The organism is Pseudomonas sp. CROZ-RG-20F-R04-15 (assembly GCF_022662375.1).
Lineage (GTDB): Bacteria > Pseudomonadota > Gammaproteobacteria > Pseudomonadales > Pseudomonadaceae > Aquipseudomonas.
This window is the reverse complement of the sequence record NZ_JAKNQL010000003.1, coordinates 230,687-287,097: the sequence shown is the minus strand read 5'-3', so window position 1 is coordinate 287,097 and position 56,411 is coordinate 230,687. Positions and strand designations below refer to the sequence as shown.

Annotated in this window: 54 protein-coding genes and 1 pseudogene (2 of these 55 running past the window's edge); 32 read left to right on the top strand and 23 right to left on the bottom strand. The window is 59.4% G+C overall.

What is annotated here, in order from left to right; all coding sequences use genetic code 11:
* The 8 genes from L8H52_RS07415 to tssB form a co-directional block, all read right to left on the bottom strand.
* Positions 1-445: the 5' portion of a hypothetical protein gene (locus L8H52_RS07415; RefSeq protein WP_242206439.1), read on the bottom strand. It extends 179 nt beyond the left edge of the window; 445 of the gene's 624 nt are visible here — the first part of the coding sequence; its start codon is at positions 443-445; its stop codon lies off the left edge, out of view.
* A 58-nt stretch (positions 446-503) separates the two neighbouring features.
* On the bottom strand, positions 504-3,044 hold the full coding sequence (tssH, locus tag L8H52_RS07410) for a type VI secretion system ATPase TssH (protein ID WP_242206438.1): 2,541 nt from the start codon (positions 3,042-3,044) through the stop codon (positions 504-506).
* Between the two features lie 2 nt (positions 3,045-3,046).
* A complete protein-coding gene (tssG, locus tag L8H52_RS07405) occupies positions 3,047-4,072 on the bottom strand; it encodes a type VI secretion system baseplate subunit TssG (protein ID WP_242206436.1) in 1,026 nt (341 codons plus the stop codon).
* A complete protein-coding gene (tssF, locus tag L8H52_RS07400) occupies positions 4,036-5,829 on the bottom strand; it encodes a type VI secretion system baseplate subunit TssF (protein WP_242206433.1) in 1,794 nt (597 codons plus the stop codon). The genes tssG and tssF overlap by 37 nt, the downstream gene beginning before the upstream one ends.
* Positions 5,813-6,256 (bottom strand): type VI secretion system baseplate subunit TssE, encoded by a 444-nt coding sequence (tssE, locus tag L8H52_RS07395; protein ID WP_242206431.1) that lies wholly within the window; start codon positions 6,254-6,256, stop codon positions 5,813-5,815. Before tssE ends, tssF begins: the two co-directional genes overlap by 17 nt.
* Before the next feature lie 15 nt (positions 6,257-6,271).
* The gene (locus L8H52_RS07390) at positions 6,272-6,769 is read right to left on the bottom strand and encodes an Hcp family type VI secretion system effector (RefSeq protein WP_242206430.1); all 498 of its coding nucleotides are present in this window, start codon (positions 6,767-6,769) and stop codon (positions 6,272-6,274) included.
* A gap of 101 nt (positions 6,770-6,870) precedes the next feature.
* The gene (gene tssC / locus L8H52_RS07385; RefSeq protein WP_129394379.1) at positions 6,871-8,352 is read right to left on the bottom strand and encodes a type VI secretion system contractile sheath large subunit; all 1,482 of its coding nucleotides are present in this window, start codon (positions 8,350-8,352) and stop codon (positions 6,871-6,873) included.
* 30 nt (positions 8,353-8,382) lie between these two features.
* On the bottom strand, positions 8,383-8,925 hold the full coding sequence (gene tssB, locus L8H52_RS07380; protein ID WP_064390536.1) for a type VI secretion system contractile sheath small subunit: 543 nt from the start codon (positions 8,923-8,925) through the stop codon (positions 8,383-8,385).
* A gap of 227 nt (positions 8,926-9,152) precedes the next feature.
* Between tssB and L8H52_RS07375 the strand changes: the two genes are divergently transcribed.
* Genes L8H52_RS07375 through tssA form a run of 5 tightly spaced genes read left to right on the top strand, consistent with a single transcriptional unit; the run spans position 9,153 to position 16,660 of the window.
* On the top strand, positions 9,153-9,599 hold the full coding sequence (locus tag L8H52_RS07375; protein ID WP_242206428.1) for a type VI secretion protein: 447 nt from the start codon (positions 9,153-9,155) through the stop codon (positions 9,597-9,599).
* 46 nt (positions 9,600-9,645) lie between these two features.
* Positions 9,646-10,977, top strand: coding sequence for a type VI secretion system baseplate subunit TssK (gene tssK, locus L8H52_RS07370; protein ID WP_242206426.1), 1,332 nt, complete (start codon positions 9,646-9,648; stop codon positions 10,975-10,977).
* Positions 10,978-10,995: 18 nt separating this feature from the next.
* Entirely contained in the window at positions 10,996-11,760 is a 765-nt protein-coding gene (locus tag L8H52_RS07365; RefSeq protein ID WP_242206424.1) for a DotU/TssL family secretion system protein, read from the top strand.
* Positions 11,757-15,581, top strand: a complete 3,825-nt coding sequence (locus tag L8H52_RS07360; protein ID WP_242206422.1) for a type VI secretion protein IcmF/TssM N-terminal domain-containing protein — start codon at positions 11,757-11,759, stop codon at positions 15,579-15,581. Before L8H52_RS07365 ends, L8H52_RS07360 begins: the two co-directional genes overlap by 4 nt.
* Positions 15,578-16,660: a type VI secretion system protein TssA gene (gene tssA / locus L8H52_RS07355; RefSeq protein ID WP_242206421.1), complete on the top strand. Its 1,083-nt coding sequence runs from the start codon at positions 15,578-15,580 to the stop codon at positions 16,658-16,660. The genes L8H52_RS07360 and tssA overlap by 4 nt, the downstream gene beginning before the upstream one ends.
* Here tssA and L8H52_RS07350 read toward each other — a convergent pair.
* The 4 genes from L8H52_RS07350 to L8H52_RS07335 all read right to left on the bottom strand — a co-directional run bounded on the left by L8H52_RS07350 (position 16,657) and on the right by L8H52_RS07335 (position 19,491).
* A complete protein-coding gene (locus tag L8H52_RS07350) occupies positions 16,657-17,625 on the bottom strand; it encodes a 2-hydroxyacid dehydrogenase (protein WP_242206419.1) in 969 nt (322 codons plus the stop codon). The genes tssA and L8H52_RS07350 overlap by 4 nt on opposite strands.
* Positions 17,626-17,796: 171 nt before the next feature.
* Entirely contained in the window at positions 17,797-18,225 is a 429-nt protein-coding gene (locus tag L8H52_RS07345) for a hypothetical protein (RefSeq protein ID WP_242206417.1), read from the bottom strand.
* 15 nt (positions 18,226-18,240) lie between these two features.
* Complete coding sequence (locus tag L8H52_RS07340; RefSeq protein WP_242206415.1) at positions 18,241-18,729, bottom strand: DUF4822 domain-containing protein; 489 nt, start codon at positions 18,727-18,729, stop codon at positions 18,241-18,243.
* Positions 18,730-19,107: 378 nt separating this feature from the next.
* Positions 19,108-19,491 carry a tautomerase family protein gene (locus L8H52_RS07335; RefSeq protein WP_242206413.1) on the bottom strand — a complete coding sequence of 128 codons (384 nt, stop codon included), beginning with the start codon at positions 19,489-19,491 and terminating at the stop codon, positions 19,108-19,110.
* 252 nt (positions 19,492-19,743) lie between these two features.
* Here L8H52_RS07335 and L8H52_RS07330 point away from each other — a divergent pair, with 252 nt between their 5' ends.
* The 4 genes from L8H52_RS07330 to L8H52_RS07315 all read left to right on the top strand — a co-directional run bounded on the left by L8H52_RS07330 (position 19,744) and on the right by L8H52_RS07315 (position 23,430).
* A complete protein-coding gene (locus L8H52_RS07330) occupies positions 19,744-19,938 on the top strand; it encodes a hypothetical protein (protein ID WP_034152472.1) in 195 nt (64 codons plus the stop codon).
* A gap of 68 nt (positions 19,939-20,006) precedes the next feature.
* Entirely contained in the window at positions 20,007-20,189 is a 183-nt protein-coding gene (locus L8H52_RS07325; RefSeq protein WP_242206411.1) for a hypothetical protein, read from the top strand.
* Between the two features lie 233 nt (positions 20,190-20,422).
* On the top strand, positions 20,423-21,703 hold the full coding sequence (locus tag L8H52_RS07320; protein WP_242206410.1) for an HAAAP family serine/threonine permease: 1,281 nt from the start codon (positions 20,423-20,425) through the stop codon (positions 21,701-21,703).
* 80 nt (positions 21,704-21,783) lie between these two features.
* Positions 21,784-23,430, top strand: coding sequence for a SulP family inorganic anion transporter (locus L8H52_RS07315; RefSeq protein ID WP_242206408.1), 1,647 nt, complete (start codon positions 21,784-21,786; stop codon positions 23,428-23,430).
* Between the two features lie 206 nt (positions 23,431-23,636).
* Here the strand turns inward: L8H52_RS07315 and acnB are convergent, their stop codons facing one another.
* On the bottom strand, positions 23,637-26,246 hold the full coding sequence (gene acnB, locus L8H52_RS07310; protein WP_242206570.1) for a bifunctional aconitate hydratase 2/2-methylisocitrate dehydratase: 2,610 nt from the start codon (positions 26,244-26,246) through the stop codon (positions 23,637-23,639).
* Between the two features lie 468 nt (positions 26,247-26,714).
* Between acnB and L8H52_RS07305 the strand changes: the two genes are divergently transcribed.
* Complete coding sequence (locus L8H52_RS07305) at positions 26,715-27,185, top strand: DUF1289 domain-containing protein (protein WP_105709177.1); 471 nt, start codon at positions 26,715-26,717, stop codon at positions 27,183-27,185.
* 111 nt (positions 27,186-27,296) lie between these two features.
* On the opposite strand, the gene L8H52_RS07300 is transcribed toward L8H52_RS07305, so the two are convergent.
* A complete protein-coding gene (locus tag L8H52_RS07300; protein ID WP_242206405.1) occupies positions 27,297-28,160 on the bottom strand; it encodes a universal stress protein in 864 nt (287 codons plus the stop codon).
* Positions 28,161-28,318: 158 nt separating this feature from the next.
* Here L8H52_RS07300 and miaE point away from each other — a divergent pair, with 158 nt between their 5' ends.
* The 3 genes from miaE to L8H52_RS07285 all read left to right on the top strand — a co-directional run bounded on the left by miaE (position 28,319) and on the right by L8H52_RS07285 (position 31,056).
* Positions 28,319-28,921: a tRNA isopentenyl-2-thiomethyl-A-37 hydroxylase MiaE gene (gene miaE / locus L8H52_RS07295; RefSeq protein ID WP_016982950.1), complete on the top strand. Its 603-nt coding sequence runs from the start codon at positions 28,319-28,321 to the stop codon at positions 28,919-28,921.
* Between the two features lie 140 nt (positions 28,922-29,061).
* A complete protein-coding gene (locus tag L8H52_RS07290) occupies positions 29,062-29,769 on the top strand; it encodes a response regulator (protein ID WP_242206403.1) in 708 nt (235 codons plus the stop codon).
* Complete coding sequence (locus tag L8H52_RS07285) at positions 29,770-31,056, top strand: ATP-binding protein (protein ID WP_242206401.1); 1,287 nt, start codon at positions 29,770-29,772, stop codon at positions 31,054-31,056.
* A gap of 169 nt (positions 31,057-31,225) precedes the next feature.
* Here L8H52_RS07285 and L8H52_RS07280 read toward each other — a convergent pair whose 3' ends face one another.
* On the bottom strand, positions 31,226-31,714 hold the full coding sequence (locus tag L8H52_RS07280; protein ID WP_242206399.1) for a GFA family protein: 489 nt from the start codon (positions 31,712-31,714) through the stop codon (positions 31,226-31,228).
* Between the two features lie 137 nt (positions 31,715-31,851).
* Between L8H52_RS07280 and glsB the strand changes: the two genes are divergently transcribed.
* Together glsB and L8H52_RS07270 are read left to right on the top strand one after the other, a co-directional pair.
* On the top strand, positions 31,852-32,760 hold the full coding sequence (glsB, locus tag L8H52_RS07275) for a glutaminase B (protein ID WP_007911001.1): 909 nt from the start codon (positions 31,852-31,854) through the stop codon (positions 32,758-32,760).
* Between the two features lie 189 nt (positions 32,761-32,949).
* Complete coding sequence (locus L8H52_RS07270) at positions 32,950-34,452, top strand: aldehyde dehydrogenase family protein (RefSeq protein WP_242206396.1); 1,503 nt, start codon at positions 32,950-32,952, stop codon at positions 34,450-34,452.
* Positions 34,453-34,574: 122 nt separating this feature from the next.
* Here L8H52_RS07270 and L8H52_RS07265 read toward each other — a convergent pair whose 3' ends face one another.
* From L8H52_RS07265 to cynS, 3 genes are all read right to left on the bottom strand, one after another.
* On the bottom strand, positions 34,575-35,234 hold the full coding sequence (locus tag L8H52_RS07265) for a carbonic anhydrase (protein WP_242206394.1): 660 nt from the start codon (positions 35,232-35,234) through the stop codon (positions 34,575-34,577).
* 12 nt (positions 35,235-35,246) lie between these two features.
* Complete coding sequence (locus L8H52_RS07260) at positions 35,247-35,483, bottom strand: DUF2790 domain-containing protein (protein ID WP_242206392.1); 237 nt, start codon at positions 35,481-35,483, stop codon at positions 35,247-35,249.
* Between the two features lie 81 nt (positions 35,484-35,564).
* Complete coding sequence (gene cynS, locus L8H52_RS07255; protein ID WP_016982959.1) at positions 35,565-36,032, bottom strand: cyanase; 468 nt, start codon at positions 36,030-36,032, stop codon at positions 35,565-35,567.
* 121 nt (positions 36,033-36,153) lie between these two features.
* Here cynS and cynR point away from each other — a divergent pair, with 121 nt between their 5' ends.
* Positions 36,154-37,041, top strand: a complete 888-nt coding sequence (gene cynR / locus L8H52_RS07250; RefSeq protein WP_242206390.1) for a transcriptional regulator CynR — start codon at positions 36,154-36,156, stop codon at positions 37,039-37,041.
* A 230-nt stretch (positions 37,042-37,271) separates the two neighbouring features.
* Here the strand turns inward: cynR and L8H52_RS07245 are convergent, their stop codons facing one another.
* From L8H52_RS07245 to L8H52_RS07235, 3 genes are all read right to left on the bottom strand, one after another.
* Complete coding sequence (locus tag L8H52_RS07245; protein WP_242206388.1) at positions 37,272-37,601, bottom strand: hypothetical protein; 330 nt, start codon at positions 37,599-37,601, stop codon at positions 37,272-37,274.
* A 510-nt stretch (positions 37,602-38,111) separates the two neighbouring features.
* Positions 38,112-38,615, bottom strand: coding sequence for a GNAT family N-acetyltransferase (locus L8H52_RS07240; protein ID WP_242206387.1), 504 nt, complete (start codon positions 38,613-38,615; stop codon positions 38,112-38,114).
* Positions 38,616-38,663: 48 nt separating this feature from the next.
* On the bottom strand, positions 38,664-40,607 hold the full coding sequence (locus L8H52_RS07235) for a DNA topoisomerase III (protein ID WP_242206384.1): 1,944 nt from the start codon (positions 40,605-40,607) through the stop codon (positions 38,664-38,666).
* A 277-nt stretch (positions 40,608-40,884) separates the two neighbouring features.
* Here L8H52_RS07235 and L8H52_RS07230 point away from each other — a divergent pair, with 277 nt between their 5' ends.
* Entirely contained in the window at positions 40,885-42,291 is a 1,407-nt protein-coding gene (locus L8H52_RS07230; protein WP_242206382.1) for a serralysin family metalloprotease, read from the top strand.
* Positions 42,292-42,596: 305 nt separating this feature from the next.
* A complete protein-coding gene (locus tag L8H52_RS07225; protein WP_242206380.1) occupies positions 42,597-42,965 on the top strand; it encodes a DUF427 domain-containing protein in 369 nt (122 codons plus the stop codon).
* Positions 42,966-43,019: 54 nt separating this feature from the next.
* On the opposite strand, the gene L8H52_RS07220 is transcribed toward L8H52_RS07225, so the two are convergent.
* Positions 43,020-44,642 (bottom strand): MFS transporter, encoded by a 1,623-nt coding sequence (locus L8H52_RS07220; RefSeq protein WP_016982967.1) that lies wholly within the window; start codon positions 44,640-44,642, stop codon positions 43,020-43,022.
* A 134-nt stretch (positions 44,643-44,776) separates the two neighbouring features.
* On the bottom strand, positions 44,777-46,438 hold the full coding sequence (locus L8H52_RS07215) for a GMC family oxidoreductase N-terminal domain-containing protein (RefSeq protein WP_242206378.1): 1,662 nt from the start codon (positions 46,436-46,438) through the stop codon (positions 44,777-44,779).
* A 133-nt stretch (positions 46,439-46,571) separates the two neighbouring features.
* On the opposite strand from L8H52_RS07215, the gene L8H52_RS07210 reads away from it, so the two are divergent.
* From L8H52_RS07210 to L8H52_RS07145, 14 genes and pseudogenes are all read left to right on the top strand, one after another.
* Positions 46,572-47,477, top strand: coding sequence for a LysR family transcriptional regulator (locus L8H52_RS07210; protein WP_242206376.1), 906 nt, complete (start codon positions 46,572-46,574; stop codon positions 47,475-47,477).
* Between the two features lie 74 nt (positions 47,478-47,551).
* Positions 47,552-48,004 carry a GNAT family N-acetyltransferase gene (locus tag L8H52_RS07205; RefSeq protein WP_242206374.1) on the top strand — a complete coding sequence of 151 codons (453 nt, stop codon included), beginning with the start codon at positions 47,552-47,554 and terminating at the stop codon, positions 48,002-48,004.
* Positions 47,994-48,425, top strand: a complete 432-nt coding sequence (locus tag L8H52_RS07200; RefSeq protein ID WP_242206372.1) for a VOC family protein — start codon at positions 47,994-47,996, stop codon at positions 48,423-48,425. Before L8H52_RS07205 ends, L8H52_RS07200 begins: the two co-directional genes overlap by 11 nt.
* A gap of 148 nt (positions 48,426-48,573) precedes the next feature.
* Positions 48,574-48,921 carry a metalloregulator ArsR/SmtB family transcription factor gene (locus tag L8H52_RS07195; protein ID WP_095047442.1) on the top strand — a complete coding sequence of 116 codons (348 nt, stop codon included), beginning with the start codon at positions 48,574-48,576 and terminating at the stop codon, positions 48,919-48,921.
* Positions 48,922-48,941: 20 nt separating this feature from the next.
* Positions 48,942-49,412: an arsenate reductase ArsC gene (locus L8H52_RS07190; protein ID WP_242206370.1), complete on the top strand. Its 471-nt coding sequence runs from the start codon at positions 48,942-48,944 to the stop codon at positions 49,410-49,412.
* Between the two features lie 9 nt (positions 49,413-49,421).
* Positions 49,422-50,117 carry an arsenical resistance protein ArsH gene (gene arsH, locus L8H52_RS07185; RefSeq protein WP_242206368.1) on the top strand — a complete coding sequence of 232 codons (696 nt, stop codon included), beginning with the start codon at positions 49,422-49,424 and terminating at the stop codon, positions 50,115-50,117.
* A gap of 152 nt (positions 50,118-50,269) precedes the next feature.
* Complete coding sequence (locus L8H52_RS07180) at positions 50,270-51,052, top strand: hypothetical protein (protein ID WP_242206366.1); 783 nt, start codon at positions 50,270-50,272, stop codon at positions 51,050-51,052.
* Between the two features lie 130 nt (positions 51,053-51,182).
* On the top strand, positions 51,183-52,076 hold the full coding sequence (locus L8H52_RS07175; protein ID WP_242206364.1) for a tetratricopeptide repeat protein: 894 nt from the start codon (positions 51,183-51,185) through the stop codon (positions 52,074-52,076).
* 125 nt (positions 52,077-52,201) lie between these two features.
* Positions 52,202-52,414: a DUF4287 domain-containing protein gene (locus L8H52_RS07170; RefSeq protein WP_242206363.1), complete on the top strand. Its 213-nt coding sequence runs from the start codon at positions 52,202-52,204 to the stop codon at positions 52,412-52,414.
* A 13-nt stretch (positions 52,415-52,427) separates the two neighbouring features.
* Entirely contained in the window at positions 52,428-52,907 is a 480-nt protein-coding gene (locus tag L8H52_RS07165; protein WP_242206361.1) for a GNAT family protein, read from the top strand.
* A gap of 647 nt (positions 52,908-53,554) precedes the next feature.
* The gene (locus L8H52_RS07160; protein ID WP_242206360.1) at positions 53,555-53,917 is read left to right on the top strand and encodes a DUF6124 family protein; all 363 of its coding nucleotides are present in this window, start codon (positions 53,555-53,557) and stop codon (positions 53,915-53,917) included.
* Between the two features lie 139 nt (positions 53,918-54,056).
* On the top strand, positions 54,057-55,598 hold the full coding sequence (locus tag L8H52_RS07155) for a DUF2235 domain-containing protein (RefSeq protein ID WP_242206359.1): 1,542 nt from the start codon (positions 54,057-54,059) through the stop codon (positions 55,596-55,598).
* Entirely contained in the window at positions 55,598-56,251 is a 654-nt protein-coding gene (locus L8H52_RS07150) for a DUF2931 family protein (RefSeq protein WP_242206357.1), read from the top strand. The genes L8H52_RS07155 and L8H52_RS07150 overlap by 1 nt, the downstream gene beginning before the upstream one ends.
* Before the next feature lie 11 nt (positions 56,252-56,262).
* Positions 56,263-56,411 (top strand): annotated as a pseudogene (locus L8H52_RS07145) (DUF2931 family protein); it runs 512 nt beyond the window's last position.

Here is a 56,411-nt window from a genome sequence, read left to right as displayed (position 1 = left end):
TTGCTTCGACGACTCTGCAATCGACCTGATGAGGCGCGACCAAAATTGTGCCCTCATCAAAGACCTTCCAGTTTGTGCGCAGGCCATCCCGCCCTAACGGTCCCCGACTATTTTTGTAATTCATCTGGCACGTGTTACCCACAAATACGGGCAGCATTGAGCCTAGGGTATAAAGGAAGGCGCCGTTAAGTGTGGCTTGAGGAATTCTGTGATCAATTTGAGCGCAGTCCAGCGGTAGCGCTCTGGCCCCACACTGACCTTCGCACTTGAACGCATCCCAGTTGAACTGGGATTCAAATTGACGCTGACCCACAAACGTCGCGACTGGCACTCCCAGTTTCGTCATGATTGCGCAAACGGCTTGCCAGTTGTTTCTCACCATCGTTTGAGTGTTGTCCCAATCCACTCCTCCCATTGGCCCAATAAAGAAAATTGCCGGAATCATGATGGGTCTCCTTGGTTTCTTTGCTCCGTTCGGGCAGTTGATGGAGGTGTTTTGGAGGTCACTCCAACACCCACTCCGCCAACTTCCCCGTCACCTGCGTCATCAACACATTCTCGACATCCCGCGCACCTGCCGCGCTGCACTTGGCGAGCACTGCTTTGACAATCCCTGAATCAAACTCGAATTGCTTGCCCGTTGCCGCCTTATAACGGCCACGCAGTTTTTCCAGCTTGGCCAAGACAATCCCTTCCAGCGTCGCCTCATCCAGCGGCCGATACGCGACCACGGTCATGCGCGCCAGAAACGCCGGGCGGAAGGCTTGCAGCAAGACTTTATGCAGCGCTTCGTTGAAAGCTTCGGAGCCGAGTTGCGCAACCGGTGTGTCGAGTAAAAGCTCAGCGCCGACATTGCTGGTGGCGAGCATCACGGTGTTCTTGAAATCCACCACCAACCCGGTGCCGTCCTCCATCAAGCCTTTATCGAAGACGTTGTAGAACGCTTCCAGCACATCCGGATGGGCCTTTTCGATCTCATCCAGCAACACCACCGAATACGGTTTGCGCCGCACGGCTTCGGTCAGCACGCCGCCGCTGCCATAACCGACATAACCCGGTGGTGCGCCTTTGAGTTGGCTGACGGTGTGGGCTTCCTGATATTCGGAAAGATTGATGCTGATCAGGTTGCGTTCGCCGCCGTACAACGCATCGGCCAGGGCATAAGCGGTTTCGGTTTTACCGACGCCGGTAGGGCCGACCAGCAGGAACACACCCACTGGTTTTTGCGGATCGGTCAGTCCCGCGCGGTAGGCCTGCAAGCGTTGGGCGATGGTGTTGAGTGCGGTGCTCTGGCCCATCACCCGTTGGCCCATACGCGTGCCGAGTGTGCGCACGGCGTGGGCTTCGTCGGCGAGCATTTTGCCGACGGGGATGCCGGTCCAGCCGGCAATCACGGCGGCGACGGTTTTGGTGTCGACCTGTTCGGGCACCAGTGGATCGTCCTGGCGAATCGCATCGAGGCCGGCCTCCAGTCGCAGCAGTTCGGCGGCCAGATGATCGATGCGGCTGTCGGTGGCTTCATCGGGTTTTTCGCTGTCGGCGCGTTCGCTCAAATCCAGCAGTTCACGGCGGGTATCGAGCAGTTCGCGCACGGCGACGCGCTCTTCGCTCCAGCGGGTTTCCAGTTCGCGAATCGCCTGCACGTTGGTCTTCGATTCACTTTCCAGCAGCGTGATGCGTTCACGGTGGTCCAGCCCGGTGGCCTGTTCACGGCGCAGGCGTTCGACTTCTTCTTTCAGGCTTTGCTGGCGATGACGCAGGCTCTCCAGCGGTGGCGGCACATCGTGCTGGCCGAGGGCGACCCGGGCGCACGCGGTGTCGAGCACGCTGATGGCTTTGTCCGGTAACTGGCGGCCGGAAATGTAGCGATGCGAGAGTTTTACTGCCTCATGAATAGCGGCATCGAGCACCTGCACGCCATGATGCTGTTCAAGTTTGGCGGCCACGCCGCGAAGCATTTCCACCGCCGTGATTTCGTCCGGCTCTTCTACCTGTACCAGCTGAAAGCGGCGGGCGAGGGCCGGGTCTTTCTCGAAATATTTTTTGTATTCCATCCACGTCGTGGCGGCGAGGGTACGCAGTTCACCCCGAGCCAGCGCTGGTTTCAGCAGGTTGGCCGCATCGCTGCCACCCTCGGCACCGCCAGCGCCGATCAACGTATGCGCTTCGTCGATAAACAGGATGATCGGCTTGTCGGCACTGCGCACTGCATCGATAACGCCCTTCAAGCGCTGTTCGAATTCACCTTTGACCCCGGCACCGGCCTGCAACAGACCGAGGTCGAGCACGCGCAAACTGACCTCCTGCAACGACGGCGGCACATCACCGGCGGCGATGCGCAGGGCCAGACCCTCGACCACGGCGGTTTTACCCACGCCCGGGGCACCCACCAGAATCGGATTGTTTTGTCGACGGCGCAGCAGAATGTCGATGCACTGACGGATCTCACCGTCGCGACCCACGATCGGATCAATGCGCCCGGCATGAGCGTCGGCCGTCAGATCCTGGGTGTATTGATCGAGCACCGAGTCCTGGCGCGGTGCAGGATTGGCCGATGAACCCTTGCGCGCACCGACATGCTCACGAGAGTTTTCCGTCCATTCCAGCAGATTCGCGCGCAGCGCTTCTTTGGGAATCCGCAACAACGATGAGGCGCTGTTGAGCAACAAGCTGCGGCGCTCGTCGCGATCGATCAACGCCAGCAACAGCAACCCGGAACGAATACTGTCGAGCCCCAACACACTGGCCTGGACCACCGCATCTTCGAGCAAGCCAAGGGTGTGCGACGACAGCGCCGGCGTGCGCGTACTGCCCGCCTTGAACAGGTCCAGCGCCTTGTTGATCTCAGCCGTGAGCGCATCACGTTCCAGGCCGAAACGCGGCAGCAGAAAAGCAAAGTCACCGCCCTCGATGTCGAGCAGTTCGAGCAACAGATGTTCGATCTCGACAAAGTGATGCCCGCGCTGCAAACAGCGCTGTGCGGCGCGTTCGAGGGCGCGGCGGTTGTCCGGGTTGAGGCGTCCGATCAGGCTGGCCAGTTCCATGTTCAGGTGATCTCCAGCTGACGAAGGCGGGTTTCGATGGTTTGCACGCCGAGGCTGGCCTGACGCTGCAAGCCGCCGTTCCAGCTCAGCAGAGCCGGGCTCTGGCGCGCGAGTTTCAGCGGCCCGGCCCCGCGCACCCGCAGCACCAGTCTGACGTCCAGATCCGGGCCGAAATACAACCCGGCGAGGCTGGCCAGTGCCGGGTGTGCTTCGCCATCCGGGAGAAAACGCGCCGCCTGTATCGATGGCAACGGCCCGAGGGTCAGGCGAATACCGGCGTGTTCATCCCAGACCCGCGTGCCAGCCACGGCGCTGCGGCCCAGTTGCAAGTTGCGTCCACCCGGTTTGATCACGCTGCGGCTGGCCGGCGGGATCTGCCGCCAGGCACCCTCGTAGGCGCTCAATTCGACCGGCACGGCAAACTGCTCGCGGACAATCGCGGCGAACCCCGCCAGTGAGCGACGGCCATCGGCAAACAACGCCGTGCATGCGAGCACAGCACAGTCAGGAACAGCCTGGCGCTCCTGCAAAGCCTTGGGCAGCAAACCGGTCAGTGCGCGCAATTGCGCCTGCACCGGCGAAGCCCCCGGCGTGACAAAACCCAACGCGACGCGGTGCTTGCGCATCACTTTGTAAAGCAGGCTGAGCAAGCGATGCTGGAACAGATCGAGAAACGCGGCCGGTGCATGATCCTTGGCCCGCGCCCGTTGTTGCAGCCAATCCTGATAGGCGTAGGGGAGAGGACCGTCCGGGCCGCCGAGACCGAAGATCGGCGTGTCGATCGTCAGCGGTTCGCCAGGTGCTTCGTGCAGGGCTTCGATCTGGCTGGTGGCAAACGCCGGCGTCAGTGGCCCGCGCAGTTTCAGCGCTTCGGTCTGCGGCGAGGTGCCGCTGCCAAGTGGATCGGCCTGCGGCTGCTCGCGTTCGAGCAACAGCAACGCCTGCAACCATTCGAAGGCCTGCGGCTCACGGCGCAGGCGCTGGCTCAGGGTCAGAGCGACAGGGGCATGCCGGCTTGGGGTTGCCATGCCTTGACCTCCTTGTCGGACTGCATCAGGACGGTGCGCACAAAGCGATTGGCCGTGGCGTACAGGGAAAAGAACTGCGCCAGCACCGCCGAAAACAGCACGGCGCTGCTGCCGACGAAGTGCTGTGGATCGAGCTGCAACTGTACCTCCAGACCATTGCGCCAACCGCGCCAGGCATCGGCGCCCACATGGCCGATTACCCGTTCACAGTTGAGTTGCAGCAGACCTTCGATCTGTCTCAGCGCACTGGTCTCATCGCGCAGATTGTGCAGATGCAGAATCTCTTTCAGGGCATCCAGCGCCTGCGGCCCTTCGACCAGCGACAGATGATTGAGGGTCAGTTGCGAGACCAGGCGCCAGCGCGAATCACCGTCCAGCCGCGGCAGACTTTGCGCACTTGGCGAATTGCGCAGGCGTGCCCAGGCGACCGGCCCGGGACGCTCGAAACCCAGCGGCGTGCCGGCCGGCAGGCTTTGTGCCAGATAGCGGTTGGTGCAGAGCAACTCGGCGGTAAGGCTGTAGTCGGGCAGATCGGTTTGCGGTTCAAAACGGGTGTCGACCACGCTCACCAGTAAATCACTGCCGAGCCGGTTCGGCGTCATGCCGTTGACCCGTCGCGCATGCCAGTAGCGCTGCTGGTCGCCGCCGCTGTGCTGACTGCCGTAATACGCCGGCAGACGCTGCACGCCAGCGCGAGTACTGGCGCGCATACCGCGAATGCTGTGGATCTCGACGCTGTTCTCGCGGTGGCTGTCGGCGATGAGTCGATACTCGCTGCGCGTACCATCCGGACGCAGCGGCTCGGAAGTCCGCGGGAACAGGTTGATCACCGGCGCGCAGCCGAGGGTGATGTCGCTGGCCTGCAAGTGCAGGCGGCTAGCGGGGGCACGATCGAAAACGATGTACAGATAGAGGGTCTGGCTGTCGCTGGAAACACCGCGCAACGGCAGATCGAAAAAGTGGAGTTTGTCCGGGAAGGCAAAGTATTCGGCCAGCAAGCGCATGCCCGGATGGACTCCGTCTTCATCCGGCAGCAGGGCTTCGTCATCACCGAAACCAACAATATTCGGCAAACCTTTCAGCGCCATCGGAACGCTGCCCGGCGACCCCGCCAGCACCTGCACCGCATGCGCGCCGAGCAGGTCATACAGGCAGGCATTGACCACCGGTGACGCGGCCAGATGGATGCGCAATTGTTCAATACCCAGATCTGCCCATTGGCTTTCGCCCAGGCAACGCAGGCTCAAACGCAATGCCGAGCGCGACTGCGCGACACCGGTCAATGCCTGGGCTTCATCGCTGCCCAGCAACAGCGCCTCGCTGACTTCGATCGGCCATAACCGAACGGCGGCCGAGGTGCGAAAGTGAATGCTCTCGCCTTTGCTGGTGGTGACGAATAACGGCGTGTCGCGGGGCAGGGAATAGCCGTCGTCGAGGTTGCCTTTGCTCGGGTCCGGCTCGAATTGCACGATGGCGCAGGACGGCAACGGCCGCATCGCTAATGGATAAAGTTGTTCGAGCAACGCATCGCTGAATTCGGCGTAGTCGTCATCCAGGCGCCTTTGCAGGCGTGCGGCGAGCAACGCAAAGCCTTCCAGCAAACGCTCAACGTGGGGATCGGGGCATTCGCCTGGCGACAGTTCCAGGCGTCGCGCGACTTTTGGATAGCGCTCGGCAAACTGGCTGCCGGCGTGGCGCAGCCAGGTCAGTTCGCGTTGGTAGTAGTCGAGCAGTTGCGGATCAATCGAGTCGCTCATGGCGCACCTCCAGCCCTTCGCCGCCGGGCTCGATGACAAACGCCACCGGCCAGTGCTGCTGGCCGCTGCGCAACTCGCCGAGCAAGCGTATGCTCATCCGCTGCGGCTGTTCGGGCAAGGGATTGACCTGAACTTCGCTGAGTTTCAGGCGTGGTTCGAAAGAGCTGATGGCTTCGCGGATGTCTCGCGCCAGCTTGCGCCGGTCATCGCTGCGCTGCTGTTGCAGGGCGCTCCAGTCAGCGATGCCGTAGTCGATCACACTCGCTGGCGTGGTTCGCGTGAGCGGACCTCGGCGTGTATTGAACAGGCGCCCGAGCTCGGCGTGCACCGAGTCGAGCAAGTCCTGCCGATCGAATGCGCGCGGATTCTCCGCCTCGCTGGACGCGAGGCGTTCGAACAGCGGTGCGCGCATGCCGGTGCCTGCCATGGCCAGAACGCCGGGTTAGCTGACAAGCTTGTTGGCGGCCATGTCCCAGGTCGACGCGGCGGTGCCTTCCTTGGTGCCGTCGTCTTTCTGCGCGGTGAGCTCCCATTTGATCTTGGTGAAGTTCAGCGACAGGGTTTCCACCGGTTTGCCGCCGGTGCCACCACTGACGCTGACGTTGGAAATCACCACGTTGGTCAGGGTGTAGACGATGAAGGGCATCAATTGCCCACTGCCTTCGGCGGCGTTGCGGCCGACGGTGATGATGGCTTCGGGGATCGGCTTACCGGCGCAGCAGTATTCGTTGAGAGACGGTGTCGAGGTATCGACGAACTTGGTCAGGGTGAACTCGCCGACGTGAGGTTTGCCGGAAGTGCGTTCCGAGTTACTGACGTCGTTGGTCACTTGCATCGCCACGTTGTGGCTGTAGGACATGACTTCGATCTTGTCCGCATAACCTTCGAGCAGGCTATCGCCTTTGATATCGCCGCCGAGGTCGAGAATGATTGCATCCATCGCTTGAAACTCCTGAAGAAAATCACATTAGGCAAACGGGCTGAACACGGAACCCGTGGCGAGGGGATAAATCCTCTCGCCATCAGGGTTTCTCTGGAGCTTTAAGCGGCAACCGGCGGTGGTAATGTCGCCACCAGGCGAATCGATGCGGTCAGCTCTTCCAGCTGGAAGTGCGGCCGCAGGAACACCGTCGCCCGGTAGGCGCCAGGCTTGCCGGCGACTTCGGTGACGTCCACCCGCGCCTCACGCAACGGGTACTGCGCCTTGATTTCCTGTGGGGCGTTGTCGTTGATCAGCACGTAATCGGCGATCCAGTTGTTGAGGTAGGTCTGCACGTTGTCGCGGGTCATGAAACTGCCAACCTTGTCGCGCATGATCACCTTCAGATAATGGGCGAAACGTGACGCGGCGAGCACGTACGGCAACATCGCCGAGATCCGCGCGTTGGCGTTGGCCTCGTTGGTGTTGTAGACCTTGGATTTGTTGGTGGTCTGGCCACCGAAGAACACCGCCACATCGCTGTTTTTCTTGTGGCACAAGGCGATGAAACCGAGGTCGTTAAGCTCTTTCTCGCGGCGATCGGTGATCGCTACTTCGGTCGGGCATTTCAGCGACAGATCGCCAGAGCTGGTGCGGAACGTATGCGCTGGCAAACCTTCCACCGCGCCGCCGCCTTCAGCGCCACGAATCGCCGCGCACCAACCGTACTTGGCGAACGCTTCGGTGATGCGTTGCGACAGCGCCCACGCAGCATTGCCCCACAGGTATTTGCTGTGATCGGTGCCGTTGACGTCTTCGACGTAGTTGATGCCTTCCACTGGCGAGGTGTCCGGGCCGTAGGGCAGGCGCAGAAGAAAGTGCGGCAGTACCAGAGACACGTAACGCGAATCCTCGCTCTCGCGGAACGAGCGCCATTTGATCAGCTCCTGGCTCTCGAACACTTTCGACAGATCACGCGGCACCGCCAGTTCGGTGAAGCTGTTCATGTCGAACAAGCGCGGGCTGGCGGCGGCAATGAATGGCGCGTGAGCGGCAGCGGCGACGTTCGACAGTTTTTCCAGCAGGCCAATGTCCTGCGGATGCCGGCCAAAAGTGTAGTCACCGACCAACAGGCTGAAGGGATGGCCACCGAAGGTGCCGTATTCCTCTTCGTAGATCTTCTTGAACAGTGCGCTCTGGTCAAACTCGACGGCTTTTTCCAGGTCGTTCTGCAGCTCTTTCTGTGTGACGTTGAGCAAGCGCAATTTCAGCCGGGTGCTGGTTTCGGTGTTCTGCACCAGCATGTGCAGGCCACGCCACGAAGCTTCGAGTTTTTGCAGATCGGGATGGTGCAGCACCTCGTTGAGCTGGGCGCTGATCAACTCGTCGATCTGGCTGATACGGTCGTTGATCATCGCCACGGTGTCCTTGTCGATGGCCATGCCTTCGTCGAGCACCTGGGTGGCGAATTCCGCGAGCATGTCGCGGGCGTAATCCTGCTGACTGTCATCGTGGGCCATGCGGCCGTCGAGAATGATCTGGTCGAGCAGGGAAAGTGTCTCGGTCGTACTGTCGCTGGCTTGTTTCTGAGCAGAAGCGGGCATGGCGAATTCTCCCCTCGATTAAGTGGACGATCAGGCTTGCGGTTCGGCCGGAGCCTCGGCATCAGCTGCCGGGGTAGCGGTGTCCGGGCGGGCCGATTTGATTTCCTGCAGGCCTTCGGTGTTGGCGATGACGTCGCGCAACAGCTTGTCCAGGTCATCGTTGCCGTCGAGTTTGGTCAGCAGATCACGCAGACGCTGGCGTGCCTCGAACAGGCGCCGCAGCGGCGTGACTTGCTCCACCACCTTGACCGGATCGAAGTCGTCGATGTGTTTGAAATTGAGTTCGATGTTGAGCTTGCTGTCGTCGCCGCTGAGGGTGTTGTTGACCTGCAACGTGGCGCGCGGGCTGATCGAGGCGAGCACTTCGTTGAAGTTGTCGCGGTCGATTTCGGTGAAACGCCGCTCAGTCAGTTTTGCCAATGGTTCAAGTGGCTTGCCGGAGAGGTCGGCGAGAATTCCGACCACCAGTGGCAGTTCCTTTTTCTCGATGGCGTTGCCGATTTCGACGTCATAGGTGATTTGCACTCGGGGCGGGCGCACCCGGTCGAGCTTGTGCTGAGTACTTTCTGCCATGTCGGCGGACTCCGATGCGATGAGCGGGCGCAATGCATCGGGGAGGCCCGTTCATCGCTTTCCCTTGCTGGACCGTAGGTTAGAAAGGGAGGCAGATGACCTGTCGTTCCTTTGACAAACCTTCTTGATTCGGCTGTAGGAACCGAACTACCCAAGACGCTAGAACAGGTCTATAAAAAAGCAAGCAAAAACATTTTTGGACAGGTTCGCGAAAAGGAAAATTCATTTTGCGTAGACGACTTTTTCTAACATTGCTGTTTTCGTCCCTGGCCGGTTGCTCGCTCTTCGGGCCGAAAGTGGACCTCGACAGCCTGACCCTCGACGTCGCGCCAAAAGCCAACGACGACACCCCGATTGCCGTGGACTTCATTGCGGTCGCCGATCCGGATTTGCTCAAGCAATTGTCGGGCATCAGTGCCAGCCAGTGGTTCGCCGGGCGCGAGCAGTACCAGCGCGACTATCGTCAGTTGATGAGCGTATGGGGACTGGAGCTGGTGCCGGGGCAATTCATCGACCGCCAGCCCTTCCCGTTGGGGGGCAAGAAGGCCGCTGGACTTTTGGTCTTCGCCAGCTATACCACACCCGGAGCACACCGCTTGCGCCTCGACGATCAGAGTGAGGCGTGGCTGAAATTCGACAGCCGCGAGATGAGCCTGGTCAACCCGGAACACTGAAATACCACCGCTGCCGCCGGATTGCGGCTTTGTCGAAAGGAGTCGTATGAGTCTGCTACCTGACGCGGTTTGCTGGCACGAAGGCATGCAATTGCTGCCGCAGCATTTTCAGTTGCAAGGGCTGCGAGCCGAAGCGCTCGGCGCGCATCTGGCGCAAGCGTGCAACCCGTGGTTCTGGGGTGTCAGCCACATGGAGTTCGATCCTTCGGCGCTGAGCGCTGGGGTAGTGCGGGTACTCTCGCTGCAAGGGACGATGCCTGACGGCCTGCCGGTGGATTTGCAGGCCGGGATCGGGCCGGCACTCGAACTGGATGTCAGTGCGGCGATCGATGCCGCCGACGATGCGACCGTCACCGTGTACCTGGCGATCAGCCCGATGTGGCGTGCCGGGCAGTTGCTGCCGCTCAAGGGCCGCTTGCAGTCGGTGGTGGGGGACGCGCTGCCGGATCTCACCAGTGGTGAATTCCCTGAATCGATCACCGTGTGGCGACCTAATCCACGCCTGTGCACGCAACTGAACAAAGCCGATTCGATCTGCCTGCCGCTGCTGAAAATCCGCAAGGAGGGCGGCGGCTTCCTGGCGCTGACTTACACCGCGCCAACACCGCTGCTGTTGCCGGAGTCTGCGCTGGGTCGACGCATCGCCGGCCTCTGCGCGCGGGCGCGGGAGAAGTGCCTGTTTCTCGGCGGCCGTTTGCGTCAGGCGCAACAGGCTGGCAATCAGGACGATGCGCTGGAAATCCGCCGCCAGTTGACGGCGTTGTGGGCGCGCTTGCCGGAAGTCGAAGGCGCACTGAGCAGTCGTATCGTGCATCCGCAGTCCCTGTATGTGCACCTGCTCGGGATGGCTGGCGCATGGGCGGCACTCGATCCGCTGGCTGGGGTGCCGGCGTTTGCGCCACTGGATTTTCTCGAGTTGCAGCGCGGTTTTGATGCGGTGCTGCAATGGCTGGAAACCACCCTCGAACTGATCCGTGCCGGCTACCGCAGCCTGCCGTTCGAACGCGGTGAGCACAGCTTTTCCATTCAACTGCCGGACGAGCAGCCGAGTCAGCGTCTGGTGATCGGTCTGCGCATGCCCAACGGCGCCAGCGAACAAGCGGCCATTGACTGGTTGCGCGGTGCAATCGTCGCCTCGGCACCGCACATTGCGCTGCTCAGCCGTCAGCGCATGAGTGGTTTGGCGCATCAGGTCATGAGCCGCAGCGAACAGGTGGCCTACAGCGTCGGCGAAGACACGCGACTGTTTGTAATCACCGCCGAAGGCACGTGGTTCGACGCGCAACTGCCGCTGGTCATCGCGGCACCGGCGGCGAAGCTGACCAGCAGTCCGTGGCAAGTGGTGCTGTTTATCGCCCAGAACAGCGAAAGTGCCTGATCACACAAGGAACGCCGTATGTCGCAAGGAAGTGCCGCAAACCTTGGGTTGCAGGACGCACCGTTGAGCAGCGCGTTCCGCCAGACGTGGCAGCAATGGCAACAGGACTGGGTGCAATTGCCCAAGGACAGCGAGGACGAAGCAGCGCTGGTGGACACGGTGGTCGAACTGTCCACGCAAGCGTCGCAGCGGTTGTGGCGCACCGCTTATGCGCGGGTCGGCGATTCGGCGACCGAGCAGGTCAAGGCGCTGGTCTATGCGTTCGTCGCACTGGTCGACGAAACCCTGCTGTTCACGCCATGGCCCGGGCAGTCGGCGTGGCAGGACAAACCGTTGGAGTCGCGTCTGTATTCCAGTCGTCAGGCCGGCGAACAAGTGCCGGCGGCGATTCAGACATTGCTCGATGAACAGCAACCGACCAGCCGCGATCTGGCCAACGTGTACCTGCAGTGCCTGATCCTCGGTTTTCATGGGCGTTTGCGCGGTGAACACAGTCAGGCGCAACTGGAGAAGTGGCGGCTGGCGCTGTACACCTTTGCCTGGCAGGACGAGGCCGGTTATGCCGATGTCAGTCAGCGCCTGGTGCAGCCGTCGCTGACCACGCCATTGCAACTGCCGGTGCGCACGGCGCTGCCGGACGGCTTTCGCCTGGCATTGGGGATTCTGGCGATGGTGCTGTTGCTGACCGGGCTTGGCCAGTTCCTCTGGCGTGACATTCGTTCGGAACTGGACCCGGTGCTGCAGATCATCGACTCGGTGGCGCCAGTGGAGCAAGACTCATGAGTACCCTGACGATAGTCGCGTGGGTGGTTGCGCTGCTACTGGTCGTGGTGATCATCGCTGTGGCGGTATGGTGGCTGCGCACCCAGAGTGGTGCAGCGATCCGCAGTTTCTACGCAGCCGTGCGGCAAATGGAGCAGGAGCAGGGCAGTCACGATCGCTATCAGATGCCATGGCTGCTGATGCTCGGCGACGAAACCCAGGGCACGCAACTGGTCAGTGAATGGCGTCTGCAACCGACCGACAAACCGGCGTGGTTCGGCCGCTGGTGGTCGGACCCGGAAGGCGCTGTACTTGTAGTGCCGCAGGCATTGTTTCTGCCCGACGACGGTATGCATTTGCAACGTGGTGGCTGGTGGCGTTTGCTCGGTCTGATCCTGCGGATGCGCAGCAAACGGCCGCTGGACGGGGTGGTCTGGCTGGTGCCGGTCAGTCGCCTGAGTAATCTCGAACAGGCTGCCAGCCTCGGTCTGGCTGCGCGTCGACGCTTCATCGATCTGCTGCAACGTTTTGGCCTGAGTGTGCCGGTGTACGTGATCATCACCGGACTTGAAGAGCTGCCAGGGTTTCAGGAGCTGATCAGTGCGCTGCCCGAAGAGGCCCGCGAACGTACCCTTGGCTGGTCGTCGCCTTATTCGCGCGATGCGGTATGGCAAGGGCAATGGAGCGATCAAGCGCTTGATCGCATCCATCGTGCTGTGGCGGAAGCGATCATCGAAATCGGCACCTTGTCCGGCCAGTTGAGCGCCGATCTGTACGCCTTGCCGGAGCGTCTGGAAACTTTGCGACGCGGTTTGCAGAGTGTTCTGGAACCGGTGTTTCAAGGCAATGCTCAGGGTGAAGCACCGTGTTTTCGCGGTGTCTATTTCAGCGCCAGTCAGGCCTCGGAGGATGCCAAGGATGGATTCTCCGCCGACGACAGCGGCTTGCAGCAAAGTGTGTTCGTGCGTCAGTTGTGGCGTCAGCGCCTGGTCGGCGAGCGCGGGTTGGCGCAAGGCGTGCCGCGCCTGCTGCGTTTGCGTCAGCGCTGGCAGCGGCTGACGGCCGGCGTGGCGCTGGTGATCGGGATTATCTGGGCCGTGGCAATGCTTTGGGTCTGGCACGTGTCGGTCAAGGATGCCCACGAACTGGCGCGGCAGATGCAAGGCGCGCAAAAGAGCTACGTGGCGATCAGCGATGAGGCGCAGCGAGTCGACTCGACCCGGCGTAACGTGCAGACCTTCTGGCGCGTGCTGGAGCGTGCGCCGCACTGGAACTATGTGTCTCTGGTGTTTCCGACGTCGTGGTTTTCCTCGCTGGACAATCAGCTTGAGCAGCAAGTGCTGCAATCCACCCAGCGCCACATCATGGTGCCGCTGCATGACCTGTTGGGCGCGCAACTGGCGCAGATCAAGGCGATCCGCAGCACCGATCGGCGCAGCACTATCGAAAGCGACGACCCGGCGCAGTGGCAGAACTATCTGAAGGCGAACGATCTGGTGGATCGGGCCTTGCGTCTGGAGCAGCAGAACCAGTTGTTCAATCAAGTGCAGAACAACCCGCGCGCACCGCTGGACGACCTGGTGCAACTGAGCAACAACGCGCTGTCGCTGAACCTCAATACGGGCACCTTGCCCTATGCAGCGTTCTACAATCGGCTGCTCGTGGCCGGGGAAGACGGCAGCTTGCAGGCGCTTGATCTGAGCGTCGACCGACCGCAGATCGTCAGCAACTTTTCCGGATTGATGCAGCGCTGGCTGGATCAGTATTTCCTCGCCGACAACTTTGTCAGCAAGGCCGGCTATCTCAAATTGCATCTGGATCAGTTGCACGCCGGCAGTGGCAACAGCCTGAGCGAGCTGGAAGACCTGACCGCGCTGGTCGACGATCTGCAAGCGGCGATCGCCCTGACCAACTCGACGTGGAGTCGCGGCAAGGGCCAGGAACTGGTGCCGGGTTATCGCGACTTTCTCACCAAGGTCGGCAAGAGTACGTTGCTGGGTACCCAGGTCGAGCAAGACCTCGACACACAAGCGTCACGCCTGCAGCAGAGTTTCCGCGATCAATGGATCGCCCAGATCGGTTCGCGGGACAACTTGCTGGTGCAGCAAGCCAGCGGGCAACTGGCCTTGCAGGAACAAGTGATCAAGCTGGATAACGCGATACAGGCGCTGTTCAAGCGTGAATTCGTATCTGTCGCCCTGCGCGACAGCGATGACAACGTCAACCTGCAAGGCCAGACCGTAGACGGCGATGACCTCAATGAGTCGCTGAAGTATTTTGCCGACTACAACAGCTACATCGCCGAAGAGCTGCCGCGGATTCCACCGGACTTTCGCACAGCACTGCTGAAAACCGCCGAGCGCGCCGCTGCTCAAGCGATGTGGTTGAGCCTTAAGGATCACAACGACCAGGCGCACCCTTACGCCGTGTTCAACGTGCAGGCCGAGCAAGCCATGGCCCTGCAGAAGGCTTTTGTCGAGGTGCACCGCGCGGATCTCTCTACACGCCTGCAAGCGGCGCTCAACCGCCGCGCGATGGCGCAGATTACCGCTGGTATCGAGGAAATCACCGCACAGCCACTGTTCGGTGGTCGTGCCGAAATCAGCCAGTGGGACGGTTCGAAAAACCTCGGCTTGCAATTGTTCGGCGCCAGCGATGTGCAGGATTTGAAACTGAGCCTCAAGCAGCAATTCAACACCATGCTCGGCATCACTGAGCGGCGTACGTCTTCGTTGCAGTGGTTGACGACGCAGCAAGCCAATCTCTCGGCACTGGATTACGAACGTGTAACGCAGTTCAGCGCCCTGAACGACGAACTGCGTAAATACAAGGAAGCCAACCCGGCCAGTTCGCCGGCGCAGATCGAGCAACTGGTCAGCCGCGACTTCATTGAAATGGACGTCAATTCCTGCCTGCAAATGTTGCAGACCGCCAATGTTGCCGGTGGGCGTGGCACGTTGGCGATGCGCGCGATCGAGCTGCAACAGGAAGCCATGCAGCGTTGCCAGCAACTGCAAGTACAACAGGCGGCGGCCGCGTGGAATGAGCTGGCGAACTACTTCAATCAATACCTCGCTGACCGGTTTCCCTTTGCCAACGGCGTGCAGATGCCGGATGCCGACCCGGCGCGGGTGCAGTATTTGCTGGAGCTGATCGACAAGCGTCTGCCGGTCGCTCAGGCCGGCCTGGTTGCGAACCAAACGCCGGAGCGCGTGGCCGCAGCGGATTTTCTCAATCGTTTGAAGCAGGCCAGCATCTGGCTGACGCCGCTGTTTGTACGCGACAAGAGTGGCATCCTCGGCGTCGAACTCGACGTGCGCTGGCGCACCGATCGCGATAATGAGCAGGGGGCCGATCAAGTGATTGCCTGGGGTTTGCTGGCGGGCAATCAGCAGATCAACTACCCGGTCGCGGCCGAGCAGCCGAGTTTGCGCTGGATGGTCGGTCAACCCATCCGTCTGACCCTGCGCTGGGCGCGCAACGGCAAGGAGCGCCCGGTCAACGATCCGCAGCAGCCGAATCTGGTGGTGCGCGATCTGGAGGCTGGTTGGGAGTATGGCGGGCCATGGTCGTTGCTGCGGATGATGCGCGCGCACTTTTCGGTGCAGCGGCAACCGAGCATGGATTACACCGACTTCCCGCTGACCCTGCGCCTGCCGGTGACCGCCGCGACCGACAGCGTCACCAGCGAATTCACCCGCATGTTCGTGCGTTTGTCACTGATGAGCCAAGGCTCGAAATTGCCGCTGTCGATTGCACCGTTGCCCACCCGTGCGCCGCGTTCACCGTTTCAGCTGACCGGAAGTACTGCCGCCCTTGAATCGCAGAAGGATGACCTGTGAGCCTGCCCTCGACCGCTGTGCCAGACCTGATCGATCAACTGCTCGCGCCGATCAGCACGGAGGTGCCCTGCGGCGTTGATTTGCGCTATGAGCGTGAGTTCGATCAGTTGCGCGACTTGCGCCGCGAGGATGATGCCAGCCTGCCGACCGGGGTCTGGCAGTCGACACTGAAGCGGGCGAACTGGCCGGAGGTGGAGAAGCTCACCACGGCTTTATTGCTTGAGCGCAGCAAGGACTTGATGCTCAGCGCCTGGCTCGGCGAAGCGTGGCTGCACCTGCAAGCGCTGGACGGGTTGCCCGGCAGCCTGGCGCTGATCGCCGGTTTGTGTGAACGCTTCCCCGAGCACCTGCATCCGCAAGCCGAGGAGGGCGATCAATCGTGGCGCGTGATTCCGCTGGAATGGCTGGTGCGTCGCTACAGTGAAGTGTTGCTCACTCGCGTGCCGCTGTTCGGCACGCGCAACAGCGATTTTGAAGCCTATACCCTGGAAGTCTGGCGACGTTTGCAGATTCAACAGGTGCAGGTCAACGACAGCAAGAATGCGAAAAGCTCGGCAGAAACTGCGCGCAATGAACAGAAAAAACTCAGCGACCAGATTCGCGCCACACCGCTGGCATTCTGGTTGCGCACCCAGGGCAACCTGCTGCTGAGCTTGCAACACCTGCAACGGCTCGACAGCTGGAGCGATGCTTATCTGGGTGAACAAGGCCCGGGATTGCGCCCCTTGCAGGACATCATTCAAGCGCTGCTGAAGCTGGTTCAGGAGTTTATCGCCATGCACCCACAACAACCGGCAGCGCCGGCACCCGTGGTCGACGCCCCCGTCACCCTGCCGCAGACTGAAGAGCCAGCGCCGGTTGCCCAGGCATTTCGCGAACCGGCCAATCGCGAGGAGGCGTATCGGCAATTGCTGCTGATCGCCGAATACCTGGCCCGCACCGAACCTCATAGTCCTGTGCCCTATCTGATCCGGCGCGGTGTCGAGTGGGGTAATAAACCGTTGAGCGAGTTGCTGGGTGAGTTGATCAGCGCCGACGCGGAGTCACGGCGCCTGTGGACGTTGCTCGGGGTGCTTTAGTGCACGCGCTGGTTGCTGAGTTTCGGTGGCAGCGCAATGGGCGTCAGTACCGGCTCGCCGGAGAAGAACGCCACGAGGTTTTTGCCTACCAGTTCGACCGTGCCTTGCGTTGCTTCCGGTGACAGGCCGGCGACGTGCGGTGTCAGCAGCACGTTGCTCAGGGTTTTCAGCGCATCCGGCACTTGCGGCTCGTGATCGAATACATCGAGTGCGGCACCGGCAATTCTGCGTTGTTCGAGGGCCGTGATCAGATCCGCCGTAGCGATGACGCTGGCGCGGGCAATGTTGACGATGAAGCCTTTCGGCCCGAGCGCATCGAGCACCGCGCGGGTGACCAGATGTTGGGTGCCAATGCCACCGGGCGTGGCGACAATCAGAAAGTCCGAAGCCCGGGCCAGTTCGGTCGGCGTCGAGCAGAACGCATAAGGCACATCGCTACGCACCTGGCGGCTGTGGTAGCTGATTTCCATGTCGAAGCCGAGGTTCGCGCGTTTGGCGATCGCCAGCCCGACGGCGCCCAGCCCGAGAATTCCCAGGCGTTTGCCGGCCAGCGACGGGCGCATGATCTTCGGCCATTCACCCCGTCGTACGGCGGCATCACAACGCGGGATATCCCGTACCAGTGCCAACAACATCGCCATCGCATGGTCGGCCACCGACGAGGCGTTGACCCCGGCGCCGTTGGTGACGGTAATGCCACGGTTGCTGGCGGCCTGCAGGTCGACGTGTTCGTAGCCGGCGCCGATGACGGTAATGATCTTCAGCGCGGGCAGGGCGGCGATTTCTTCCGCCGTGAGGCCCAGCGGACCACGGGTCAGCACCGCGTCGATGCGGCTGCCCTGGGAGGCAATGGCTTGCGCCCGTTCAGCGGGTGTGGGGGCGAGAATCAGGTGGAAGCCCTGATGTTCGAGAATCGGCAAATAGTCATTGATGGTTTCAACCAGTACCAGAACGGTTGCGGGCATTGCGCGGCTCCTGTGAACGTCGGCGGGTTGGTCGCGAAAGTCGTTTCAGAGTGCTGAATCCGCAGCGACTTGGCAATCGTTGTCATTCGCGCAGTGGTGCTTTGATTCTGGACGGCTTCCGGCAAGAAGCAAGGGGTGGCAGCACACCGGTGATCCGGTGCGCTGTCGGCATCATTGGCCCGCTTGGGCTTTGGCTTGTTCAGCCATCGCGATCGGCTTGATATCGTAGGTCGGATAGAACTCGGTGCGGTAACTGCCCCAGGCGGTGTTTTCCAGCGCAAGGTTCACTTCTGCCAGACGCGAGACAGGAAAGCGCACGGTAACGACCTGGCCAATTCCCATCATGATGTTCCAGCTCACCACCTCGACTCCGGCAGGGGGAAAGGTTTTATGGAAACCTTGCTGTGCGAGCTGGGCCTTGAGTTCACTTAACGGTCGGGTTTGATCATGTTTCAGAAAAACGGTCAGCATCATCGCGTTGTCGGCAGTGGCGACGGCATTTTTTGCGGGTTGACTGGCGGCTTGTGCGTTGACCCCGGCGCAATACACCGAAGAGGCCAGCAACGTCGACATCAGCAGGGTTTTAAGTGTCTTTTGCATATTGAACTCCTTGTCTTATTGTTTGATGGCGGACCTGGTTTCTACCGTTCCGGTATACGGCTCGTGAACAACGTGAATACGTACGACCGGGTTGTTGTCGGTCATGTCGCGCGGCACTTCCCGGGAATAAGTGAATTCTCGGTCATTCAATGTTTCCAGACGCCTGACAACGGTTTTGGTCGGGCCGACATCGGGGACAAGAATGTGCTGTTGCTGATCGCCGGTGACAAAGAAGTAACCGCCACCACCCTTGTTGTACTTTGACTCGCCTGTATCGGCGTAAAAGAACTCATATCGATTGCGCTCGGGATCCCACGTCGAAATACCGACAACGCCGGGGTACTTTGCCTTGACGTCGATTTCAGGGGCGCCGTCGACATAGACCTTGGTGGTCAGCCATCGCGGTGACGAGGCCAGTTGGCGTACGTCTGCCGTTTGGGCGGCGCTGACGTGGGGGATAAACAGCGCTGCGAGTAACAGACAGATAATCGTGTTCTTGTGCATGCGATGTCCTCTTTATCAACTTTGAAAATTATTTGCTGTTGGTTGTTCGTGTCCGGGGCGTAAAAAATATAGCCGTCGTCTGGAAGGATGTTCAATAGTCAGGTAGTTGCTTGTAACAAATGGCTTGTTTTTTATTTTCAAGTAATATTTTGTGGTGGTTGTTTTGAGGTGTGCAAGTTGTAGGATTATTCTGAGTTGTCGATAAGTTATGTACTTGTTTGTAGGTGTTGTCTGTCGTTCAGTTCGCTGGTCGAGTAAACCGATTACACGGCGCTGTAGGACTAAGAATGCGGTTACAAATAGTTGATTGACGCAATCGCGGATGCTCAGATTGCGTCAATCGCGTGCGAAGGCGGCGTTGGGCTGTCAATCACCCGCTCAAGTGACGTATTGCGCAATGCCGTTACCGAATGACCAGTTCTCTTTTTTCACCTCCACCAGATTGATGAAGACGTCCTCCAGGCGCACCGCCAGTTGGCTGTGCAGGCTTTCGGCGATGGTTTTGAACAGCAACTGTTTCTTCTCTACCGAGCGCCCTTCGCTGATGGTGATCTGAATGAACACCACGCCGTCGCTGCGCTGGATTCCCAGATACTGCGGGTCGTAGACGAAGTGCTGGCTGTCGTGCTCGGTGAGGATCTGGAAGTTGTCGTGCTCCGGCACATCGATACAGCTGCGCAGGGCGCCGTAGATCTGCTCACCGATGCGTTTGGCGAAGGTGGGGTCGGGGTTTTGTTTGATGTCGACGCGAACGAGGGGCATGGGCAGAGACTCCGGGGGGGCAGGGACTCATTCACGCTAGAACATTTCAACCAGATTGAAAGCATGGGGTGATGACCTCGGTGCTGTTTTTGTATGAGGCTACCTACGAAACTCGCGGATTTTACCTACGCATTTGGCAGAGCCATCTGCTATCGGGCAGACGGTTAACGCGAAATCATGGGGCAGCAATGGGAGGTGGTCCAGGATGGAAAAGCTTCCCGAGCGTTAACTGTCAGCAGCCAAGGAAGGTTCATGCATCTTGATGACCACAAAAATGTAGAGCTCGAAAGGCTACAAACGGAAACCCAAAAGCTCGGCGCGGAGAGGCGCAAGCTTTTGGCGGAGGAAGCAAAACTGAAACTTGAGACTTTTTTGTATCCCCTTGTGGTGGGGGCTGGGGCATTAACTGCAATTGCCACCGCCGTTGGGCTTTATTTGAAGCTGTAAGAGAGCGCAGCAGGTTGCCGTTGCGCATGCGTGTTGATTCAGAGCACCAAAAATGGGAAGGGGGCAGTATGAGCACAGAGGAAAGCAGAGCCAGGATAGACCGACTGTATCAAGAGGAGTTTGAATTCAGAGAAGCCATGAAGCCCTTTCGCAAAGCCGAAAGGCGTGAAACGGTTTTGCTGTTTAGCCTTGGAATGGTGATGGGCGCGGTGGGGATCGCTTTCGTGATGGTGTTGGCTCGAACCCTCTGAATACCCTTGCATGTGCCTGTTAACGACATCATGAATACCTGTTTACGACAAATAATTTCCCGAAAACGACGCCAAACGGATCTGCTCCGCACAACCATTCCTCAGCTAAGTCTTTGCTTATGCTCATTTATCACGGAGAATCGCGCCCCTGTTTCGGCCGGAGCATGTCTGTCGGTTTTTTCCGACGCATCCTGACCGAGTGGCAAGTGACCGGAATGCGGAGATCCGACCGGATGAATGATCAGGCCAATAGCGTCGAAGAGCGCTTTGATGCAGCAGCACCCGCTGAACTTTCGAGCTGGAATCGCCAGGACACCACCTGGATGTTGGGACTGTTTGGGACGGCCATCGGCGCCGGTACCCTGTTTCTGCCGATCAACGCAGGTTTGGGTGGCTTCTGGCCGCTGGTGATCCTCGCGCTGCTGGCGTTCCCGATGACGTTCTATGCGCACCGTGGCCTGACCCGTTTCGTGCTTTCCGGTCGAGAAGGCGCTGATATCACGGAAGTGGTCGAGCAGCATTTCGGCATCAAGGCCGGCGCGCTGATCACCTTGCTGTACTTCTTCGCCATTTTCCCGATCCTGCTGATCTATAGCGTCGGTCTGACCAATACAGTCGCCAGTTTCCTCGAACATCAGTTGCACATCACGCCGCCTCCGCGCGCGCTGCTGTCGTTCGTGCTGGTCCTCGGTCTGCTGGCGGTGGTGCGGTGCGGTGAGCAGGCGATCGTCAAGGCGATGAGCCTGATGGTTTACCCGTTTATCGTCGCGTTGCTGTTCCTCGCCGTTTACCTGATTCCGCACTGGAACGGCGGCATTCTCGCCACCGCTTCGCACGTGCCGGCACCGTCTGCGTTGCTGCACACACTGTGGCTGGCAATTCCGGTGATGGTGTTCTCGTTCAACCACTCGCCGATCATTTCGGCGTTTGCGGTCGATCAGAAGCGTCGCTATGGCGAGCATGCTGAAGAGCGCAGCTCGCAGATCCTGTCCCGCGCGCACCTGCTGATGGTGGCGATGGTGCTGTTCTTCGTCTTCAGCTGCGTGCTGACCCTGACGCCGGAGCAACTGGCAGAAGCCAAGGCGCAGAACCTGTCGATCCTGTCGTACCTGGCCAACCATTTCAGCAACCCGACCATCGCCTTCGCGGCGCCGTTGATTGCGTTTGTGGCGATTTCCAAGTCCTTCCTCGGTCACTACATCGGTGCCAGCGAAGGTCTCAAAGGCCTGATCGTCAAGAGCGGCAAACGTCCGGGCGCCAAGGCGCTGGACCGCATTGTGGCGGCGTTCATGCTGGTGGTGTGCTGGATCGTGGCGACCCTGAACCCGAGCATTCTGGGTATGATCGAAACGATTGGTGGCCCGGTGATCGCGGCGATTCTGTTCCTGATGCCGATGTACGCCATTCGCAAGGTGCCAGCAATGGCGCGATATCGTGGTCAGGCGTCCAATGTGTTTGTCACCGCAGTAGGTCTGGTGGCGATTTCGGCGCTGATTTATTCGCTGACCGCGTAAGCCACAACTCCAGATACTCAGCTACAGTGGCCGCTGCATACGGTGTATGCAGTGGCTTTTTTTCGTCTGGAGACAGTGGATTGTCGAGCGCCCCGCAACCTGTTGAATCACCCAATCGCTGGCAGGATGTGCTGGCCGGCCTATCGATAGCCGGCCTCTTGCTGCCCGAAGCGGTGGCGTATTCGACCATCGCCGCTTTGGCGCCACAGGCCGGGGTTATCGCCCTGTTCGCCGGGTTACTCTGTTACGGGGTGTTCGGCACCAGTCGCTTTGCGATTGTCTCGGCCACCTCCTCTTCGGCCGCCGTGTTGGCTGCGGCAACGGCGACCCTGGCCAATGGTGACCCGCAATTGCGCTCCACGTTGGCGGTTGGCCTGGTCTTGGTCACGGGCGTGTTGTTTTTGCTGGCCGGGGCTTTTCGTCTGGGCAGTGTCACGTCCTTCATTGCCAAACCGGTTTTGCGTGGATTCGCCTTCGGTCTGGCGCTGACCATCATTCTCAAGCAGGTCGCCAGTGTGGTCGGCGTGCATCTGACCGACGCCAATCTGGTGCGCTTCGCCCCGCAACTGCTTGAGCAACTGCCGCAATGGAACTGGCCGGCCGCAGGTGTTGCTGCCGTTGCGCTGGTGCTGCTCGGGTTGTTTTCACGATTCCCTCGGCTACCCGGTGGCTTGCTGGTGGTAATGATCGGCATCGCCGCCGGGCAATGGCTGAATCTGCCAGCGCATGGTGTGAAGATGATCGGCATTATCGACCTCAGCCTGGATGTCCCCAACTTGCCGGTGCTGCCGTTCGCCGACTGGCTACGGCTGGGGGAGGTGGGGTTTGCGTTGGTGATGATTCTGTATGCGGAGTCTTACGGGTCGATCAGTTCCTATGCGCTCAAGCACGGCGACCGCGTCACCTCAAACCGTGATCTGTTGGCGCTGGGAGCGTCGAACCTGCTCTCCGGATTGTTTCATGGCATGCCCGCAGGCGCGGGGTACTCGGCGACCTCGGCAAATGAAGCCGCAGGGGCGACGTCTCGCTGGGCCGGTGGGGTAGCTGCGTTGGTGGTGTTGATCATCGTGCTGACGGTGTTGCCATGGATTGCCCTGACGCCGGAGCCGGTGCTCGCCGCGATTGTCATGCATGCGTTGGGTCGCGGTTTGAGTTTGCAGCCGCTGGGCCGCTACTTCATCTGGCGCCGGGATCGCGTGCTGGTGATCTGTGCGGTCTCGGCCGTATTGATGTTGGGCGTGCTGGACGGCTTGCTGGTTTCGGTGGCGATCAGTGTGCTGTTGATGCTCAAGCAGATGTCGGCAGCGGACATTCAAGTATTGGGACGGATTGATGGCGGACACGATTTTGTCGATGTGCAGCGTCATCCCATTGCGCAAGCGGAGCCCGGCGTACTGATCATTCGGCCGAGTGAAGCGTTGTTTTTTGCCAACGTTGAGCGAATTCTGGGGGCGGCGTTACGGCTGATCCGCCATGCAGAGGTGCCGGTGCACACGGTGATTCTGAGTCTTGAGGAGACGCCTGACCTGGATGGCACCAGTATTGAGGCGATGCAGGAGTTTTTCCTGCGGGTGCATCAGGAAGGCAAGCGATTGATTCTGGCGCGGCTCAAGCATGAAGCGCTGACGGTGTTGGACGCATTGCCTGAAGTGCAGGCCAACGGTGTGATCCTCAGCGGTTTGAGCGTCGATGGCGCCGTGCAGCAAGCCCTCAAGCTCAACCCATAACCCTATGGGGGAAATGCAGTTCTCTTGTCTGGTAAGCATCAAATGTGGGAGCGAGCCTGTTCGCGAAAGCGGTGTGTCAGTCGATGTAACTATTGGATGATGAATTTGCTTTCGCGAGCAGGCTCGCTCCCACAGTGTCTATGTGTGACGTATAAAAAAACGCCGCTCATCTCACGATGGGCGGCGTTTTTCATTGCGTTGCAGCGTTAGGCTTGAACGACCGGGATGTTGGCGTTCGCAGCAGCTTCACGGAACTCGGCAATCTGGTCGAAGGACAGGTAGCGGTAGATATCGGCCGCCATGCTGTCGATCTTGCCAGCGTATTCCATGTACTCCTCGACGGTCGGCAGGCGACCCAGGATCGAAGCCACGGACGCCAGCTCGGCCGAAGCCAGGTAGACGTTCGCGCCATCGCCCAGACGGTTCGGGAAGTTACGGGTCGACGTCGACACAACAGTCGCGTTCGGCTCTACACGTGCCTGGTTACCCATGCACAGCGAGCAGCCTGGCATTTCCATGCGCGCGCCAGCCTTGCCGTAGATGCCGTAGTAGCCTTCTTCGGTCAGTTGGTGAGCGTCCATCTTGGTCGGCGGCGACAGCCACAGACGGGTTGGCAGCTGACCCTTGACCTGATCCAGCAGTTTACCGGCAGCGCGGAAGTGACCGATGTTGGTCATGCACGAACCGATGAACACTTCGTCGATCTTCTCGCCAGCAACGCTGGACAGCAGACGGGCGTCGTCCGGATCGTTCGGCGCGCACAGTACCGGCTCGCTGATGTCGGCCAGATCGATTTCGATGACTTCGGCGTATTCGGCGTCGGCATCGGCTTCCATCAGTTCCGGGTTGGCAACCCAGGCTTCCATCGCTTGAGCACGACGTTCCAGGGTACGTGCATCGCCGTAGCCTTCGCCGATCATCCAGCGCAGCAGGGTGATGTTGGAGTTCAGGTACTCGGTGATCGATTCTTTCGACAGCTTGATGGTGCAACCGGCAGCCGAACGTTCGGCCGAGGCGTCGGACAGTTCGAACGCCTGCTCCAGGGTCAGACCTTCCAGACCTTCGATTTCCAGGATGCGGCCGGAGAAGGCGTTTTTCTTGCCTTTCTTCTCGACGGTCAGCAGACCGTTCTGGATGGCGAAGTAAGGAATGGCATGAACCAGGTCACGCAGGGTGATGCCAGGTTTCATTTTGCCTTTGAAGCGCACCAGGATCGATTCCGGCATGTCCAGCGGCATAACGCCGGTGGCAGCGGCAAACGCAACCAGACCGGAACCGGCCGGGAACGAGATGCCCATCGGGAAACGGGTGTGCGAGTCACCACCGGTACCCACGGTGTCTGGCAGCAGCATGCGGTTCAGCCACGAGTGGATGATGCCGTCGCCCGGACGCAGGGAAACGCCGCCGCGGGTCATGATGAAGTCAGGCAGGGTGTGGTGGGTGGTCACGTCGATCGGCTTTGGATACGCCGCAGTGTGGCAGAACGACTGCATTACCAGATCAGCGGAGAAGCCCAGGCACGCCAGGTCTTTCAGTTCGTCACGGGTCATTGGACCGGTGGTGTCCTGAGAACCTACGGTGGTCATCTTCGGTTCGCAGTAGGTGCCAGGACGGATGCCTTTGCCTTCTGCCAGACCGCAAGCCTTGCCGACCATTTTCTGCGCCAGGGTGTAACCCTTGGTGCTTTCGATCGGTGCATCAGGCTTCTTGAACAGATCGAACGGTGGCAGACCCAGTTCGGCGCGAGCCTTCTCGGTCAGGCCACGGCCGATGATCAGCGGGATACGGCCGCCGGCACGGACTTCGTCCAACAGAACCGGGGTTTTCATTTCGAAGGTGGTCAGGACTTCGTCGGTGCCGTGTTTGCAGACTTTGCCAGCATGCGGGTACAGGTCGATCACGTCGCCCATGTTCATGTTGGAAACGTCGAACTCGATTGGCAGGGCGCCGGCATCTTCCATGGTGTTGTAGAAGATCGGAGCGATTTTGCTGCCGAAGCAGAAACCGCCAGCGCGCTTGTTCGGCACGTAAGGAACGTCGTCGCCGAAGAACCACAGTACCGAGTTGGTGGCGGATTTACGCGACGAACCGGTACCGACCACGTCACCGACGTAGGCGATCGGGAAGCCTTGACCGCGCATTTCTTCGATCTGCTTCATCGGGCCGATGGCGCCCTGCTGATCAGGAACGATGCCGTCACGGGCCATTTTCAGCATGGCCAGGGCGTGCAGCGGGATGTCTGGACGCGACCAGGCATCAGGAGCAGGGGAGAGGTCGTCGGTGTTGGTTTCGCCGGTAACCTTGAATACGCGCAGGCTGATCTTGTCAGCCAGGGTCGGACGGTTTTTGAACCACTCGCCGTCAGCCCAGGATTGCAGCACGGCTTTAGCGTGAGCGTTGCCGTTCTTGGCTTTTTCCGCGACGTCGTGGAACGCATCGAACATCAGCAGGGTGTGCTTGAGTTGCGCGGCAGCGACTGGCGCCAGCTCGGCATCGTCCAGCAGGTCAACCAGAGTGACGATGTTGTAGCCGCCCTGCATGGTGCCGAGCAGTTCTACAGCGCGCTTTTTGTCCAGCAGCGGGGAGGAAACTTCGCCCTTGGCCAGTGCAGACAGGAAGCCGGCTTTTACATAGGCCGCTTCGTCCACGCCTGGTGGAATGCGATTGGTGATCAGGTCAACGAGAAATTCTTCTTCGCCAGCCGGAGGGTTTTTCAGCAGCTCGACCAGGCCTGCTGTTTGTTCGGCGTTAAGCGGCTGGGGAACGATACCCAGGGCTGCACGCTCTTCGATATGTTTGCGGTAGGCTTCAAGCACAGTTATTACCCTCATCAGTGGTCCCAAATGGGTGTCCGGGACGCTCATCCCGAAATTGCCGTACTCATGCTCCTCACGACGTTGTGGGTCGTTCGGCCAGAATTACCGGCAATTCCTTACAGAAGCTGCTTTCAAAGTTTTACGCCTGCAGAACGGGGAGCTGATGAGGGTTGGCGCTGGATTTTTCCCCGCTGGAAAAATCCCTCGCCAACACCGCTCTGAAGGAACGACTGTGCTCGTGACGCTTTGAAAACAGCTTCTAACGGACATTGGCGCCTTAAAAGGCTGGCTGATTCTACGGCAAAAAAAATTTAAAGGTAAGTCGGGCTCTATTGGACTTTCGTGGCAATGCGCGCGGCCGGGGCAAACGCGCGGTGCGGCTGAGACCCTGATGTTTGAGGGGTGATCAATGCCCGACAAAGGGCTAACATGCCGACCTGTTCCGCGTTTCAGTGTTTTGCCTATCTTATGCCCAATCAGACCATCAAGACCCCCTGCGTCGGCCTCTGCTCCACTGTTTACGGTGATCTGGTGTGCCGTGGCTGCAAGCGCTTCCACCACGAAGTGATCCATTGGAACGGTTACAACGAGGAGGAAAAACGTGCGGTGTGGTTGCGGCTGGAGCAATTGCTGTCACAAGTGATGGCGGCCAAGGTCGAGATTTTCGATTCGGCGCGCCTGCGCGAGCAACTCGAGCAGCGCAAGATCCGCTTCGTGCCGCATCAGTCGGAATATTGTTGGGCGTATCAGCTGATTGCCCGTGGTGCGCGGGTGATCATTAATCTGGAAGCGTACGGCATGGTGCTGCTGCCGGAGTTTCGCGAGTGGAATCTGCCGGAATTGCGCGATGCCATTGATCGGGAATTCTTCCTGCTGTCAGAAGCGCACTACCAGCGCTACATCGCTCCGGGCTTTTTGAAAGACGCCTTCGGCGCCTGAAGATCAAAAGCTTCGCGAGCAGGCTCGCTCCCACAATGGTTTTGTGAACGACATCAATCCAATGTGGGAGCGAGCCTGCTCGCGAAGGGGCTGGATCAGGCGCCGCAATCCTTAATGCTTCACCGCCAACTCCACCAGATGATCCTCAACCTCCTGCGGCTTGAGCACCAGCACATCGCTTTCCAGCTCGTCCAGCACCACTTCTGCGGTATTGCCGATCAACGCTCCTGACAAACCGGTTCGCGCCACCGTACCGATCACGGTCACCGCCGCCTGCAGCTTGTGCGCCATAAACGGGATCAGCACATCCGCCGGGCCTTCCTCGATGTGCAAATGTTCGTCATCGACATCAAATTCCGCCTGAAACGCCCGACACTGCTCGCGATAGCGCGCTTCGATGGTTTCGCTCAGCTGGAACGTCGGATCCGCCGCCGACAGCATCGGTGAAGGATGCGCCGCAATCACATGCAGATGCGCCTTGGCCAGACTGGCAATGTCATAGCCGTGATCAATGATCGTGGTGTGCAGATGCCGGTGCTCACCGTCGGCGTTGCCCACATCAACCGCCGCCAGAATCACCTTGTCCTTCCACGAACCGGCGGTTTTCACCAGCAGCACCGGGGTTGGGCAGTGGCGCAAGAGCTTCCAGTCCGCCGGAGTCAGCAGGGCTTTTTTCAGCGAACTGTCAGGGAAATGCTGTTTGATCACCAGCCCGCAACCCTCGGCCTGCTGCACATCGATGATGGTTTCGTGCAGGCTCTCGTTCCACGCCTGTTCGGTGGTCACGCTGTAACCGTCGGCCAGCAGCGCGGCTTTGAGCACGCCGAGCATGCCGGCGTGGTCGTGCTTCTTGTCGCACACCAGCAGGTGCAGATGGGCCTGGGTCACGCCAGCGATCAACTTGGCGCGCTTGAGCGCCAGGCTTTCCGAATGTTCGGGTTCGATGACCACCAGAATGCTGCGAATGGCTTGCATGAGCGGAGTCTCCAGCAAAGAAAAGGCACGGCGTTGCACAACTATAGTTGCTGCCCGATCGTGCGCGACTTGATGCATATCAACGCCAGCCGCTGGTGGTCTGCGGGCAGGCCGGTATAATCGGCGCCCTTCGCTCGAACACCTTTACCGTGAGCCCCATGATCCTTCCCGAAATCCACGAATTCCTTGGCTGCCGCACGCCCGACGCCTGGGTTCAGGCTGCACTGGCCGATCAGGAAACCCTGCTGATCGACCACAAGAACTGCGAGTTCAAAGCGGCCAGCACCGCCCTGAGCCTGATTGCCAAGTACCATTCCCACGTCGACTTGATCAACATGATGTCGCGTCTGGCCCGGGAAGAACTGGTGCACCACGAGCAGGTCATGCGCATCATGAAACGGCGCAAGATCGAACTGCGTCAGCTCCACGCCGGCCGTTATGCTTCGGGCTTGCGCAAGGTTGTACGCAGCCATGAACCGGTGAAACTGGTCGATACGCTGGTGGTTGGCGCGTTTATCGAAGCGCGCAGTTGCGAGCGGTTCGAAGCACTGGTGCCGCACCTGGACGAAGAACTCGGCAAGTTCTACTTTGGCCTGCTGAAAAGCGAAGCGCGGCATTTTCAGGGTTATCTGAAACTCGCCTACCAGTATGGGGACGCGAAGGATATTGCTCAGGTCATCGACAAGGTCCGTGCCGCCGAGCAGGAACTGATCGAGTCGCCGGACGACGAGTTCCGCTTCCACAGCGGCGTCCCGGCATAAGATTGTTAAAAACTCTTAAGAGTATGAAACATCACCGAAAACCGGCCCAGTGGCCGGTTTTTGCTGCCTGAAGCAAACGCCCCCACCGCGATTGCCGCCATAATGTCGGCCACTTCACACATGGGCGGCAGACGGGCGTTATGGATAACCTGGGTTTTGGCAAAGTCCTGCTGGTGGAAGACGATGAGCGTCTGGCAGCGCTGATCGCACACTTTCTCGAACAGCACGGCTACGAAGTACGCACCGTGCTGCGCGGCGATCTGGCCGTGGCGGCCTTTCTGGAATTCAAGCCGAAAGTGGTGGTGCTCGACCTGATGTTGCCGGGGCAGAGTGGTCTGCATGTGTGCCGCGAGATTCGCAGTGTGTCGGACACGCCGATCGTGATTCTGACCGCCAAGGAAGATGATCTGGACCACATTCTCGGCCTGGAGTCCGGCGCCGATGACTACGTGATCAAACCGATCAAGCCGCCGGTGTTGCTGGCCCGGTTGCGAGCGCTGCAACGGCGACAGGTGCCGGACAGCAATGTCGTCAGTTTTCTGGAGTTCGGCCAGTTGAGCGTCGACCGCAGTTGTCGGGAAGTGCGGCTGGCGGGCGAAATCATTGAAATGACCACCATGGAATTCGAGCTGCTGTGGTTGCTGGCCAGTGCGGCCGGCAAGGTGCTGTCACGTGACGACATCCTCAATCGCATGCGTGGAATTGCCTTCGACGGGCTCAACCGCAGCGTCGACGTGTACATCAGCAAGTTGCGCAACAAGCTCAAGGACAACCCCCGCGAGCCGATGTGTATCAAGACCGTGTGGGGCAAGGGTTATCTGTTCAATCCGTTCGCGTGGGAGCTGTAGATGCTGCGGTTATTTCTCGGGCTGTTTCTGGTCATGACGATTGGTCTGGTGCTGGCGTTGCAGACCGTCGAACGCACCTTTGATGCCTTGCTCGATTATCAGATGCAGGACTACAACCGCGAGGCTGTGCGAGGTCAAGCGTGGACATTGGCTCAGCAGTTGCGTGACCTCGACGGGCCGGCCCGGGCAAACCAGCTGGAAACGATTCGCCCGCATTATGGCTTGGGGCTGACGCTGGTCGATGCGGGTGAACTGGCCCTGAGCGACGAGGAAAAAGCCGAGCTGGCCCAAGGGTTGCTGGTGATCCGCGACAAATACACCCAGTACATTTCCGCGATAGACGATGGCCCGCAATTGCTCAGCATCCGCTTACCGGCCGAGCCGAGCCTGATGCCGTTCTACATCGCCGGCGCCTACCTGATGATTGCCGTGCTGATCGGTTTCGTCCTGTTTTTCTGGGTACGCCCGCACTGGCGTGATCTGGAGAAACTGCGCCTGGCCGCCGAGCGTTTCGGCGACAACGATCTGTCGGTGCGCATCCAGTTGTCGAAACGCTCGAACATCCGCGATCTGGCCGAGCACTTCAACCTGATGGCAGCGCGCATCGAAGGGCTGATCGCCAATCAGCGCGAACTGACCAACGCTGTCTCCCACGAGCTGCGCACGCCGATTGCGCGGCTGTCGTTTGAACTCGATCAGCTCAAGCAGCAATCGGACCCCAGCCAGAACCGCGAGCTGATTGCCGACATGTACGCCGACCTCGGCGAGTTGGAGGAAATGGTTTCGGAACTGCTGACCTATGCCAGCCTTGAGCGCGGCGCGACGGTGATCAAGCGTGAAAACATCCAGGCTGCCAATTGGCTCGACAGCGTGGTCGGCAGCGTGGCGCTGGAGGCAGAGGCGGCGGGCGTGCAGTTGTTGATTGGTGAGTGCCGGCTCGAAACGGTGCGCATCGAGCCCAGATTCATGGCGCGGGCAGTGATCAATCTGCTGCGCAATGCGATTCGGTATGCCGAGCAGCGGGTTGAAGTGACGCTGGTGCGCAGCGGTGATTATTACCAAGTGCAGGTCAACGACGACGGGCCGGGCGTGCCGGTGGACGGGCGGGAGAAGATCTTTGAGCCGTTTTCGCGGCTGGATGCCAGCCGCGATCGCCGCACCGGAGGGTTTGGCTTGGGTCTGGCGTTGGTGCGCCGGGTGTCGCAGTCCCATGGCGGGCAGGTTGAAGTGGGTGATTCGCCTTGGGGTGGGGCGTCGTTTCGGATGACCTGGGCGCATCTGGATTAATGCTGTGGCCTGTGCCGGCCCCTTCGCGAGCAAGCTCGCTCCCACATTGGATTTGTGAGCACCACAGATCACTGTGGGAGCGAGCTTGCTCGCGAAGGGGTCAGTCCAATCAGCATTTTTGCTGCTGATCCACCGCTATCGCGAGCAGGCTCACTCCAGGGGGCACGGTTCAGCGGGTCAAGCCGAGGCGCTCATGCCACTGGGCAATCGATTCTTCGGGATATTCGTCAAATTGCTGGTCCTTGGGTTTCGCCTCGATTTCGACCCAGGTTGCTTTCGAACCGAGCATCAAATGCGTGTGCTCCTGCGGCACCGGCAACGGCGTGTCGATGGCCGAAGCGAACGGGTGGATCAGCTCCGGCCACTCCGGGCTGAACAGCCACAAGCCGCTGCCGCACAGTGAACAGAAATGTCGTTCGGCCGTGCTGCGATGGGCGCGCTGATCGCCTTCGCCTTTCATCTTCGCGTAATAAATGCTGATGTGTTTGCGCCCGCGGACCTTGAGGCTGGTCGCGTCGCCGCCAAGGTTGATCGCATAACCGCCACCGCCCTGGGTCTTGCGGCAGATCGAGCAATAGCAGCGTTGATAAGGATAAGGGTGGGCGCTGGTGAGGCTGAACGTGACCTCGCCACAATGGCAGGAGCCTTCGAGATGCATGGTGCTCTCCGGTTTCTGAATGTGCGGTTTAGCCTAGAACATTCTGCGCAATGCCGGCCGGTGTGATTCGACGGGCGGGCGCAGCGTCTAGCCCCAGTGTCCCCGCAATCCCACGGGGCGAGACTTCGGAACCCGGCATGCAAGCGCTGTTGAACGAGATTCTTGACGCTGTCCGCCCTTTGATCGGGCAGGGCAAAGTGGCTGACTACATTCCCGCCCTCGGCACCGTGCCGGCCAATCAGCTGGGCATCGCCGTGTATGGCAACGACGGCGAGATGTACTGCGCCGGTGACGCCGAGACGCCGTTCTCGGTGCAGAGTATTTCCAAGGTGTTCAGCCTGGTGCAGGCGATCGATCATTCCGGCGAAGCGATCTGGGAACGCCTCGGTCACGAGCCGTCCGGGCAACCGTTCAACTCGCTGGTGCAACTGGAATTCGAGCGCGGTCGGCCGCGTAATCCGTTCATCAACGCCGGCGCGCTGGTGATCTGCGACATCAACCAGTCGCGCTTCGCCGCACCTACTTTGTCGATGCGTGATTTCGTCCGGCGCCTGTCGGGCAATCCGCAGATCATGATCGACGGCAAAGTCGCCGACTCCGAATACCAACACCGCGCGCGCAATGCGGCGATGGCGTATCTGATGCAGTCGTTCGGCAACTTTCACAACGACGTCGAAGCGGTGCTGCGCAGCTATTTCAGCCACTGCGCGTTGCGCATGAACTGCATTGATCTGGCGCGGGCGTTCTGCTTTCTGGCCAATGACGGTTTCTGCAAACACAGCGGCGAACAGATCCTGACGCGCCGACAAACCCAGCAGGTCAACTCGATCATGGCCACCAGTGGGCTGTATGACGAAGCGGGCAACTTCGCCTATCGCGTTGGCTTGCCGGGCAAGAGCGGCGTCGGCGGCGGGATTGTCGCGGTGGTGCCGGGTCAGTTCACGGTGTGCGTGTGGTCGCCGGAGTTGAATGCGGCGGGGAACTCGCTGGCGGGGATGGCGGCGCTGGAGATGCTTAGCGCGCGGATTGGCTGGTCAGTCTTCTGACCCGATCCGCCAAACACCACAAAACCCTGTGGGAGCGAGCCTGCTCGCGAAGGCGTCAGGTCAGCCAACATTGATGTATCGGATCCACCGCTTTCGCGAGCAGGCTCGCTCCCACAGGGTTAGCGGTTGCTTTGGAGGATTGTGTTCCTATACATTTTCCGGCCGCTCCCTGCATGGTGAATCCGCTTCATGTCTCTTGCGCTCGAACGTCTAGTCGCTGGCACGCCGATCCCTTTCGCTGGTAACCGCGTCACCGTGGTCAGCCCCGAACTGGCCGCGCGGTTTCAGCCCGGTGATCATCTGCTGGTGGAGCAGGTCAGTGGCGAGTTGCTGCTGGTCCCCGTGGCGGATCAGCAAGCGGCGTCGGTAGCGATCGAGCGCGCGGCAGCGGCATTCACCGCGTTGTCGGCGGTGTCCGATGAGGCGATCAGCCAGTTTTTCGACCTGTTCGCGCAACGTCTGGAAACTCCGGATTGCTGGGCGCAGATCGAATCCGCCAACCTCGCCGACATCGAGCGAGCCAAGGCGCGCGGCCGCTCCACCACGCGCCTGCTCGCCGATGAGCGCATGCGTGGCGACATGATTGCCGGCCTGCGCGCCTGGCGTGATGCGGCGGCAACGCGTGGCAAAGTCATCAGCAGCGTTGAGCATGACGGCTGGAAGGTCGAACAAGTAGTCTCGCCGCTGGGTATTGTTGCGTTTGTCTTTGAAGGTCGGCCGAACGTGTTCGCTGATGCGGCCGGTGTCTTGCGCACCGGCAACACCGCCGTACTGCGCATCGGCAGCGATGCGTTGGGTACCGCGCAAGCCATTGTCACTCACGCGTTGAACCCGGCGCTGGCCGATGCCGGTCTGCCGGCCGGTGCGGTGGCGTTGGTGGAAAGTGTTAATCATGCGGCCGGTTGGGCGATGTTCGCTGACCGACGTCTGTCGTTGGCGGTGGCGCGCGGTTCGGGTCGTGCGGTCAGTCAGTTGGGCAGTATCGCCCAGCAGGCTGGCACCGCGGTCAGCCTGCATGGCACGGGGGGCGCGTGGTTGATTGCCGATCGTGCTGCCGATGCCACACGTTTCGTCGCCGTGGTGCGCAACTCGCTGGATCGCAAAGTCTGCAATACGTTGAACGTCTGCCTGATCCATCGTGATCGCGCGGCGGAACTGGTGCCGTTGTTTCTTGAGGCTTTGCAACAGGCCGGCGCCGCGCGTGGCCAGGGTTGCAAGCTGCACATCGTTGAAGGCAGCGAACGTTGTCTGCCTGGCGAGTGGCAGAACGCAACGGTCGAGGTTTATCGCGCTGAGGGTTATCAGACTGAAGCGCTGGCTGAGCCCTTGGCGGAATCCGCATTGGGCCGCGAATGGGAATGGGAAGAAACCCCGGAAGTCAGCCTGATGATTGTCGACGATCTGAATCAGGCGATTGCGCTGTTCAACCGCTACAGCCCGCAATTTACCGTGTCGTTGATCAGTGAAGATGCCGCCGAACAAGAGCGTTTTTACAACGCGGTGAATGCGCCGTTCGTGGGCAACGGCGTTACCCGTTGGGTCGATGGGCAGTACGCGCTGAACAAGCCGGAGTTGGGGCTTTCGAACTGGGAGAGCGGGCGCCTGTTTGCGCGCAGCGCGATTCTTTCGGGGGATGGCGTGTTCACCGTTCGTAGCCGCATGACCCAAATAGACCTCACGGTAAAACGCTGATCTCGTAGCCAGTGATCGTTCCCACGCTCCAGCGTGGGAACGCAGCCCGTGACGCTCCGCGTCACTGGACGCAGAGCGTCCCTTGAGGCATTCCGACGCAGAGCGCGGGAACGATCAGTTGCTCAGGCGGCGTGCGTGCTTTGTGCATGGATCGCGCAAGTCGCCGGTTGTTCGGCCAGTGGCACAAACGTGCGGCGGTCCGAGGACAGCGCATCGATCGAGCCAGTCTCGATGTCATACACCCAGCCATGCAGATTCAGCAGGCCTTTCTCCTGAGCCAGGCGCACGCTCGGGTGGGTCTGAATGTTCGCCAGTTGCGCAATCACGTTTTCGCGCACCATCGAACTCAATTTCGCCGCGTCATTGGCATGCGGTCGTGATTCGTTAACCACTTTCGCCGACTCGGCATGTTGCAGCCAGCCGCTGACGGCGGGCAGGTGATCCATGCATTTGCACTTCGCGATTGCGGTCATCGCGCCGCAGTCCGAATGCCCGCAGATCACAATGTCGGTCACGCCGAGCACCGCCACCGCATATTCCACCGTCGCCGAAACCCCGCCCGGATGCGGGCTGTAGGACGGCACAATATTGCCGGCATTACGGATCACGAACAGCTCGCCGGGTTCTTGTTGGGTCAGCAGTTCAGGCACGACGCGGCTGTCGGAGCAGGTGATGAACAAGGTGCCCGGCTGTTGCGTGGTCGCCAGGTGTTTGAACAGTTCGGTGCGTTGCGGGAACGCTTCGTTCTGGAATTTCAGGAAGCCATCAATCAGGTTTTTCATGGTGTTGTCCTCTTAGTTCGAGCAACCGCTGCCGAATTCGCTGTATTGAAGAATGTGTTTACCGCCGTGGCTGTCCAGATACGTCATCTCCACCGGCACCACGCCACACACGTCGGCAACCGGGGTGATGCTCAGCACTTGGGCGATGTCCAATTGCATGCCGTAGCGGTAGGCGACGACCTCGTCAGCGGCGATTGCCTGGGTGCCAAAGCCGCCGAGCAGGGCCAGAATCAACAGAATTTTTTGCATGGGGCAGCCTCCAGATGTGTTGGGTGACGGGTAACCATTCGAGGTGGGTTGGCCCGCACGTTCGGTGCGGGCCGGGGCGGATCAGAACGGACGCAGGGGCAGGAACTTGCCGTCGAGGGTGACCACGGCGCGGGAGCCGCCTTCCGGGTCTTCGACTTTCTTGATGTCGAGTTTGAAGTTGATCGCACTGATGATGCCGTCGCCGAACTGCTCGTGAACCAGCGCTTTGAGCGTGGTGCCGTAGATCTGGATCATCTCGTGGAAGCGGTAGATGGTCGGGTCGGTCGGCACGCCGCTGAGGCTGCCACGCAGGGGGATGATCTGCATCGCCGCGACGTCTTCAGCGCTCAGTTCCAGCTTGTCACCGACCACTTGGGCGGCGTTTTCCGGCAGCGGGTGCTGGCCGAGCAGGGCAGCGGTGACGTACGCCAGGCTCAGGCCAGTGCCGTCGGCCAGATCCTGCCACGACAGATCTTTGCGTGCCTTGGCGTCGAGAACGCGGGTGGTCAGGGCCAGGCTGGTGTCGTTGTAGGCGTGGGACTGTTGCATGGTGTCACTCCTTTCAGGGGTTGGCTTGCTGTGTGGGATTGATCTTCTGCCGATTCATCCATAGCGTCCAAGATCGATATACAATGCTTCGCATAAGCCCTGCCTATAGATGGTGATTGCCATGTTGCTGCGACATTTGCGTTATCTGCTGGCCGTTGCCGACCACGGCGGCTTTACCCGTGCCGCCGAGGCGCTGCATGTGTCGCAACCAACCTTGTCGCAGCAGATTCGCCAACTGGAGGAAACCCTCGGAGTGAATCTGTTTGATCGCACTTCGCGCACGGTCAAGCCGACAGATGCCGGCGCGGCCTACATCGAATGCGCACGGCGGGTGTTGGTGGAGCTGGAGGCGGGCAAGCGCGCGTTGCATGACGTGAAGGATTTGTCTCGCGGGACGTTGCGTCTGGCGATGACACCGACGTTCATGGCGTATCTGGTCGGGCCGTTGGTGCGCGACTTTGCCGCGCGGTACCCGGGGATTCATTTGCAGATCTTCGAGTTGTCGATGGATGACATTGAGGCGGGGCTGGCGGATGACTCGCTGGATATTGCGATTGCGTTCACGCCGGTGCGCAGCGCCGATATCGAGTGCATTCCGGCGTTTACCGAAACGCTGGGGATCATGGTCGGGCGCGAGCATCCGCTATATGACAGTGGCTCAGTGCTGACGCCAGAAGATATTGCTGCACTGGACTTTGCCCTGTTGGCGCCGGACTTTATTACGCGGTTGTCAGTGGATGAATATTTCCGGCAACACGGGATTACGCCGCAGGTGCGGATCGAGGTGAACTCGGTGAGCACGTTGCTGGAAGTGGTGCGGCATTCGCCGCTGGCGACGATGTTGCCGCAGGCGATTGCGACGGAGGATCGGGCGTTGCGTCGGTTGCGGCTGGAGAGTGATGCACCGCAGCGTGGGGCGGCGTTGTTGCGGCGGCGCAATAATTATCACAGTGCGGCGGCGGTGGCGTTTGTGGAATTGGTGTTGGACATGGGAAGCCCCTCACCCTAACCCTCTCCCAGAGGGAGAGGGGACTGACCGAGTTGCTTGGGCGATGTACGCCGACCTGAGAAACCTGAGCCGAACTCTGGTTCTGAAAGCACCATAAATCGGCCCCCTCTCCCTCGGGAGAGGGCTGGGGTGAGGGGCTACAATTCCAGTCACGCCAAATCAATGCAAGCGAACAAAAAAAGGCCTGCTTCCTTTAAGGAAGCAGGCCTTTCAATTATTTGATGACTAACTCAGCAGAACCGATCAATCACCCGAACTTCATTGTGGTTCTGCATCGAACCCCACGCCTGTTTCAGCGTTTGCAGAACATTACCGATGAAGTCCCTGTCGGCTGCGGCTTTCTTGCCAACATAACCGTGGCCGCGGCGGTACATCTTCAGGCGGGCCAGCAGGTTCTGATGGTTGCGGTCGAACTCGTCTTCGTCAGCATGGGTCGCCAGGCAGTCGATATGCACCTGCCCCGACTTGCTGATCCACAGAATATGGCTGTCGTGGCTGTCTTTCTGCGCAGCGAACATACGAGCCAGTTCTTCGATAGTAGGTTGATTGTTCAGATTCATGATATTGCCCCTTGACCAGTCTGGTGATCTTTCAAAGTTGATTCGCTAATACAGGTAGCCCATCGGTTAGTTGATCCCTGGCACCGAAACCAGGACGTCAGCGCTCGCCCGTGTGCAGTACGGGGTCGTGCATCTGTTGCATGTAGTCGTGTTGAATAACTGCTACGCAATAGCGTCACAACGAGGAGAAGCAGCGAAAACCGGGAGGCTCCTTGACGACATTTACCGTGTCGACCACAAGCGTCTTGAGAATTTTCGCCAGCGCTTCTCGTCCTTGTACTGGACGTTCAGGCCAGGTCAGCTTCTTCAATCTGCCTTGTGGGCAGCGTGTATCCGGAAAAAACAACTCGGCGGTCAGACGAGTTTGCTCAAGCGTGTTACCGATGTTCCCGATCGGGGAACGTCTTCATCATGCAAAAGCAAAACGATGCCGTCAACGGTTTTGTAGTGATTATTTTTGCTCACTACATATTGTCGGACAAAGCTGTTTTGGAATGAGAAAGAATCCGTTCAGGCAACGGAAAAAGGCGTGCACAGGCGGTAGAACGTGCACGGATAACCGTCCACTTCACGCTGCTGCCGGGTGAAATCGCCGCCGCTCAATACAGGCATCAGTCTGGCCCAGAAGCGCTGGGCCGGCAGGTTGGCGTCGATATGGAAAATCTGCCATTGACCGGGGGTGTGGCTCAAGAGGGCAGAGACGACAAACTGCGCGACGCCTTGGCCACGGAAGCGTCGGGCGATGAAGAAGTAGCCGATGTTGTGTTCGGCGCCTGTGAGATGGGTTTCGTTATCGACGGTCACGAAACCGGCGAGTTCACCGTCGACGAGAATCAAAAATGGTTGGGTGGCCGGATGGCGCCAGTAGCCGGTTTTCGGCTGGATGGAGAAAAAACCATGCTCGGCGAGCTTCAGCGGCAGCCATTCGCTGAAGTCATACATGTAGAACTGCATGAGGTTTTCGATGACTTCCAGCTCATCGCGCTGGGCGGGGTGCAGTTCGATATTGGCCATACGCCGGGTTCCTGAAAGTGCTGAGCCTTGCAGAAACAGTAGCGGGTTTTATTTGCCCGCCGGTTTCGCCGTGCGTTTGGTGGTGCCTGCGGTTTTGCTGCGCGTCGATTTACGTTTCTTCTTCCACGGTGCTGCGGTTTTGCCGGCGGGTGGCGGGCCGCTGATGGTCAGGCTGAGGCTGGAGCAGCGGGTCACCTGTTTGCTCATCCACGCCGCTTGTTTGGTGACGAATTCTTCCAGACTCATTTCGCCGCTTTGCACCATGTCCAGCGCCTGCTCCCAGATCGCCGTGGTGCCGGGGTCGGCAATTGCGCGAGGAACCGCATCGATCAGGCTGAACGCCGCCGGTGTGGCAGCGAGGGCCTTGCCGTTTTTCACTAGATAACCACGATCCAGCAAGCCCTGGATGATCGACGCGCGGGTGGCTTCCGTGCCGATGCCGGTGGTGTCCTTGAGTTTCTGTTTCAGCAGCGGATCTTCCACCAGTCTGGCGACGTTTTTCATCGCCTTGATCAGATCGCCCTCGGTGTAGGGCTTGGGCGGCTGCGTCCACAGATCCTTGAGCTTCACCGCGGCGATGGTGCATTCAACGCCTTGGCTCAGGGCCGGCAAGGTTTGCGGCGCGGGAGCTTCGCGGCCCTTGGCCGGTGTCAGTGCCTCCGGCAGGGCGCGTTTCCAGCCCGCTTCGATGATCTGCTTGCCGACCGCGCGCAAGGCTTCACCGGCGCAATCGAAATCGGCTTGGGTGCGATCGTATTCATGGTTGGGCAGGAACTGCGCCAGATAGCGCGCGCGGATCAGCGTGTAGACCGCGCGGTGCTTGCCACTCAGGCGTTCAAGATTCTTCGCGGCGGCGGTTGGAATGATGCCGTGGTGCGCGCTGACCTTGGCGTCGTTCCATGCACGGGATTTGCGTTGCGGCTCCAGAAACCCGTTGAGCGCTTCGAGGCTCGGATCGGCCTGACGTAGCGCAGTGAGAATCCCCGGCGCCTCACTGTGCTGGCTCAGCGGCAAATAACCGCAATCACTGCGCGGGTAGGTGATGACTTTGTAGGTTTCGTAGAGTGCCTGGGCGATGTCGAGGGTTTCCTGCGCGCCGAGGCCGAGTTTCTTCGAACAGACTTCCTGCAAGGTGCCGAGATCGAAGGGCAGGGGCGCCACTTCGCGCATGCGCTCGGTTTTCAGCTTGACCACCCGGGCACTGGCAGCGCCGTTGATGGCGGCGGCCGCTTGCTGGGCCAGCGCCTGATTCAGGCAGCGCTCCTGATCATCACAGACATCCGGTGGTGCACGCCATTGCGCGGTAAACGGCGTGCCGTTGTGCAGCAGATCGACATCGATCGCCCAGAACGGCACCGGCACGAAATCGGCGATGCTGCGATCGCGATCGACCACCAAGCGGAGGGTCGGTGTCTGCACCCGGCCGACCGGCAACACGCCTTGATAACCCGATTGCCGACCGAGCAGGGTGAACAGCCGGCTCATGTTCATGCCGATCAGCCAGTCCGCTCGCGAGCGGCCCAGCGCCGAGTGATACAGGCTGAATGTCTCGGCGCCCGGTTTCAGGGCCGCCAGAGCCTTGCGGATCGAAGCTTCGTCCAGCGCCGACAGCCACAAGCGACGGATCGGCCCGCGATAACGACAATGCTCGACCAGTTCCCGGGCAATCATCTCGCCCTCACGGTCGGCGTCAGTGGCGATGATCAGCTCGCTGGCCTCGCCGAGCAGGCGCTTGACCGCTTTGTACTGGCTGGCGGTGCGCGGTTTGACGGTCATTTTCCACTTGTCCGGGATGATCGGCAGATCAGCCAGCACCCAGCGCTTGTAGCGCGCGTCATAGGCATCCGGCGGCGCGGTTTCGAGCAAATGGCCAATGCACCAGGTCACCGTGACGTCCGTTCCCAGCCAGCAGCCGTCGCCCCGACGCTTGGCGCCGAGCACGGCCGCAATATCTTTGGCCTGGGAGGGTTTTTCACAGAGGTAGAGCCGCATAACCACCATCGTCGATCAAGGTCGGAACAGGTGCACAGAATGGCCGGACTTGCCGTCAGGGGCAACTTTTATCTGTATGGATATACAGATAAAAAGCATTGCAGCAGGTGACGGGTAATACAGGGACGCAGGCAGGGCTATCGAGAAATTGATTAGCGCCCGGTTTGCGCCTGTGTCAGGTTTTTCGCCGATGCAAACATGCGAGTGACAGGACGATCTCGCCAGAAGATCGCCGTGGTCTGTCGACACTGACTACTCAGAAACAAGGAAGTCCACCATGGCTCAAGCCAAATCGAAAACCAGCAGCGCCTTCGACGAAATCAATACCTTCAGCCATCTATATGACCGTGGCGTCGGGCTGGTCAACGGCAAACCCTCATTCACTGCCGACCAGGCTGCGGATGAAATCCTGCGCAAAGGCCTGTTGTGGGGCGACAAGAACGCTGACGGCAAGATCGGCCTCAGTTACACCTTCCTGACCGAGAAACCAGCGAACTACAACGTCAAACTGGGCAACTTCAGCGAGTTCAGCGCCCAGCAAAAGGCCCAGGCCGTGCTGGCCATGCAATCCTGGGCCGATGTCGCCAACGTCACTTTCACTGAAGGCAAGGGTGGCGATGGTCACATGACCTTCGGTAACTACGACGTCAGCACCGGTGGCGCAGCGTTCGCTTATCTGCCGAGCGGCGGCAGCTATGACGGCCAGTCGTGGTACTTGATCAACGATCAATATCAGGTCAACAAGACCCCGGACACCAACAACTACGGGCGCCAGACCCTGACCCACGAGATCGGCCACACCCTCGGCCTGTCGCACCCGGGCGCGTACAACGCCGGAAACGGCAACCCGACCTACAACGATGCCAAGTACGCCGAAGATACCCGTGGCTACAGCCTGATGAGCTACTGGAGCGAAGCCAACACCGATCAGAACTTCAGCAAGGACGGCAGCGGCGCGTACGCTTCGGCGCCATTGCTGGACGATATCGTTGCGGTGCAAAAACTGTATGGCGCCAACTACGCGACCCGCGCCGATGACACCACCTACGGTTTCAACTCCAACGCCGAACGCGACTTTTACAGCGCCACCTCGGCGTCCTCCAAAGTGGTTTTCTCGGTGTGGGATGGCGGCGGTAATGACACCCTGGATTTCTCCGGCTTCAGCCAGAACCAGAAGATCAACCTCAATGAAGGTTCGTTCTCCGACGTCGGTGGCCTCGTCGGTAACGTGTCCATCGCTCACGGTGTGACCGTGGAGAACGCGGTGGGTGGTTCGGGCAATGACCTGCTGATCGGCAATGCGGCCGCCAACGATCTGTTCGGCGGTGCCGGTAATGACATCATTTACGGTGGTGGCGGTGGCGATACCTTGTGGGGCGGTGCAGGCGCAGACACCTTCGTGTTCGGTGCCGCCAGCGATTCGACCATGACCGCGCCGGACTGGATCATGGATTTCACCAGCGGCCTGGACAAGATCGACCTGTCGGGGATTGCCGGGTTTGCAACGGGTGCGGCTTCGCTGAACTTCGTCAGCGGTTTCACCGGGCATGCGGGCGATGCGATCCTGACTTACTTTGCGCAAACCAATCAGACCAGCCTGATGGTTGACCTGACGGGGCAGGGTTTGGTGGATTTTGCTGTGGGTGTGGTGGGGCAAGCGGTGGCGACTGATATCGTTGCGTGATGCCTGAAGAGCGGCCCTCACCCTAACCCTCCCGAAACGTCGGACCGCCCAGAGGTAGAGGGGACTGATTGGGGGATGCTACAGAAATACATCGACCTGATAGCGCGATGCCGAATCCATAATCGACACCGCAATTTCAGGTCGATGTAGAACGAAAGACACCCCCGTAGGCTCCCTCTCCCTCCGGGAGAGGGCTGGGGTGAGGGGCTTTTGAAGTTGATGGGCCGTTCGGCTGTAAACCCACCCTAACCAGAACCAATGCGCTATACCTGAACCGGTCTCTTCGCCGTATCCAGGAGAACCCCATGAAAACCTCCGGCCCCAGTCCCGTCATCACCCTCGAACAACTTCCCGGCTGTCTGCTGGTGAAATTCCACGGCATCCAGGTCGCCGCCTCGTCCCACGTACTGATCCTCAACGAAGCCAACTACCCGCCGGTCTATTACATCCCCCGCGAAGACATCGACGAAAAGTACTTCGCCCGCACCGATCACACCAGTTATTGCCCGTACAAGGGCGACGCCAACTACTTCAGCCTGCAAGTGCCGGGGCATGAAGGGGCGAACGCGGTGTGGACTTATGAGAAACCGAAAATCTCGGTCGGGCCGATCAAGGACTACGTGGCGTTTTATCCGGATCAGGTGAAGTTCGAGGTGATCAAGGCTGATGCTTGAGCAAAAAAACGGCGAGGGTCAAAGCCCTCGCCGATTGATGTGTCTGGTTGAGTTTCAGTTCTTGTCGAGATCGATATTCTTCGTCTCACGCAAACAGATCATCCCCACCACCAGGCTGACCCCGGTGATCAACACCGGATACCACAGCCCATAAAAGATGTCCCCGGTGTACACCACCAACGCAAACGACACCGTTGGCAGAAATCCGCCAAACCAGCCGTTGCCGATGTGATATGGCAGCGACATCGAGGTGTAGCGAATGCGCGTCGGGAACAGTTCGACCATCAGCGCTGCCAGTGGGCCGTAGCACATGGCCGAGATGATGATCAGCGCCACGATCAGGGCGACGATCATTGGCTTGTTGATCTGCTGCAGATCGGCCTGTTGCGGGTAGCCGGCGAGGGTGATCGCGCCGCGCAGGGCGGCCTCATCGAAGCCATCGAGTTTGACGTCGCCGACGCTCACTTGCACGGCGCTGCCAGCAGGCGCAGCGGCGCTGGAGTAGGGCAGGCCTTGTTTGACCAGGAAGGTTTTGACCTTGTCGCACGGGCTGTCGAATTTAGCTTTACCGACCGGATCGAACTGGAAGGTGCAGGTCGCCGGATCCGCCAGCACCGTGATTGGCGCCTGACGGCTGGCCTGATCGATCGCCGGGTTGGCGTAGTGCGCAAGGGATTTGAAGATCGGGAAGTACAGCGCCGTGGCCAGCAGCAAGCCCAGCATCAGCACCGGTTTGCGTCCGACCTTGTCCGACAGCCAGCCGAAAAAGATGAAGAACGGCGCGCCGATGACCACGCTGATGATCAGCAAGGTGTTGGCCACCGCCGGGTCCATTTTCAGGAACTGGGTGAGGAAGAACAGCACGTAGAACTGCGCCGCATAGAAGGTCACAGCTTGGCCGGCGTTGATGCTGAACAGGGCGATCAACACGACTTTGAGGTTCTCCCATTTGCCGAAGGATTCACGGATCGGCGCTTTCGAGGTTTTGCCTTCCTCTTTCATTTTCAGGTACGCCGGCGACTCGTGCAGGCTCAGGCGAATCCAGGTGGAAATGCCCAGCAGCACGATCGACAGCAGGAACGGAATGCGCCAGCCCCAGACTTCAAACTGATCGCCAGTGAAGTAGCGGCAACCGAGCACCACTAGCAGCGACAGCAGCAGGCCGAGGGTGGCAGTGGACTGAATCCAGCTGGTGTGGAAGCCGCGTTTGCCGATTGGCGCGTGCTCGGCAACGTAGGTGGCAGCGCCGCCGTATTCACCGCCGAGCGCCAGGCCCTGAAGCATGCGCAGTAGCACCAGAATGATCGGCGCGGCGATGCCGATGCTGGCGTAGGTCGGCAGCAGACCGACGCAGAACGTCGCCACGCCCATCAGAATGATCGTCGCGAGAAAGGTATATTTGCGCCCGATCATGTCCCCTAACCGACCGAATACCAACGCGCCGAACGGCCGCACGATAAAGCCTGCGGCGAAGGCCATCAGCGCAAAGATAAATGCGGTGGTGTCGTTGACTCCGGCGAAAAACTGCTTGCTGATCACCGCCGCGAGGGCGCCGTAGAGGAAGAAGTCATACCACTCGAACACCGTTCCCAGTGATGAGGCGAAGATGACTTTGCGTGTATCCGGGCTGGTCTCCGCGCTGCGCACAGCGTCCAGCGGCTGAACGTGTTCTGACATATCGGTATCCCTCACAGTGATTGTTTTTGTTGTTCCACTGGTGTTGCGTGTCCGGGTGATGCGCGATGCCTTGAATGTGCTGTTGATTCCTGTGGGAGCGAGCCTGCTCGCGAAGGCGTCGTGTCAGTCAACGTTTATGTTGAATGTGCTACCGCATTCGCGAGCAGGCTCGCTCCCACATTTGGACTGTGTACAGGTCCCGCCAGGATCAGTTGAGCAGCCTTCTCGGCAATCATCAGCGTAGGCGAACAGGTGTTGCCCGAGGTGATGCGCGGCATGATCGACGCATCGGCAATGCGCAAGCCGGGCACGCCATGGACGCGCAGCTGTGCGTCGACCACCGCCTCAGCGTCATTACCCATGCGGCAAGTACCGACCGGGTGGAAAATCGTCGTGCCGATCTTCGCCGCGGCTTCCTGCAATTGTTCTTCACTTTGCAGACTGGCGCCGGGCAGATACTCGACCGGTTTGAACGCTTGCAGGGCAGGGGCGCTGACGATACGGCGGGTCAGTCGAATCGCGTCCGCCGCCACGCGCAGGTCTTCGGGATGGCTCAAATAGTTGGGCTGAATCAACGGCGCTTCCTGTGGATCAGCCGAACGAATATCGATGCGCCCACGACTTTGCGGACGCAGATCGCACACCGAAGCGGTGAACGCCGGGAAACTGTGCAACGGCTCGCCAAAGCGCTCCAGCGACAACGGTTGCACGTGATATTCCAGATTCGCCGAAGTCTGTTCCGGCCCCGAACGCGCAAACGCGCCCAACTGACTCGGCGCCATCGACAGCGGCCCGCTACGGTCATACAGATAGCGCAGGCCCATGCCCATCTTGCCCCACACGCTGCCGGCGATCTGGTTCAGGGTTCGGGCGTTTTCCAGTTTGTAGATCAGGCGCAGTTGCAGGTGATCCTGCAGGTTGCCGCCGACGCCCGGCAGCTCATGAATCACGCCGATGCCCAAGCGTTCGAGCAGCGGCCGTGGGCCAATCCCGGAGCGTTGCAGAATGCTCGGCGAACCGACCGAGCCGGCGCACAACACGATCTCTTTACGCGCCTTGAACTGTTTGACCTGACCTTCATGACGCGCGCTGACTCTTGAGGCGCGACCGTCCTCCAGCAAGACACGATCCACCTCAACCCCGGTCAGCACCGTCAGATTCGCCCGGTCACGCACCGGTTTCAAAAACGCCTTCGCCGCGTTCCAGCGCACGCCGGATTTCTGATTGACCTGGAAGTAGCCGCAACCCTCGTTGTCGCCCTGATTGAAGTCGTCGATGCTGGCGATGCCGCTCTGTTCGGCAGCACTGCGAAAGGCATCCAGAATCGGCCACGACAGTCGTTGTTGTTCAACGCGCCATTCACCCTTGTCACCGTGAAATTCAGCATCCCCGGCAAAGTGGTTTTCGCTTTGTTTGAACAGTGGCAGCACATCGTTCCAGGCCCAGCCCGGATTGCCCTCGGCCGCCCAGCCATCGTAATCGTTGGCCTGGCCGCGCATGTAGATCATGCCGTTGATGGACGAACAACCGCCCAACACTTTGCCGCGCGGATAGCTCAAGGCGCGGCCGTTGAGGCCCGGTTGTTCTTCGGTCTTGAAGCACCAGTCGGTGCGCGGGTTACCGATGCAGAACAGGTAACCGACAGGAATGTGAATCCACGCATAGTTGTCGCGCCCGCCGGCTTCGAGCAGCAGCACGCGTTGCTGCGGATCTGCCGACAGTCGATTGGCCAGCAGGCACCCGGCAGGGCCGGCGCCGACCACGATGTAGTCGTATTCATCGAGGGAAGTCTGCATTCCCTGACCTCGCTTTTTGTTTTTATTGTCGGACACTCTAGTTGTTAGCTTTCGTCAAAAGAATGTTAGTTTTTGCGCAGCCGCTGTGCGTTTTCAAACAGCCTGCATTGACCATAGCCGACAAGGACACGCCATGTTCGACTGGAACGACCTGCGGTTTTTTCTCGAACTGCAACGCAGCGGCCGCCTGCTCACCGCCGCCCGCCGTCTCAACACCACCCACGCCACTGTCGCCCGCCATATCGAAGCCATCGAAAAAAGCCTCGGCACCGCGCTGTTCGTCCAGCATGCGCAAGGCTACGAAATGACCCCGGCGGGGGAGGCGCTGCTTAAACATGCCGAAGCGATGGAAAACGTGGCGTTGTTGGCACAGGAAGAGATCACCCAATCCACCGCGCCACTGGGCAAGATTCGTGTCGGCGTCACCGAAGGGCTGGGCATCAAGTTTCTCGCCAGTCGCATGATCGGCTTGTTCGAACGCTATCCGGGATTGGAAGTGGAACTGGTCGCGGTGCCGCGCTTTGTCAGCATCCTCAACCGTGAAGCGGAAATCAGCATTCACCTGGAGCGCCCGGCGGCGGACATGCTCGTCACGCGCAAGCTCACGGACTATCGCTTGGCGTTGTACGCCAGCCAACGCTATCTCGATAAAGCCCCGCCATTGCACAGTCGCGAAGACCTTGGGCGGCATGCGTGGATCGGTTACGTCGATGATTTGCTGTTCAGTCAGGAATTGATGTTTCTCAACAGCTTCTGTCGCAGCCCTCGGGTTGTGTTCCATAGCACCAGCGTTATCGCCCAGCAGGAGGCCGCTCGGTCAGGGTTGGGGATTGCGGTTTTACCGTGCTACATGGCGTCATCTGACCATGACCTTGTCCCATTACTGCCGGATGAAAGCATCGAACGCAGCTACTGGATCAGCACGCGGCGCGAGTTGCACAACTCGGTGCGACTGCGGGTGGTCTGGGATTATGTGGTGGGGTTGTGTGAGGCGGAGCAGGGGTTGTTGCTGGGCAGATCGCGGGCCGGCATCCGTTAATCTTTTTGGCTGTGCTGCTGTTGGCGCCGCTTTTGCTTGAGTAGCGCCAAGGCCTTTGGCAATGGAGAGCAGCAATGAGGGAATGGCTTACCGTTCGCGACATCAATGCGGACATCTTGAAGGCCATCAGAGACGGCGTCTTACGGCATGGCCGAGCCTTGTCTGAGGCTCGCGGCGGGCACGCGGAAGCCATCGCCTGTGCGCTGATGGAGGATGGAACACTGATCGGCGGCGCTACCGGCAGAACCGAATTCCGGCGCCTGTTTGTCAATTACCTGTGGATCGACGCGCAGTGGCGCGGAACCGGGCTGGGTACTCAGGTGTTGCACAAGCTTGAGGCGTTAGCGGTTGAAAGGGCGTGCGTGGATGCGTTGATCGAAACGCTGGATGACGACGTCGCCCGTTGGTACACCCGCTGCGGCTACCGATTGATCGCGCACGTGCCTGAGTACTGCGGCCCGTGGAGTCGTCATACGCTGTTGAAAACCCTTGGCGCAACCCAAGGAAATGCCGCCGATGACCAATAGCGATCTGGGCAGTACACCCAAAACCGGCATGCTTCATCACGTTGAAATCAATGTCTCATCGCTGGAAGTCTCGCTGCGTTTTTGGCAGCCGTTGCTCTTGATGCTGGGTTATACGCAGCATCAAAACTGGCCCGCCGGGCGCAGCTTTATTCTCAACGGCACCTACCTGGTGTTCGTTCAGGCAAGCGATCTGCAACAGGGCTTCAACCTCCGGGGCGTGGGCTTGAATCATCTCGCGTTTCAGGCGGGTTCACAGGCGCAAGTGGATGAAATGGCGGGTTGGCTGCGAACGTCCGGTTTTCGTCTTCTCTACGAGAGCGCCTATCCGTACGCCGGCGGCCCGGAGCACTACGCCCTCTATTGTGAGGATCCGGACAAGATCAAAGTAGAGATCGTCGCGCCGGTGGACACGCACCTGTAGTCCCGTTTGCAGGGCTGGCAGGAATGACGTTGCGTGCGGCATTGAAGACTGTGCCTTCTACAGCGCTTTGGCAAAAAGGAAATTCTTGGGGTTGATTAATATATGGATATCCGTATATTCGAATTTCCATATGTACAGAGCCCGTCCCATGATCACTCCCACCGAAGTCTTCAAGAGCCTCGCTGACGAAACCCGCGTCCGCGCCATGCTGCTCATTTCCGATCAAGGTGAACTCTGCGTTTGCGAGCTGATGTGTGCGCTCGACGACAGCCAACCGAAAATCAGCCGCCACCTCGCGCAACTGCGCAGCAATGGCTTGCTGCTCGATCGCCGTCAGGGCCAGTGGGTCTATTACCGGCTCAATCCGGAGCTGCCGGCGTGGGTGCGCGAGATTCTGCAAGTGACGTCCAAAGCCAACGCCGATTGGCTCAAGGACAATGCCGCGCGCTTACAGAACATGGATGGTCGTCCGGTTCGCGAAGCCGCCTGCTGCTGAATCTGCCAATGGAGCAAACCATGCGAGTTCTGTTCATGTGCACGGCCAACAGCTGCCGCAGCATCCTCTCTGAAGCCATGTTCAATCATCTGGCACCGCCCGGTTTTGAAGCGGTGAGTGCCGGCAGCTTTCCCAAAGGCCAGGTCTTGCCGCGCAGCCTGTCGACGCTGCAACAGGCCGGCATTGCCATCGACGGTTTGCACAGCAAGGGCAATGACGCCTTCGAAAGCAACCCGCCAGACATCGTCATCACCGTGTGTGACAAAGCCGCCGGCGAGACCTGCCCGGTGTACTTCGGCCCGGCGCTGAAATGCCACTGGGGGCTGGAAGATCCGTCCGAAGTGAAGGGCGACGAAGCCACGATTGACGCGGCCTTCCGCGCGACATTAACGCGCATCGGCCAACGCTGCCAGGCCTTCCTCGATCTGCCCTTTGAAAGCCTCAGCCGCGATGAACTGAAAACCGCGCTCGACCGAATCGGCACGCTTTAAGGAGGATTTATGTCCGAACTGCCCAACCTCGATCTCAATCTGTTCGATAACGCCAAACCGTCGCAAGCGGACGCGCACAAACCACGCATCCTGCTGCTCTACGGCTCGACCCGCGAACGCTCGTTCAGCCGTTTGCTGGTAGAGGAGGCCGCACGCCTGCTCGAACACTTCGGCGCTGAAACGCGGATCTTCAACCCGTCCGGTCTGCCACTGCCCGACGACGTCCCGGTCGACCATCCCAAAGTGCAGGAACTGCGCGAACTGGTGTTGTGGTCGGAAGGTCAGGTCTGGTGCTCACCCGAACGTCATGGCGCGATGTCCGCCGTGTTCAAGGCGCAGATCGACTGGGTCCCGCTGGAACTCGGCGCGGTGCGTCCGACCCAGGGTAAAACCCTCGCCGTGATGCAAGTCTGCGGCGGTTCGCAGTCGTTCAACGTGGTCAACCAGTTGCGCGTGTTGGGCCGCTGGATGCGCATGTTCACCATCCCCAACCAATCCTCGGTGCCGAAGGCCTATATGGAGTTCGACGAGGCCGGGCGGATGAAGCCGTCGCCGTTCTACGATCGTGTGGTGGATGTAATGGAGGAGCTGGTGAAGTTCACCGTGTTGCTGCGCGATCAACAGGCGCATCTGGTTGACCGTTATTCCGAGCGCAAGGAAAGTGCTGAGCAATTGATGGCGCGGGTGAATCAGCGTTCGATTTGAGCGCGACAAGTAATCCTTCCGGTTTTGCCGGATGGCTTTTTCAACCTGTCAGGATCAAAAGACCGGGCGAACATGGCTGTAAATCCCGGTCTATTCCCATAGCATAGCCAACGCGACATCTCTTCATTTTTGACCCAAAGGACGAATTGGTCATGAAACTTATGGAATGGACCATCCTGAAAAACCTGTACAAACTTAGCCGTAAGCGACCTAACAAGTTGCTGTTCAAACGGGGAAACGCGCGGAAACTGTGGCCCATGTGGCTGGCTGCTGCTTCAACTATTCCGCTTTGTATTTTTGCAGGCTTCGGGATCAAGTATCCGGGGTTGACGCTCTACGCCTATATCGCGCTCGCTCCTTGGGCGTTCATCCTCTACTTCACTCGGCTCAAAGCGCTGCGCACGGTTTATCCGCAGCAGTTCAGCGATCACGCCATCGACCATCAATCCTGGATGGAAAAAGAAAATATTCTTTGCTATGCATTCTTTCTGGAAACGGTTCGTGAGGAAGGCTATACGACGCAAAAGCTCCGCGAGTTATCCGCGTATTCGGATCTGACATGCAAGCCGCCAAGACCACCGCTTTCTCAGAATCTGATATTTGCTTCGCTTATCGCGTTCATGATTGCGCTGTCCACTGAGGTGATCAAAGCCACCCCGTTCTTTACCTTGGGCAAGGGATCTATCGTTTTGATACTGGGTTCTGTCGTGCTGTTCTGTGTCTGGCTCGTACTGGATGGCGTTCAAAGCACCGCCTATGAAAGAGTTCGTATAAAACGCTATCTGGATCTAGCGGCTTACGACCTCGACGACGCTGCGAAGAACATACCGTCGGTAAATCCCGACATAGATTCGTTTGATACTCGCGTGTCGTTGACCAGCAGCCAACGACTAGACTCGGAGATAGTTCGGGTACCGGTCCGCGAAACCACCTGAAGATCGCATTCCTCTGTGGGAGCGACCTGGCTCGCTCCCACAGCTTTTTGTGGTGTGTTCGAGTCATCGACGCTTCAGGTTTTGCGCCTGCCTGCCGATGAAATCTGCACGATTTCAACGGATGCCATTCATGAACAAGGTTGTTGCTGTACTGGCGCTTACTGCCCTCGTTGCAGGCTGCAAATCCCACCATCGCCCCAATCTTGCGGACGATGAATTCCCCAGCTTTCGTTGTGCGGCGTACTTCAAGCAAGCGTCGATCAGTGAGCAGCAGTTCGACGAAATCCGCTATCTCAGCACCCAGAACGCCAACTGCAAGGTGATCCTCGGTGAGATGTACGAGCAGGGACATGGCGTGCCGAAAAACATCGAGAAGGCCAAAGACATCTATGAGTCGGTGGCCCGACGTGCGCCGAATGTCTACAGCCGACTGGGCGATATGGCGGCCGCCGGTGTCGGCGGGCCGGTCGATCTGGTGGCTGCCCGGGACTTTTATGAGTGCTCTATCGCGGAACCCGGCAATACCGCAATGGAACTCAAAGTCGCCGAGTTTCTGGAAAACGGCAAAGGCGGCCCACAAGACCTTCCGGGGGCGCTGAAGCTGTATTTCAAAGCCGACTCATGGGACAACCTCCAACGCCTGCGCACCAAAGGCGTGGTGATGACGATCGAACAACAACAGCAGTACAACAAGGTCTATCTCAATAGGATGCAGTACAGCGTCAGGGCGAAGATTGAAGGTATCGAGAAAGCGCTGGCGCAAGAAAAGCTGTCGACCCCCGAGCACAAGTCGGTGCAGCTGGAACTGACTTACACCCCCGGCTCGTTGGTGCCAGTGATTGCCTTGCGGCAAAGTTGCGGTAACAGTGCCATCGACCAAAAAGTCATGCAGGGCTTTAGCGATTACCGATACCCCGGCGAACCGATCCTTTCGCCGGAGCAGAAAAACCACACGACTGTCGCCAGCGTCAGGACCGATGGGCTGACCGATAGAGAGCGACTCAGAGCGCTATCAAAAAAATAAGGGGTGCCGTGTGGCCCTAACTGATCGGCGGGCCACTTGCCGGAAGAGCGTCTCGCGTCCACTCTATGACCTGCCGACAAGGAGCGTCCGCCGACCCTCCGTCGTGACCACAGGGAGCTTGCAGCATGAGCGAAGACAACAAGGTAAAAGGCCCGGCGTCGTACTTCCCTTCCATCGAGAAAAAATACGGCCAGCCCATCGATCACTGGCTGAAGCTGCTCGCCGGCATCAGCGACAAGAAACACATGGAACTGGTGGTGTGGCTCAAGGATGAACACGGCATGGGCCACGGTCATGCCAACGCCTTGGTCGCGCATCATCTGGCGGGTAAAAAGTGAGGGCAGGGCAGCGATGAATTTCTCCCTCCGGCCAGTGACCGCCGACGACGTCAACACCCTCTGCAGCTTTCCCCAAGGCGAACAAGAGCTGTTCTTCATGTTCCCGAAAGCGAACTTCCCGCTGACGGAAGAACAGATGCACAGCGCAATCAGCCAACGCTTCGACTCCACGGCTTTTCTGGCCAACGGCGAGTTCGTTGGCTTCGCCAACTTCTACCGGGCTGAGCACGATGGCATCTGTTGCATCGGCAACGTCATCGTCGCGCTCTACGCCCGAGGCCAGGGTGTCGCGCGATACATCGTCGAAACCATGACCGCAGTGGGCTTCGAAAAATACCAGGCCAGGGAAGTGCAACTGTCCTGCTTCAACGAAAACACCGCAGGCCTGCTGCTCTACCCGAAACTTGGCTTCGTGCCGTACTCCATCGAAGAACGCCCGGCACCAAATGGTGGACGATCCGCCCTCATCAACATGACACGCCACCGACCCTAACCATCCCCCAATCCCTGTGGGAGCCGGGCTTGCCCGCGATCACGCCAGCCTGCCCGCCGCGAACCCAGAAGCCCAACACAAAACCTGTGGGAGCGAGCCTGCTCGCGAAGACGCCAGCCCACTCACCCCAAATCCCAAGCCAGACTCAATCCCCTGTAGGAGTGAGCCTGCTCGCGATAGCGCAAGCCCAGCCACCACCAATCCCAACTCAACCACAGAACCCTGTGGGAGCGAGCCTGCTCGCGAAGACGCCCACCCAGTCACCCCGTCAACCACTGACCGAAATAAACAGTAAAAACCACAACTGTTTAAACGAAGCCTCAAGTAACCACCAAAACCCTACAACGCCTTGCGCCGTTACCTACGACTAAGCCAGAATCCGCCGGCTTGTGCGTCTAGGTCGCGGGTTCTATCGTCTGTCGGTCGCTGAAAAACAGCGATCGGGTTTGGTAGCCCTGAGTTTTCGTAGATTGCATAAGCATCATGATTCGCAGTGTCTGTTCGACACGGCTTTTATGGTGGTCATGCACAGGGCGTCTTCGGGCGCGCCGGTTTTCTACGTCCCGGTCTACCAACCTGCGCATGGCCGCCACCCTCGTTTGGTAGCGAGAGTGATGGCTCCTTTTTTTGACGTAGGAGCTTCATCAATGATCAAACCAACACCCAACCCACCAGAAACCGACCCGACATCCCCCTACGAATCCCCCGATTCCAAGCGATTCCACGAAGCCGCCGAGCGCGCCCTCGACCACTACCTCAAACCCGCCAGCCAAATCATGGCCAGCACCCACCAACCCGAACGCATGTACCTCGCCAACCCGAAGTACAACAGCGAATCCCTGCTCGCCAACGCCAGCGAAACCCTCGGCTCCGCCAGCGAAATGCTCCTCAACTTCGCCGCCATGCTCGACACCCCCCACCGCAAAACCGCACTGGGCATCGCCCAAGTCGTGATGCTCGGCGAAATCGCCGTCAACCAAGCGCTGGATAACGTCGAAATCGCCAGCTAACCAACCCGATCTCGACGAGGGGAAACCCTCGTCGAACCCTGCGGTAATACCCCGGCTGGCAAACGGCCACGGCTTGCGCCCCCCAGCCTCGGCTGTCACCCTTCGGGCCGTTCTCAAGGATCAGAACCAGGAATCACGGATGAGTGGCTACGTACCCAACCCCCCGAAAAATTTTCGTTACGAAGAAGCCAAACCCGTCGATATTCACGCCCAGCGTTGGGCGGAATATGAGAAACACGGGAAAGAACCCGCGCGCGAACCTGAGAAAATCGGGATTGCGTTGAGGATTGGGGTTTTCTTTGATGGCACCGGGAATAATGCGAACAACACGGCGGCTGGATTGCTGTGTGGGGCGCAGCATCCGATTGCGCCGGCAGATATTCCGGCTAGTTGTCAGCCGTACATGAGCGATCCGGATAGCAGCTACGCCAACGACGTCAGCAACGTGAAAAAGCTGAGCGAACTGTATGAGGCACCGCGACTCGCTGAGGGAGAGGGACCACGAAAGAAAGCTTTCGGTATGGTCTACGTCGAAGGCATAGGTACCCGTTCAGGTGAAGAAGACAGTAAATTCGGCGCCGGTACAGGGCGTGGCGAAACCGGTGTTGCCGGGCGCGTCCAATCTTCTTTCGCGTCGATCGAACAGCGTATCACTGAGGTATTGGATAAAAATCCCGGTAGTGAAATTGCTTCGTTGACCTTCGACACGTTTGGCTTCAGTCGCGGTGCGGCAGCCGCCAGACATTTCGCCAATGAGATCGTGCGTGGCAAACAAGGCCCTTTAGGCGAGATTCTTCGTAGCAAATCAGATGTCCTCAGTCCGACCTTTGTCGATCAATACAACGGCGACATCAATGTGGGCTTCATTGGTTTGTTCGACACTGTGCCGTCGATTGCTGGATGGTCCAATTTGGGCAATATCAAAAGTGCAGTCGCAACAGGGATCAAACTCTACCTCGACCGACGTTACTTCACCGATGTTGTGCAGTTGGCGGCGCGGGATGAGTGCAGGGCTAACTTCGCTCTTAATCGAGTAGCGATGGATCATCCGGAAATTGTCTTGCCGGGTGTGCATTCCGATGTGGGTGGAGGTTACCTTGAGGACGCTGAAGAATGCGTGCTCATTAGCCCAATGCAAACGCTAGAAGTCGGCAACTACGTGGATGTCACCACCACATCGATCTACCAGGATGCGGTCAATGTGAGAAATCAGTGGTTAGCCAACGGCTGGCCTTCCGAAATGCTGGAAGTCGTTACACCACCTCCTTTACTGATGCCGATCAGTCCTCAGGATCGACTCAGTCCTCGAGTCAAACGAGTCTATGCCGCCGTTCAACTCAAGCGTCCGGTGAGTGGGTTACTGTCGAGAGTGAGCCTGCGCGTGATGCATCAACTCGCCAAAGCCAAAGGCGTTCGCTTCGAAGACATTCCCGAGACGCCAGGCTTCGCCGTTCCTGAAGAACTTCAGCCCATGTGCGATCGTTTTGTCTCCGGCGACTACAGCACCACGCCAGAGGAGGAGCAAATGCTCAAACTCAAGTACATTCACACGTCCGCCAACTGGAACCATCCGCTTGGCAGGAGAGATGGAAGTGGCATCAGAGCTGTTTACATAAACGCCCCCACGGAAGATGCAATCCGAGTAAAGCACCCACACGTACCTGACTGGACGCTTTGGTAATGAAGTTATTTACAGCACTGCTGTGCACACTCTTTGTGGCGGGTTGTAATGCCGACCCGCTGTCAGCAAAAAACGACCCTAAATCCCCATGGTGGGAACTCGGTTTCACCGAACCCAACTACATGAAGGTCTGGGTTGAAGACACTGCTGTGGAAGACATTAAGGGCAAGACGTTTCTGCGCACGGGTGGAGGTTCTGCATCGGGCGGGTACCCAGAAGATGGTACTGAGTCGGCCCGAGGCTGGGACGGAGTGGGCGCGTCCGCAAAAGCGGTAGTTGGCGCTGATCTCCCAAAACGAATTTTCGTTCGCTGGCAGTCCATCGTAGAGCCTCAGACCTATCGCGCATGGGTCGACATACCCGAAGAAGCCAGACAATTGATGCTGACCTCGGTCAACCAGCGCTGCGCGAAAACACCAGAGCAGCGGAGCACCTATATTTCATCGGTCTATTTGGGGTTGGCTCCTGGTGGTGTTGTACAGGTTTGGGTCAGAGACGAGTGCCACCATCCTGTCAAAGTCGCCAGAGCACAGGCGGAGATCGAACCGCTAGGGCCTAGTCAAGGCAAGAACCAAGGACGCTACGCGTATCCCATCAGCGAAAAGTCCAAGCGGTATATCGAGAAATTTGGCATCCCTTATGGGAGTTGGTAAGCCGTGAGCCAATGAAGCAACTCATTACGATGCTTTGCATCTTGCTAGTCACGGGATGCCAGGTTGCTGAACCACTATCAGCAAAAAATGACCCGAAATCCGAGTGGTGGGAGTTGGCGTTTACCGAGCCGGACTACATGAAGGTCTGGGTAGAGAACAG

What these genes read in the sequence shown, in the direction of transcription:
- cynS (WP_016982959.1), bottom strand. Translation starts at nt 36,032, where the DNA reads ATGCAACAGTCCCACGCCTACAACGACACCAGCCTGGCCCTGACCACC.
- L8H52_RS07300 (WP_242206405.1), bottom strand. Translation starts at nt 28,160, where the DNA reads ATGCAAGCCATTCGCAGCATTCTGGTGGTCATCGAACCCGAACATTCG.
- L8H52_RS07320 (WP_242206410.1), top strand. Translation starts at nt 20,423, where the DNA reads ATGAATGATCAGGCCAATAGCGTCGAAGAGCGCTTTGATGCAGCAGCA.
- L8H52_RS07195 (WP_095047442.1), top strand. Translation starts at nt 48,574, where the DNA reads ATGATCACTCCCACCGAAGTCTTCAAGAGCCTCGCTGACGAAACCCGC.
- L8H52_RS07280 (WP_242206399.1), bottom strand. Translation starts at nt 31,714, where the DNA reads ATGCATCTCGAAGGCTCCTGCCATTGTGGCGAGGTCACGTTCAGCCTC.
- L8H52_RS07335 (WP_242206413.1), bottom strand. Translation starts at nt 19,491, where the DNA reads ATGCCCCTCGTTCGCGTCGACATCAAACAAAACCCCGACCCCACCTTC.
- tssF (WP_242206433.1), bottom strand. Translation starts at nt 5,829, where the DNA reads ATGAGCGACTCGATTGATCCGCAACTGCTCGACTACTACCAACGCGAA.
- L8H52_RS07390 (WP_242206430.1), bottom strand. Translation starts at nt 6,769, where the DNA reads ATGGATGCAATCATTCTCGACCTCGGCGGCGATATCAAAGGCGATAGC.
- L8H52_RS07240 (WP_242206387.1), bottom strand. Translation starts at nt 38,615, where the DNA reads ATGGCCAATATCGAACTGCACCCCGCCCAGCGCGATGAGCTGGAAGTC.
- L8H52_RS07190 (WP_242206370.1), top strand. Translation starts at nt 48,942, where the DNA reads ATGCGAGTTCTGTTCATGTGCACGGCCAACAGCTGCCGCAGCATCCTC.
- L8H52_RS07245 (WP_242206388.1), bottom strand. Translation starts at nt 37,601, where the DNA reads ATGAATCTGAACAATCAACCTACTATCGAAGAACTGGCTCGTATGTTC.
- L8H52_RS07150 (WP_242206357.1), top strand. Translation starts at nt 55,598, where the DNA reads ATGAAGTTATTTACAGCACTGCTGTGCACACTCTTTGTGGCGGGTTGT.
- L8H52_RS07285 (WP_242206401.1), top strand. Translation starts at nt 29,770, where the DNA reads ATGCTGCGGTTATTTCTCGGGCTGTTTCTGGTCATGACGATTGGTCTG.
- L8H52_RS07365 (WP_242206424.1), top strand. Translation starts at nt 10,996, where the DNA reads ATGTCGCAAGGAAGTGCCGCAAACCTTGGGTTGCAGGACGCACCGTTG.
- tssH (WP_242206438.1), bottom strand. Translation starts at nt 3,044, where the DNA reads ATGGAACTGGCCAGCCTGATCGGACGCCTCAACCCGGACAACCGCCGC.
- L8H52_RS07160 (WP_242206360.1), top strand. Translation starts at nt 53,555, where the DNA reads ATGATCAAACCAACACCCAACCCACCAGAAACCGACCCGACATCCCCC.
- miaE (WP_016982950.1), top strand. Translation starts at nt 28,319, where the DNA reads ATGATCCTTCCCGAAATCCACGAATTCCTTGGCTGCCGCACGCCCGAC.
- L8H52_RS07260 (WP_242206392.1), bottom strand. Translation starts at nt 35,483, where the DNA reads ATGCAAAAAATTCTGTTGATTCTGGCCCTGCTCGGCGGCTTTGGCACC.
- cynR (WP_242206390.1), top strand. Translation starts at nt 36,154, where the DNA reads ATGTTGCTGCGACATTTGCGTTATCTGCTGGCCGTTGCCGACCACGGC.
- L8H52_RS07360 (WP_242206422.1), top strand. Translation starts at nt 11,757, where the DNA reads ATGAGTACCCTGACGATAGTCGCGTGGGTGGTTGCGCTGCTACTGGTC.
- arsH (WP_242206368.1), top strand. Translation starts at nt 49,422, where the DNA reads ATGTCCGAACTGCCCAACCTCGATCTCAATCTGTTCGATAACGCCAAA.
- glsB (WP_007911001.1), top strand. Translation starts at nt 31,852, where the DNA reads ATGCAAGCGCTGTTGAACGAGATTCTTGACGCTGTCCGCCCTTTGATC.
- L8H52_RS07290 (WP_242206403.1), top strand. Translation starts at nt 29,062, where the DNA reads ATGGATAACCTGGGTTTTGGCAAAGTCCTGCTGGTGGAAGACGATGAG.
- tssE (WP_242206431.1), bottom strand. Translation starts at nt 6,256, where the DNA reads ATGGCAGGCACCGGCATGCGCGCACCGCTGTTCGAACGCCTCGCGTCC.
- L8H52_RS07205 (WP_242206374.1), top strand. Translation starts at nt 47,552, where the DNA reads ATGAGGGAATGGCTTACCGTTCGCGACATCAATGCGGACATCTTGAAG.
- L8H52_RS07175 (WP_242206364.1), top strand. Translation starts at nt 51,183, where the DNA reads ATGAACAAGGTTGTTGCTGTACTGGCGCTTACTGCCCTCGTTGCAGGC.
- L8H52_RS07220 (WP_016982967.1), bottom strand. Translation starts at nt 44,642, where the DNA reads ATGTCAGAACACGTTCAGCCGCTGGACGCTGTGCGCAGCGCGGAGACC.
- L8H52_RS07200 (WP_242206372.1), top strand. Translation starts at nt 47,994, where the DNA reads ATGACCAATAGCGATCTGGGCAGTACACCCAAAACCGGCATGCTTCAT.
- L8H52_RS07325 (WP_242206411.1), top strand. Translation starts at nt 20,007, where the DNA reads ATGAGCACAGAGGAAAGCAGAGCCAGGATAGACCGACTGTATCAAGAG.
- tssB (WP_064390536.1), bottom strand. Translation starts at nt 8,925, where the DNA reads ATGGCAGAAAGTACTCAGCACAAGCTCGACCGGGTGCGCCCGCCCCGA.
- L8H52_RS07215 (WP_242206378.1), bottom strand. Translation starts at nt 46,438, where the DNA reads ATGCAGACTTCCCTCGATGAATACGACTACATCGTGGTCGGCGCCGGC.
- tssC (WP_129394379.1), bottom strand. Translation starts at nt 8,352, where the DNA reads ATGCCCGCTTCTGCTCAGAAACAAGCCAGCGACAGTACGACCGAGACA.
- L8H52_RS07340 (WP_242206415.1), bottom strand. Translation starts at nt 18,729, where the DNA reads ATGCACAAGAACACGATTATCTGTCTGTTACTCGCAGCGCTGTTTATC.
- L8H52_RS07350 (WP_242206419.1), bottom strand. Translation starts at nt 17,625, where the DNA reads ATGCCCGCAACCGTTCTGGTACTGGTTGAAACCATCAATGACTATTTG.
- L8H52_RS07170 (WP_242206363.1), top strand. Translation starts at nt 52,202, where the DNA reads ATGAGCGAAGACAACAAGGTAAAAGGCCCGGCGTCGTACTTCCCTTCC.
- L8H52_RS07330 (WP_034152472.1), top strand. Translation starts at nt 19,744, where the DNA reads ATGCATCTTGATGACCACAAAAATGTAGAGCTCGAAAGGCTACAAACG.
- L8H52_RS07270 (WP_242206396.1), top strand. Translation starts at nt 32,950, where the DNA reads ATGTCTCTTGCGCTCGAACGTCTAGTCGCTGGCACGCCGATCCCTTTC.
- L8H52_RS07230 (WP_242206382.1), top strand. Translation starts at nt 40,885, where the DNA reads ATGGCTCAAGCCAAATCGAAAACCAGCAGCGCCTTCGACGAAATCAAT.
- tssK (WP_242206426.1), top strand. Translation starts at nt 9,646, where the DNA reads ATGAGTCTGCTACCTGACGCGGTTTGCTGGCACGAAGGCATGCAATTG.
- L8H52_RS07165 (WP_242206361.1), top strand. Translation starts at nt 52,428, where the DNA reads ATGAATTTCTCCCTCCGGCCAGTGACCGCCGACGACGTCAACACCCTC.
- L8H52_RS07265 (WP_242206394.1), bottom strand. Translation starts at nt 35,234, where the DNA reads ATGAAAAACCTGATTGATGGCTTCCTGAAATTCCAGAACGAAGCGTTC.
- L8H52_RS07225 (WP_242206380.1), top strand. Translation starts at nt 42,597, where the DNA reads ATGAAAACCTCCGGCCCCAGTCCCGTCATCACCCTCGAACAACTTCCC.
- L8H52_RS07345 (WP_242206417.1), bottom strand. Translation starts at nt 18,225, where the DNA reads ATGCAAAAGACACTTAAAACCCTGCTGATGTCGACGTTGCTGGCCTCT.
- L8H52_RS07235 (WP_242206384.1), bottom strand. Translation starts at nt 40,607, where the DNA reads ATGCGGCTCTACCTCTGTGAAAAACCCTCCCAGGCCAAAGATATTGCG.
- L8H52_RS07305 (WP_105709177.1), top strand. Translation starts at nt 26,715, where the DNA reads ATGCCCAATCAGACCATCAAGACCCCCTGCGTCGGCCTCTGCTCCACT.
- L8H52_RS07210 (WP_242206376.1), top strand. Translation starts at nt 46,572, where the DNA reads ATGTTCGACTGGAACGACCTGCGGTTTTTTCTCGAACTGCAACGCAGC.
- tssG (WP_242206436.1), bottom strand. Translation starts at nt 4,072, where the DNA reads ATGGCAACCCCAAGCCGGCATGCCCCTGTCGCTCTGACCCTGAGCCAG.
- L8H52_RS07155 (WP_242206359.1), top strand. Translation starts at nt 54,057, where the DNA reads ATGAGTGGCTACGTACCCAACCCCCCGAAAAATTTTCGTTACGAAGAA.
- L8H52_RS07180 (WP_242206366.1), top strand. Translation starts at nt 50,270, where the DNA reads ATGAAACTTATGGAATGGACCATCCTGAAAAACCTGTACAAACTTAGC.